38 protein-coding genes and 3 tRNA genes are annotated in these 57,671 nt (G+C 56.0%); 19 read left to right on the plus strand and 22 right to left on the minus strand.

Translation table 11 applies throughout. The annotated features are described in order from the left end of the window. The first annotated feature begins 139 nt into the window (after positions 1 to 139). The 8 genes from HMPREF2958_RS01295 to HMPREF2958_RS01330 all read left to right on the plus strand — a co-directional run bounded on the left by HMPREF2958_RS01295 (position 140) and on the right by HMPREF2958_RS01330 (position 12,636). Positions 140 to 3,025: a DNA polymerase III subunit gamma and tau gene (locus HMPREF2958_RS01295; protein ID WP_070695910.1), complete on the plus strand. Its 2,886-nt coding sequence runs from the start codon at positions 140 to 142 to the stop codon at positions 3,023 to 3,025. A gap of 42 nt (positions 3,026 to 3,067) precedes the next feature. Beyond that, complete coding sequence (gene recR, locus HMPREF2958_RS01300; protein WP_070695911.1) at positions 3,068 to 4,204, plus strand: recombination mediator RecR; 1,137 nt, start codon at positions 3,068 to 3,070, stop codon at positions 4,202 to 4,204. A gap of 188 nt (positions 4,205 to 4,392) precedes the next feature. Further along, positions 4,393 to 5,688 carry an aspartate kinase gene (locus tag HMPREF2958_RS01305; protein WP_070695912.1) on the plus strand — a complete coding sequence of 432 codons (1,296 nt, stop codon included), beginning with the start codon at positions 4,393 to 4,395 and terminating at the stop codon, positions 5,686 to 5,688. Between the two features lie 9 nt (positions 5,689 to 5,697). Further along, on the plus strand, positions 5,698 to 6,651 hold the full coding sequence (locus tag HMPREF2958_RS01310) for a 3-methyladenine DNA glycosylase (protein ID WP_070695913.1): 954 nt from the start codon (positions 5,698 to 5,700) through the stop codon (positions 6,649 to 6,651). A 1,013-nt stretch (positions 6,652 to 7,664) separates the two neighbouring features. Further along, positions 7,665 to 7,916, plus strand: a complete 252-nt coding sequence (purS, locus tag HMPREF2958_RS01315; protein WP_004006543.1) for a phosphoribosylformylglycinamidine synthase subunit PurS — start codon at positions 7,665 to 7,667, stop codon at positions 7,914 to 7,916. Between the two features lie 4 nt (positions 7,917 to 7,920). Beyond that, on the plus strand, positions 7,921 to 8,733 hold the full coding sequence (gene purQ / locus HMPREF2958_RS01320; protein WP_070695914.1) for a phosphoribosylformylglycinamidine synthase subunit PurQ: 813 nt from the start codon (positions 7,921 to 7,923) through the stop codon (positions 8,731 to 8,733). Between the two features lie 29 nt (positions 8,734 to 8,762). Continuing rightward, complete coding sequence (gene purL / locus HMPREF2958_RS01325; protein ID WP_070695915.1) at positions 8,763 to 11,081, plus strand: phosphoribosylformylglycinamidine synthase subunit PurL; 2,319 nt, start codon at positions 8,763 to 8,765, stop codon at positions 11,079 to 11,081. A gap of 229 nt (positions 11,082 to 11,310) precedes the next feature. Then, entirely contained in the window at positions 11,311 to 12,636 is a 1,326-nt protein-coding gene (locus tag HMPREF2958_RS01330; RefSeq protein ID WP_246827976.1) for a glycosyltransferase 87 family protein, read from the plus strand. A gap of 288 nt (positions 12,637 to 12,924) precedes the next feature. On the opposite strand, the gene HMPREF2958_RS01335 is transcribed toward HMPREF2958_RS01330, so the two are convergent. Continuing rightward, positions 12,925 to 13,632 (minus strand): biliverdin-producing heme oxygenase, encoded by a 708-nt coding sequence (locus tag HMPREF2958_RS01335; RefSeq protein ID WP_070695917.1) that lies wholly within the window; start codon positions 13,630 to 13,632, stop codon positions 12,925 to 12,927. Between the two features lie 203 nt (positions 13,633 to 13,835). Between HMPREF2958_RS01335 and HMPREF2958_RS01340 the strand changes: the two genes are divergently transcribed. The 6 genes from HMPREF2958_RS01340 to HMPREF2958_RS01365 all read left to right on the plus strand — a co-directional run bounded on the left by HMPREF2958_RS01340 (position 13,836) and on the right by HMPREF2958_RS01365 (position 25,004). After that, a complete protein-coding gene (locus HMPREF2958_RS01340) occupies positions 13,836 to 16,418 on the plus strand; it encodes an HtaA domain-containing protein (RefSeq protein ID WP_070695918.1) in 2,583 nt (860 codons plus the stop codon). Positions 16,419 to 16,618: 200 nt separating this feature from the next. Further along, positions 16,619 to 17,803: a heme/hemin ABC transporter substrate-binding protein gene (locus HMPREF2958_RS01345; RefSeq protein WP_083313670.1), complete on the plus strand. Its 1,185-nt coding sequence runs from the start codon at positions 16,619 to 16,621 to the stop codon at positions 17,801 to 17,803. Positions 17,804 to 17,815: 12 nt separating this feature from the next. Next, positions 17,816 to 18,901 (plus strand): FecCD family ABC transporter permease, encoded by a 1,086-nt coding sequence (locus HMPREF2958_RS01350; RefSeq protein WP_070695919.1) that lies wholly within the window; start codon positions 17,816 to 17,818, stop codon positions 18,899 to 18,901. Continuing rightward, positions 18,901 to 19,662, plus strand: a complete 762-nt coding sequence (locus tag HMPREF2958_RS01355) for a heme ABC transporter ATP-binding protein (RefSeq protein WP_070695920.1) — start codon at positions 18,901 to 18,903, stop codon at positions 19,660 to 19,662. The genes HMPREF2958_RS01350 and HMPREF2958_RS01355 overlap by 1 nt, the downstream gene beginning before the upstream one ends. A 246-nt stretch (positions 19,663 to 19,908) precedes the next feature. After that, positions 19,909 to 22,470: an HAD-IC family P-type ATPase gene (locus HMPREF2958_RS01360; RefSeq protein ID WP_210400870.1), complete on the plus strand. Its 2,562-nt coding sequence runs from the start codon at positions 19,909 to 19,911 to the stop codon at positions 22,468 to 22,470. A gap of 464 nt (positions 22,471 to 22,934) precedes the next feature. After that, positions 22,935 to 25,004, plus strand: a complete 2,070-nt coding sequence (locus tag HMPREF2958_RS01365) for a glucose PTS transporter subunit IIA (protein WP_070695921.1) — start codon at positions 22,935 to 22,937, stop codon at positions 25,002 to 25,004. Between the two features lie 115 nt (positions 25,005 to 25,119). Here the strand turns inward: HMPREF2958_RS01365 and HMPREF2958_RS01370 are convergent, their stop codons facing one another. Both HMPREF2958_RS01370 and HMPREF2958_RS10840 read right to left on the minus strand, forming a co-directional pair. Next, entirely contained in the window at positions 25,120 to 26,826 is a 1,707-nt protein-coding gene (locus HMPREF2958_RS01370; RefSeq protein WP_070695922.1) for an ABC transporter family substrate-binding protein, read from the minus strand. A gap of 317 nt (positions 26,827 to 27,143) precedes the next feature. Further along, positions 27,144 to 27,392 carry a hypothetical protein gene (locus HMPREF2958_RS10840; protein ID WP_141744379.1) on the minus strand — a complete coding sequence of 83 codons (249 nt, stop codon included), beginning with the start codon at positions 27,390 to 27,392 and terminating at the stop codon, positions 27,144 to 27,146. 248 nt (positions 27,393 to 27,640) lie between these two features. Here HMPREF2958_RS10840 and HMPREF2958_RS01375 point away from each other — a divergent pair, with 248 nt between their 5' ends. Further along, positions 27,641 to 28,747 (plus strand): hypothetical protein, encoded by a 1,107-nt coding sequence (locus HMPREF2958_RS01375; RefSeq protein WP_070554710.1) that lies wholly within the window; start codon positions 27,641 to 27,643, stop codon positions 28,745 to 28,747. Between the two features lie 89 nt (positions 28,748 to 28,836). Here the strand turns inward: HMPREF2958_RS01375 and HMPREF2958_RS01380 are convergent, their stop codons facing one another. The 9 genes from HMPREF2958_RS01380 to HMPREF2958_RS01420 all read right to left on the minus strand — a co-directional run bounded on the left by HMPREF2958_RS01380 (position 28,837) and on the right by HMPREF2958_RS01420 (position 43,218). Further along, positions 28,837 to 30,555, minus strand: coding sequence for an ABC transporter family substrate-binding protein (locus HMPREF2958_RS01380; protein ID WP_048753393.1), 1,719 nt, complete (start codon positions 30,553 to 30,555; stop codon positions 28,837 to 28,839). Positions 30,556 to 30,914: 359 nt separating this feature from the next. After that, positions 30,915 to 32,633: an ABC transporter family substrate-binding protein gene (locus tag HMPREF2958_RS01385; RefSeq protein ID WP_070695923.1), complete on the minus strand. Its 1,719-nt coding sequence runs from the start codon at positions 32,631 to 32,633 to the stop codon at positions 30,915 to 30,917. Between the two features lie 383 nt (positions 32,634 to 33,016). Then, positions 33,017 to 34,732, minus strand: coding sequence for an ABC transporter family substrate-binding protein (locus tag HMPREF2958_RS01390; protein WP_070695924.1), 1,716 nt, complete (start codon positions 34,730 to 34,732; stop codon positions 33,017 to 33,019). 241 nt (positions 34,733 to 34,973) lie between these two features. Beyond that, positions 34,974 to 37,088, minus strand: a complete 2,115-nt coding sequence (locus HMPREF2958_RS01395; protein ID WP_070695925.1) for an ABC transporter ATP-binding protein — start codon at positions 37,086 to 37,088, stop codon at positions 34,974 to 34,976. A gap of 5 nt (positions 37,089 to 37,093) precedes the next feature. After that, on the minus strand, positions 37,094 to 38,167 hold the full coding sequence (locus HMPREF2958_RS01400; RefSeq protein WP_070695926.1) for an ABC transporter permease: 1,074 nt from the start codon (positions 38,165 to 38,167) through the stop codon (positions 37,094 to 37,096). Continuing rightward, positions 38,164 to 39,159: an ABC transporter permease gene (locus HMPREF2958_RS01405; protein WP_013398417.1), complete on the minus strand. Its 996-nt coding sequence runs from the start codon at positions 39,157 to 39,159 to the stop codon at positions 38,164 to 38,166. The genes HMPREF2958_RS01400 and HMPREF2958_RS01405 overlap by 4 nt, the downstream gene beginning before the upstream one ends. Positions 39,160 to 39,684: 525 nt before the next feature. Further along, the gene (locus HMPREF2958_RS01410) at positions 39,685 to 40,638 is read right to left on the minus strand and encodes a phosphoglycerate dehydrogenase (RefSeq protein WP_070695927.1); all 954 of its coding nucleotides are present in this window, start codon (positions 40,636 to 40,638) and stop codon (positions 39,685 to 39,687) included. 139 nt (positions 40,639 to 40,777) lie between these two features. Beyond that, positions 40,778 to 42,544, minus strand: coding sequence for an MDR family MFS transporter (locus HMPREF2958_RS01415; protein WP_070695928.1), 1,767 nt, complete (start codon positions 42,542 to 42,544; stop codon positions 40,778 to 40,780). 2 nt (positions 42,545 to 42,546) lie between these two features. After that, positions 42,547 to 43,218, minus strand: coding sequence for a TetR/AcrR family transcriptional regulator (locus HMPREF2958_RS01420; protein WP_246827977.1), 672 nt, complete (start codon positions 43,216 to 43,218; stop codon positions 42,547 to 42,549). 109 nt (positions 43,219 to 43,327) lie between these two features. Between HMPREF2958_RS01420 and cls the strand changes: the two genes are divergently transcribed. Continuing rightward, positions 43,328 to 44,806, plus strand: coding sequence for a cardiolipin synthase (gene cls / locus HMPREF2958_RS01425; RefSeq protein WP_013398413.1), 1,479 nt, complete (start codon positions 43,328 to 43,330; stop codon positions 44,804 to 44,806). A 255-nt stretch (positions 44,807 to 45,061) separates the two neighbouring features. Here cls and HMPREF2958_RS01430 read toward each other — a convergent pair whose 3' ends face one another. Next, positions 45,062 to 46,258, minus strand: coding sequence for an RNase H family protein (locus HMPREF2958_RS01430; RefSeq protein ID WP_041321674.1), 1,197 nt, complete (start codon positions 46,256 to 46,258; stop codon positions 45,062 to 45,064). Positions 46,259 to 46,527: 269 nt separating this feature from the next. Between HMPREF2958_RS01430 and HMPREF2958_RS01435 the strand changes: the two genes are divergently transcribed. Next, complete coding sequence (locus HMPREF2958_RS01435; protein ID WP_070695930.1) at positions 46,528 to 46,824, plus strand: putative quinol monooxygenase; 297 nt, start codon at positions 46,528 to 46,530, stop codon at positions 46,822 to 46,824. A 99-nt stretch (positions 46,825 to 46,923) separates the two neighbouring features. Here the strand turns inward: HMPREF2958_RS01435 and ilvD are convergent, their stop codons facing one another. Continuing rightward, entirely contained in the window at positions 46,924 to 48,768 is a 1,845-nt protein-coding gene (gene ilvD, locus HMPREF2958_RS01440) for a dihydroxy-acid dehydratase (RefSeq protein WP_070695931.1), read from the minus strand. Positions 48,769 to 49,146: 378 nt separating this feature from the next. On the opposite strand from ilvD, the gene HMPREF2958_RS01445 reads away from it, so the two are divergent. After that, entirely contained in the window at positions 49,147 to 51,009 is a 1,863-nt protein-coding gene (locus HMPREF2958_RS01445; protein ID WP_070695932.1) for an alpha,alpha-phosphotrehalase, read from the plus strand. A gap of 150 nt (positions 51,010 to 51,159) precedes the next feature. Next, complete coding sequence (locus HMPREF2958_RS01450) at positions 51,160 to 51,642, plus strand: hypothetical protein (protein ID WP_070695933.1); 483 nt, start codon at positions 51,160 to 51,162, stop codon at positions 51,640 to 51,642. Between the two features lie 87 nt (positions 51,643 to 51,729). Here HMPREF2958_RS01450 and HMPREF2958_RS01455 read toward each other — a convergent pair whose 3' ends face one another. From HMPREF2958_RS01455 to HMPREF2958_RS01490, 8 genes are all read right to left on the minus strand, one after another. Next, positions 51,730 to 52,650, minus strand: coding sequence for an ABC transporter substrate-binding protein (locus tag HMPREF2958_RS01455; protein WP_210400873.1), 921 nt, complete (start codon positions 52,648 to 52,650; stop codon positions 51,730 to 51,732). A gap of 83 nt (positions 52,651 to 52,733) precedes the next feature. Continuing rightward, a complete protein-coding gene (locus HMPREF2958_RS01460; protein WP_070695936.1) occupies positions 52,734 to 53,492 on the minus strand; it encodes an ABC transporter permease in 759 nt (252 codons plus the stop codon). Continuing rightward, the gene (locus tag HMPREF2958_RS01465; RefSeq protein WP_070695938.1) at positions 53,489 to 54,181 is read right to left on the minus strand and encodes an ABC transporter permease; all 693 of its coding nucleotides are present in this window, start codon (positions 54,179 to 54,181) and stop codon (positions 53,489 to 53,491) included. The genes HMPREF2958_RS01460 and HMPREF2958_RS01465 overlap by 4 nt, the downstream gene beginning before the upstream one ends. Before the next feature lie 2 nt (positions 54,182 to 54,183). After that, positions 54,184 to 55,089: an ABC transporter ATP-binding protein gene (locus HMPREF2958_RS01470; RefSeq protein WP_070695940.1), complete on the minus strand. Its 906-nt coding sequence runs from the start codon at positions 55,087 to 55,089 to the stop codon at positions 54,184 to 54,186. A 337-nt stretch (positions 55,090 to 55,426) separates the two neighbouring features. Beyond that, a tRNA-Phe gene (locus HMPREF2958_RS01475) sits at positions 55,427 to 55,499 on the minus strand. A gap of 73 nt (positions 55,500 to 55,572) precedes the next feature. Further along, a tRNA-Asp gene (locus HMPREF2958_RS01480) sits at positions 55,573 to 55,646 on the minus strand. A gap of 67 nt (positions 55,647 to 55,713) precedes the next feature. Beyond that, positions 55,714 to 55,786, minus strand: a tRNA-Glu gene (locus HMPREF2958_RS01485). A 409-nt stretch (positions 55,787 to 56,195) separates the two neighbouring features. After that, on the minus strand, positions 56,196 to 57,599 hold the full coding sequence (locus HMPREF2958_RS01490) for an FAD-dependent oxidoreductase (protein ID WP_070695942.1): 1,404 nt from the start codon (positions 57,597 to 57,599) through the stop codon (positions 56,196 to 56,198). Positions 57,600 to 57,671 lie beyond the last annotated feature (72 nt).

The following is a 57,671-nucleotide window of genomic DNA, read 5'->3' on the forward strand; positions in this document are numbered from 1 at the left end:
GAGATAACCTGCCCACCATTTCTCACAGGCGAGAATTTAGGCATAAACCATCCCACGCCGATGACGAAACCAAGCCCCAAGCGTGCATCCGTGAACTAAAATAGTGTAGAACCCCGCATCGTCAACCAGAAGGTCATCCGTGAGCACAGCACTCTACCGCCGTTACCGCCCCGAGACCTTCGCCGAAGTCATCGGGCAAGAACACGTCACCGAACCGCTCATTACCGCACTCACCAACAACCGCGTCAATCACGCCTACCTCTTCTCAGGCCCGCGCGGATGCGGCAAAACCACCTCCGCACGAATCCTGGCACGCTGCCTCAACTGTGCCCAAGGACCAACCCCCACCCCCTGCGGCGTATGCGACTCCTGCCGCGAACTCTCCCGCGACGGCGGCGGCTCCCTCGACGTCATCGAAATGGATGCGGCATCCCACGGCGGCGTAGACCACGCCCGCGACCTGCGTGAACGTGCAACCCTCGCACCCGTGCGCGACCGCTACAAAATCTTCATCATCGACGAAGCGCACATGGTCACCCGCGAAGGATTCAACGCCCTGCTCAAAATCGTGGAAGAACCGCCCGAGCACATCAAATTCATCTTCGCCACCACAGAGCCAAATAAGGTTCTCGGAACCATCCGCTCACGCACCCACCACTACCCGTTCCGGCTGGTACCGCCCGAAGTTCTTCTGCCTTATCTCGAAAAGCTCTGCGGCGAAGAGAACGTGCCCGTCGAATCCGGTGTGCTTCAACTCGTCATCCGTGCCGGCGGCGGCTCCGTGCGCGACTCGCTCTCCATTCTTGACCAGCTTATCGCCGGTGCCAACACCGAATCCGGCATTAGCTACGACCGCGCGGTCGCCCTGCTCGGGTACACGCACGCCCAACTTCTCGACAACGTGATTGATGCGTTTTCCGCCCAGGATGCGCCCTCCCTCTTCGAGGCGGTCTCGCGGGTGGTGGCGACCGGGCAAGACCCCCGCCGTTTTGTCGAAGACCTGCTCGAACGCCTGCGCGATTTGATTGTGGTGCAGGCGGTACCGCAGAATGCCGCGCAAATTCTGCAAGGCGTTCCCACCGACCAGATAGAACGCCTCAAAACGCAGGCGCAAGCCTTCACCACGGCCCAGCTAACCGGCGCAGCGAGCACCGTAAACGAAGTGCTTAACTCTATGACCGGTGCCACCAACCCGCAGCTGCAGCTTGAACTGCTATGTGCGCGGCTGCTAGTTCCTGCGGGCAAATCGGGCGGTGCTGGCGGCGATCTCACCGCCCTGGCCTCTCGGCTGGATGCGCTCGAACGTCGTCTTGCCGCCGGTGGTGTGGGCGCGCCTCAACGTGGGGGACGCTCGGGAAATCCCGCAGCGGGTCAGAGTACGCCTTCCGCCGCGCAGAATAACGTATCGCCCAGCGCTGGTGGTTCTGCCGAACGTCAAACTCCCGCGCAGCATGCCGCTCCCCCATTGGCGACAGGCGGCGGAGCATCAAAGAAGGCGGCTGGTGCCGAGGCTACGAACGCATCGGCGCAGCATCGCGGCCCCGTTTTAGGGCAGAACACGAATCAACAGGTGCCTAAGTCTGAAACTGAAGGCGAGCAAAAAGAGAAGCCCCAGAATCAGCAGTCTCAGGGTTCCGCGCCTCAGAATTCAGCGCCGTTGGCCCCTACCGCAGGGAGTACAGGATCTTCCGAAGGTGCGCCTTCGGAGCCCACACCATCCCGTTCGGATCCCTCAGAACCATCGGTCGCGCAGGAAACTCCCGTCAAGCGCGTTACCGTCGCGGATGCAGAAGACCCGCTTGCCTCGGTGCGTGCCAACTGGCGTGCCGTGATTGCTCGGGTGAGTGCGCCGGGCGCATCCGAAAAACTATTACAGGTTGAACCCGTGCGTCTGATTAGCGGCGAACTGTATGTACGGGCAGATATGCCTACGCTCAAGGCGGTCGCTTCTTTTGTGCCGGAGTTGAGCGCGCGCGTAAGCGATTTTCTGCGCAAGCAGGTGCGTGTGCGTGCCGAGGTCGCGCGTCCCCAACCCCAGCCAGATACACGCCCTGCCCAGGCACCCGCCGCGAACCAGGAGTCTTCTGCTCCCGCGCCTATTGCTGACGGCCCGCGTGGCGGCGTGGATGCGTGGAACCGTCACGGGCAGCCCGTCCCGTCTGGGCAAGAGGCGGCATCACAGGGTACAACCAACGTGGATGCGCCCATTACGGCCTGGGAGGTCGCGCCTATTCCGCAAGATTCTGAAGATTCCCCCGCCGAGCTGCACCCAAACGATGCGGCTGAGGGCCAGCCCGCCGCAGCATCACAGCCCGGTTCTTCCCCGCAAGATACAGCGCCTCAAGATTCCCCGTCTCAGCCCAGCGCATCCTCGGAGGCGCAAGCGAACTTGCCTCCCGAAACCGAGCCTGTACCCCCTGAAATACCCGAAGATAGCGGGAATACGAGGGTTCCCGAGGGCGGTTTTGGCGAGCGCGATTCCTTCGCGGCTTCGGGCAGCGGGATTCCGCAGCAGGATTCTCCGAGTCCGCACGAACAGGGTGAGGATAGCGGTAATAAAGATCCTCAGGATGCCGGTAACCATGATGAACCGGCGGACGATTCCGCGCCGGATCCGGGCGAGACGCAGGGTGAGAGCTCTTCCCCCTCAGTGTCCCTTGAGTCTGTAGATACCGCCGAGAACGCCGAGTTCAGCAATATTCCGGCACCGAGCGCATCCGCACCGCTGGCTGCGGGGAATAAGTCGGCTCGGGAGGCTGCCGCATCCGCCCCGGTCTCACCTTTACCACCCCTGGCTCAGCGGCCGGATTCAGCGGACACAAAGCCCGAAGAGCCGCCCGCCGAATCCGAGCAGGAGACTGCCCCGGCACGCGGACAACGCGCGCAGCAGGAGCAGAGCGATGAAGAAGATGTCGTTTCTGATGACGACGAAAGAATTGAGAATAGCGTTCATATCGGTTTGCGCGCCATCGAAAAGATTATTGGCGGCAAGGTGATCGACGAACGTCCGCTCCATCAGATTTAGCGCGGCACAACGCGCTCACAGCACACACAGACGAGGAGAAGCATGTACGAGGGCGCAGTCCAAAATCTCATTGATGAACTTGGTCGCCTGCCGGGGGTGGGTCCCAAGTCGGCGCAGCGCATCGCCTTCTATATTCTCAACTCTGACGCCTCAGATATGGCACGCCTGACCAACGCGATTTCGAAGGTCAAATCGAGTGTGAGCTTTTGCGAAATATGCGGCAACGTTTCGGAGACGAAGCAGTGCGTTATCTGCCGTGATGATCGGCGTGATCCGGGCCTGATTTGCGTGGTTGAGGAATCCAAGGATGTGGTGGCGATTGAGCGCACCCGTTCCTTCACTGGGCGTTACCATGTGCTGGGTGGGGCTATTAACCCGCTGGCAGGGCTTGGACCCGAGCAGCTGCGTATTCGTGAGCTGGTTTCGCGCCTGGCAGATGAGCGTATTCAAGAGATTATTCTGGCGATGGACCCTAACCTTGAGGGCGAAGCGACCGCAACCTATCTTTCGCGAATGCTGGTTCCGCTGGGTATTCGCCTCTCACGGCTGGCTTCCGGTCTGCCCGTTGGCGGCGACCTGGAATATGCAGACGAGATTACGCTCGGGCGCGCGCTTGAGGGGCGCCGCGTGATCAGCGAAGGCGCAAGTATCGCTCAGGGGAATGCCGCCGAAGATTTTGAGCAGGTGGTTGACGAAGAGCAGGCGGAACGTGAACGCGCTGATGCTGAGCCAAAGGCGCCGCGTAAACGTTGGAGCGGGAGCATGTTCGACGACCTTGATGATTCCCAGGGTGAGCCCGAGGACTCTTCCTCTGACGATCCGCGCGACGCGAAGAACGATAATTCTCGTGCGGATAGTTCCCCCTCACCTGGCACGCAGACTACCGTTGATGAGGCGCTTATCGAGCAGGCGCTCGATGATTCTGCCCATGCAGACGCTCCGAGTTCCGAAGACTCGCCAAATTCCCCGAAAGAAGCCCAGCCCGAGACCCATAAATCTGCGGCTCAGGCTGAGCAGATTCCGGTGGATATTACGCGCGCTGATGCCTACCGCATCCACGCGCACCGGTCGGAGGATTATGAGGCGCGCATCCGTAAAATACAGGAGGGGCCCTTACGCACGCCTACCCCGGAGGTTCCGCCTCTGCCCGGTGCCAAATACGTTAACCCGTGGAGCTAATAAGCCCTGCCGTTCTGTAAAAGTGGGATGTGCACCGCTCGGTTCCGCAGAGTCATCCGTAACAGTTCTTCATATTTCACGTTCTAATACACATACGTGCACAATTCCCACCGCGCGCCGCATCCGCCTACTATGTAAAGAGCCGGTAAACTAGCCGGTGGCATACTCAATACTGACCTGGAGATTCAATGAGCCTGATCGTCCAAAAGTTCGGCGGTTCTTCCGTCGCGGATGCCGAGGGTATCAAACGCGTAGCCCAGCGCATCGTGGACACCCAAAAAGCGGGCAATGATGTGGTCGTGGTTGTCTCCGCGATGGGCGACACCACCGATGAACTACTCGACCTTGCCGCTGAAGTAACCGCTACCGTTACCCCCTCGCGCGAGCTCGATATGCTCCTGACTGCGGGCGAGCGCATCTCGACGGCTATTCTGTCGATGGCGGTCAACGATCTAGGCGCGAAGGCGCAGTCTTTCACGGGTTCCCAGGCGGGCATGATTACTGACGGCGTGCATGGCGCGGCGCGGCTTGTGGAGGTCAATCCAGACCGTATTCGCCGCTCTGTTGAGGCCGGAAACATTGCGATTGTGGCGGGGTTCCAGGGTGTTAACCGCCAGAGCGGTGACATTACGACCCTTGGTCGCGGCGGTTCAGATACTACGGCGGTCGCTCTTGCGGCGGCGCTTCATGCGGATGTGTGCGAGATTTATTCGGATGTGGACGGCGTGTTCACAGCCGATCCGCGCATCGTATCAGCCGCGCATAAGCTCAATACTGTCACAAGTGAAGAAATGCTTGAGATGGCGGCGAATGGCGCAAAGATTCTGCATCTGCGCAGCGTGGAGTATGCCCGCCGTTTCAATCTGAAACTGCATGTGCGTTCGTCATTCTCGAATCTTGAAGGCACTCTTGTTATCCCGGAAAATTCCGCGGAACTAACCCCCACCCATGTGAAGGAGATTCCCTTGGAACAGCCCCTGATTTCTGGCGTTGCGCACGACCGTGGACAGGCAAAAATTACCGTGGTGGGCGTGCCCGATATCCCCGGATCTGCCGCTAAGGTTTTCGGTCTGCTCAATGAGGCCAAGATTAACATCGATATGATCGTGCAGAACGTCTCGACCGACCGCCCGAACGTGACCGATATTTCCTTTACGCTCAACCAGGCGCAGGGTCCGCAGGCGTTGCAGGTACTTGAGAAGACCCAGGCCGAGATCGGTTTTGAAGAGGTTATTTATAACGAGGCAGTGGGTAAGCTTTCGCTTGTGGGCGCGGGAATGAAGACCAACCCGGGTGTTTCGTTTACCTTCTTTGAGGCGCTGAGCAATGCGGGCGTGAACGTCGAGATGATTTCGACCTCCGAGATTCGTATCTCGGTTATCACCGAGCTTTCAAAGCTTGATGAGGCGGTCCGCGCGGTACACACCGCCTTTGAGCTCGATGCCGAAGGCGAGGCCACCGTATACGGCGGAACAGGTCGCTAGCTTCGGAGAATGCAGATAAGTCACTCTGTGACAGTACTTGACGGCTCGTCGTGGCGTGCCCGTGCCGCTGAGCATGAGCGCCGGGCGGGTCGTTTTGCTGACCCGTTTGTGTGGCGGCGCGAGCGGGGGCAGGCGCATCCGGTCGAGGATTTTCTGTTTACGTACTACACGCTCAAGCCCGGTCAGTTCAAGCGCTGGCATCCGGGGGCTGGTGTCATTCTGCTGGATGCCGCCGAGCGCACCAGCTGGAAATTCTACCGTGCGGCAACCGAGGACGAGCTCCTTTCAGCTGGGCTCTCCCCCGACGATGCGCACGCCCATGCCGAACGCGGCGACGCAGTTCTTGTGGACGTATCCCAATTCGTGGACAAACGCGGCACCGCCCTCACGTTCACCCGCGAAATTCTGTCAAATACAGCCGATAAAAAAGCGTTTTTTGGGTGCTTTGGTATGCACGAATGGGCGATGGCGTATAAATCAGTTCAGAACAATATTCGTCACGACTACCTGGATCTGCGTTTGGGTGCTGAGGGTACCGACCGGGTGGTTGAGTCGCACCGCATCCGCTGTTCGCATTTCGATGCGTTCCGGTTTTTCATGCCTCAGGCGGCACCCATGAACGAGCTGCAGCCCACCCGTGAATCGCAGCGCACACTAGAACAGCCCGCTTGCCTGCACGCCAATATGGACGTCTATAAGTGGGCATATAAGCTGATTCCACTCATCGATTCGGCGCTCGTGATGGACTGTTTTGAGCTTGCTTGGGATGCGCGCGAACTCGATATGCGCGCCGCACCGTACGACCTTCTCGATTGGGGCTATGAGCCTATTAAGGTAGAGACCCCCGAGGGTAAAGCCGAGTATGTGCGGTATCAACGCGAGCTTTCGGAGCGTTCGGTGACGCTGCGCCGTCGCGTCTTGAGCCAGATTGAGGGCGCTCTCGATCGCACCGCCGTGGCTTAAACTAATTTCTCCCCCGCCGGAAAACGAGGGAGAAATACTTGTGGTTGAGTTTATCTATCGCGATAGCCTGTCTTTTTCATCCCGAGGAGCATCTTCGAGCTTTTCTGAAGTGCCACACTCCTCAAGCCCGTATGTATTCGGTGAATATTTTCAGCGATCGTTATTTACTTAGTGGTGATTGTCCTGCACGGCTTGTGCGGTGACTCAGCGCGGTGCATCACCGCCCACCCCGGAAATGATGGCTCATTCCGCTCGGTGGAACGGAGTGAATTAACATAGCCGCGCGCTATGCCTCTTCAAGCCACGGTGGTTACGCGGTTGATGCAGCTCAGGGTTTGCCCGTTTTGTTTTCTGCCAGTGGTGATGACAGGAGTGCGATGAGGCGCCGCTTGAAAACTGACGCGACATCATACACGTTCTTAGAGAATTTGTAATCATATATTCTCTGTGAACATAATCACTTTAAACAAAATGTGAGCAAAATGAATCGTTGATGTCACTTTTATGGAGCAAAAGTTTACAACGGAAATATACTATACAGCATGCGAGATTGGTTTTTATAATTTACATGTAAATAGTTTATGTGAAATCAGCAACTTTGAGATTAGTTTACCACTCAAGCATACTTTAAACATTGACACGACGCTTGAAAACTAGCTGAGGCGCGCATCCTGATATGCGTAATCTCCAAAATTATTCTTTAATCCGCAATTCTGAAACATCACCTGCTAAAGACTTCAAAATTCCGATGTTCGCTCACAGAGAACGATTTTTGAGAAGAATTATTACGCTTTCCTACAAGGAGTTTTGATTCCACACTTTCTTCTTGGTAAGGCATAACTCACCATGAGTATCTTCATATTTCTGCGCATCTAGTTTCACGTTCCCGCACCCGCCGCTCTTTCACCGATACCGCGATCAAAATTCGCTCGCCGAACGGGCGTCAAGAAGCGTGCTTGCGGTAACATTAAGACGGCTCAATCAGAACTCATGCACCCAAGGAGTGCCCGCACATGGCCCGTATTGTTGTTGATGTTATGCTCAAGCCCGAAATTCTTGACCCACAGGGTAAAGCTATCGCTCACGAGCTGCCCCGTATCGGTCTAAATTCCTTCACCGACGTTCGCCAAGGCAAGCGTTTTGAGCTGACCGTCGAAGGCGAAGCTACCGAAGAGCATCTTGCGCAGGCACGCCAAGCGGCAGAAGAGCTACTCTCAAACCCCGTCATCGAAGACGTTGTGAACGTCTCGGTTCTGGAGGACTAAGAGCATGGCAGAATCACTCGCAGCACACGAAGTTCCCCTTGTTGGCGACTTCAGCGTCTCGGCACCCAACCCCGACTTTGCTGATGCGCGCATCGGCGTTATTACTTTCCCCGGCACCCTCGATGACCGCGATGCGGCGCGTGCCGTACGGTTAGCGGGCGGAACCGTCGTCGAACTTTGGCATGACGACGAAGATCTCAAAAACGTTGATGCCGTCATCATTCCCGGCGGGTTCTCCTACGGCGACTACCTGCGTGCAGGCGCTATCGCGGCGAAAGCACCCGTCATGCATTCGGTCATCGCAGCAGCAAATACAGCGGGAACATCGGGCTCTGCTCCCCTGCCGGTGCTGGGTATCTGCAATGGTTTTCAGATTCTCACCGAGTCGCATCTGCTCCCCGGATCCATGATTAAGAACGATCACCGCAAGTTCATTTGCCGTGACCAAACCCTGCGCATCGAAAATAACGCTACCTCGTGGACCGGATCTTACGAACCTGGGCAAGAGATTGTTGTTCCGCTTAAAAACCAGGACGGTCAATACGTGGCGGACGCCAAAACTTTAGAGGCGCTCGAAGCCGAGAATCGCGTGGTGTTCCGATACGTGGGTTTCAACCCGAACGGTTCACGCCACGATATTGCCGGTATCAGCAACGAACGCGGAAACGTCGTCGGTCTGATGCCCCACCCAGAACACGCGGTTGAGCCCGGTTTTGGTCCCTCATCCTCCGGGTTCGGTGATGTTTCACTACGAGGCGGTGCCGATGGCTTGGGCGTCTTCACCTCCGCTCTTTCCAACCTGATCAACGCCCGCTAGACGCACGACGACAAGGATAGACACAAGCGATGAGCGAGAAGCAGTTTAACCTCGATACCGTCGAGCATGCGGCGGAAACCCCCGATACTGAACTCCCCTGGGCAGAGCTGGGGTTAAAGGAAAACGAGTTCGAAGACATCAAGAAGATTCTGGGTCGCCGCCCGACCGCGGCCGAGCTGGCCATGTACTCGGTCATGTGGTCCGAGCATTGCTCCTACAAATCCTCGAAAGTGCACCTGAAGCAATTCGGCGCCAAGGTTACCGATGAGATGAAAAAAGACCTGATGGTCGGCATCGGCGAGAACGCTGGCGTAACCGATATCGGCGACGGGTGGGCGGTAACCTTCAAGATCGAGTCACACAACCACCCCTCCTATGTTGAGCCTTATCAGGGTGCGGCAACCGGCGTGGGCGGTATTGTGCGTGACATTATTTCGATGGGTGCACGCCCGATCGCGGTTATGGATCCACTGCGTTTCGGCGCTATCGACCACCCGGATACCGCCCGCGTGGTCGGCGGCGTGGTCGCGGGTATTGGCGGCTACGGTAACTCTCTGGGGCTGCCCAATATTGGCGGCGAGACCGAATTTGACGCCTGCTACCAGGCAAACCCCCTTGTCAATGCCCTGGCAGTCGGTATTATGCGCCACGAAGATATTCGCCTGGCAAACGCATCCGGTGTGGGCAATCAGGTAGTGCTCTTCGGGGCACGCACCGGCGGCGACGGTATTGGCGGCGCATCCGTGCTGGCTTCAGAGTCCTTTGACGATACCAAGCCCTCCAAGCGACCCGCCGTGCAGGTAGGCGATCCCTTCGCCGAGAAGGTTCTGATCGAATGCTGCCTGGAACTCTTCAAGGGTTCCGTGGTCGAAGGCATTCAGGATCTCGGCGCTGCCGGTATCTCCTGTGCAACCAGTGAGCTCGCCTCCAATGGCGAGGGCGGCATGCATGTAGACCTTACCAAAGTACTCTTGCGAGACCCCACCTTAACCCCCGGCGAAATTCTGATGTCGGAATCGCAGGAACGCATGATGGCGGTCGTTTCGCCCGAGAACGTCGAGCGTTTTGAGGCGATTATGAAGAAATGGGGCGTGGAGTACTCCTTCTTGGGAGAGGTGACCGATACCGGTCGCCTAACCATTGAATGGGACGGCCAGGTGATCGTTGATGTAGACCCGCGTACTGTGGCGCACGATGGTCCCACCTATGAGCGCCCCTATGCGCGCCCGGCTGGTCAGGATGCACTCCAGGCAGACCATTTCACCGGCTCCACTGCCGACGATGCACGCCCGCGCGGCGAACAGCTGGGCGAGGCTATCAAGGCGTTCATGGCGTCCCCGAATATGTGCTCCAAGTCCTGGATTACCAACCAGTACGACCGCTACGTGCAGGGCAACACAGCCCTCTCTATGCCGGACGATTCGGGCGTGGTGCGTGTGGATGAGAACACCAACCTGGGGGTCGCGCTGGCGACTGACGCATCACCACGTTTTGCCTACCTTGACCCGTATGAGGGTGCGCGCGCATCCCTGGCGGAGGCATACCGTAATGTGGCAACCGTGGGTGCCCGCCCGGTCGCGGTTTCGGACTGCTTGAATTTCGGTTCCCCCGAAGATCCGGACGTCATGTGGCAGTTTGCGGAAGCCGTGCGCGGTCTTGCCGACGGCTGCATGGAGCTGGGCGTTCCGGTCACCGGTGGTAACGTCTCGCTGTACAACCAGACCGGTGGTAAAGCCATTAACCCGACCCCCGTGGTCGCGATGATGGGCGTAATGGACGACGTTACCCGGCGCACTCCCTCGGGTTGGGCTCCGGAACACGACGGTCAGGCCATCTACCTGCTGGGTACCACTCGCGACGAGCTAGACGGCTCAGAATGGGCGCGTTTCAAGGGCCATCTGGGTGGTCTACCCCCGAAGGTTGATCTGGCGGTTGAACGTCAGCTTGGCGATATGCTCGTAAATATGTCGCGTGACGGCATGATCGATGCGGCACACGACGTTGCCGCCGGTGGTCTTGCCGCAGCACTCGCGGAAGCATGCCTGCGTTTCAGCACCGGGGCGCGCATCGGGCTGGGCGAAGTTGCCGAACGCGACGGGCTCGACCTGTTCACCCTGCTGTTCTCGGAATCCTTAGGTCGCGTGGTAGTTTCCGTCCCGCGTTCTGAGGAGGTACGTTTCAAGGATATGTGCACCGCCCGACAGTTCCCGTTCGCGCGCATCGGCGTAGTGGATGCGCTCTCGAACGCGCTTGACTTCCAAAACGAAGTCTCCATCAACCTTGATGAGCTGCGTGCCGCTCACGAAGGCACTATGGCGGCACACTTTGGTGAGGTGGCGCAGGGCTAGATCCCTCTATCGGCACAACCTCCCCTATGCAAAAGCTCTTGATGTGAATAAAGCGGAGTTTCCAACGCTTTCTTCACATCAAGAGTCTTTTTCTGCCTCAAGGCACTCCCCACCTGCGCTTTCACACGATAGACTGGAGGATAGGTTACATAAACCGTTCACACCGATAACACATTCGCCCCGCCGAACCGCATCTAAAAAAATGCACAGACACAACAGAAAGATCACCATGACCGCAGCACCATCCGTGCAGGTCTTTACGCCAGACATACCTAAAGCGGGCAGAATAACGCTCGCGGCATTCGCTCTCTTTGTTATCGGTTGGCTTATCTATATCGAGTTCACGGGCGGACTAGACTTCAATGTCTACCGTTTCGGCGCCATGACCATCTTCGATAACGACGGCATGCACAAAGATCTCTACGCCCGCAATCTCCTGGAGTACGGCGACTTTAGGCTGCCCTTCACCTACCCACCCTTTGCCGCGCTCGTGTTCTTACCGTTCGCTTTTCTGCCCGCGTGGGTGGGTATCGCCATCATGTATGCGATCAGCATCGGTGTTGCATGGTGGCTGGCAACCCTTATCTATAACTACGCCACCGACCGCGGCTACAGCATCCCTTTCCAGGAAAGACTCGGCACATACGGCATCATCGCTGCTCTCACGTTCATCATTATTATGACCGGACCGTGGCGGCGCGGGCTCTCGCTGATACAAATCAACCCCATCATTCTTACGCTGGTGCTTGCCGATTTTATACGACCGGCAACCCGCATTCCCCGGGGTGCGCTTATCGGCATCGCGGGCGGTATTAAGCTCACCCCGCTTGCCTTCGGCCTTATTCTGCTCATGCGCAAAGACTGGCGCGGCATCCTTACCCTAGGCGCTTCTTTCGGCACGACCATTCTTCTTGGGTTTATCTTCCTTCCGCAGCAGGCAGTTACGTTCTGGACGAGCGCCGTTTCGGATTCCGGCCGTGTTGGAGGTATTAACTTCGCCGATAATATTTCGATTCAAGGCTGGCTGATGCACCTGGGTCTGCGCGAGCCCACTCTGAGGCCTGTATATTACGCTCTTGCGCTTGCTACGATCGGTCTCTGTGCGGTGCTTCTGCGCCAGCTTATTCGCCGTAATCTTGTGCTATCTCAGGTGGCGGTCGGCGGGTTTTTGATGGTGAGCATCTCCCCCATCAGCTGGTCGCATCATAACGTCATGTTCCCGCTGATTATCATGGCGCTTATTCTTGACGCTTTCCTCCTGTTTTTTGCGCACCTGCCTGCCTGGTTATCCGGTACCGCACGTGTTTTGACGTGGGTGGCGTTTATCGGTCTATATATTTCGCCTATGTGGCTGGGAGCTGCTATCGGTGGAGGTTTCAACAGTCTCAATCATCTTGCGCAGTATGCCTTGTTGTTTTCGACCGTGCCGATCCTGTGTCTCTATGCCGTCATGGCTCTTTGGGCAGGTTCGGCGCTCACCCCGGCCGTGCGCATAACGCAGAATCGCGATCGCGCGGTCGCGGCGGGTCCCAAACCCGAGCCTCAGGCCGCGTAGCAGCAGGTAGTGTCATGTGCAGTTGAGTTACAACGCGCATACGGCGGTAACAAAGGATGCGGTGGTTTGCCCTCTCTGGGGAACCACCGCATCCTTATATGTCTGCGTCACAGGATGAATGCCTAAGCACGTGTCTAAATCTGCCCTATAAGTGTCATATAACGGTTATTTACGTATATTTTTCAGTGATAATAAACACTCTGAGGCGCTATCTACACAAGTGTAACAATCTGTCACAAATGGTCCTGATATGGCTCAAACACGAACTTTGAACATCTATCGAGACGCTTACAGACGGCCACTCTGCTCGCCTAGCTGAGCAAAAAGCGCGGCATTAATACGGAATCCTTCCATAGCCTCGTCAATCAGGGCTTCACGCTGCTCTTCGCTCAAAGGAGCGCGATCAAGAAGCTCCCGATATTCATCCTTGAAGACCTTCGGCTTGGGAAGCTGCGGGAACGAGTACATGGTCAGCGCATCCCGCGCAATACCGTAATGGCGCGCCACCAGAGCCGCCACCGCCTGTCCACCCGAGAGGTCCCCCAGATAGCGCAAATAATGATGCGCCAAGAACCGCTCGGGAGCCTGCGCGGTCGCCTTAATACGCGCCACATATTCGATAGTTGCCGGCAGTGGGGCATCAATCTCGGTCTGTCCTAGAGCACGAATATCATGGTGAATCGCGGCGGTACGATCCAACCCTTCCAGTGTGAAAGGATCGGTCAGTGGGTTACCGGATTCACGCAGATTCCGAGAGATTTCCTCCAGTGCTTCATAGATATAGGTGTACTGGTTGATGAGGCGTAAATACGCGGAAGTATCGAGTTTTCCGCCCATCAAATCCTCCATAAAGGTAGAGTGCTCGGCATTATCATGCACGCGCTTGGTGCTAGCTTTTAGTCGAGCCGAAAACCGCTGTTCGACAGCATCGGGAGAGGTGGTTTCGGGGGTAATAATGGCGGTCACGGAACGCCTCCTGATTGAGTTGAGAGTCATGAATATTTTTGATGACACAGTGTCACCAAATCAATAAATGACATAGTGTCACTAAATTTTTGGTTTTGCAACACCGCTGCCAAAAAATTTTATTAAGGGGAACCTCATCATTAAGCAAAGTACTACAATTAAGCTACACAAGTCTTAGCTAATAGGTCTAGACTAAGACTGCTCATTACTAAAACCACGAATAAAGGACACACATGTCTATGTCGCATAACGCGAAGCGCTCATGGGCGTTTCTAGCGTCTGCCGCCGTTGGCCTCAGTGGCATCGCCGCCACTCCCGCCCTAGCGAACCAACCCGCACCGACCGCGCAGATCGTCTCTGAGCAGGCGCCAGCTGCCGCATCACAAAGCCTGCAGGATGCATCCGTAGATTGGGGCGTCAAATCCTCATTCCGCAAATACATCACCGGTCCTGTCGCCGGTGGTTCGCAGGAGCTAACCGGTGCTACCTCCAATGCGGATGGTTCTTATCACTTCACCGCCGCTGAAGGTACCGTCGAGGCAGACGGTTCGTACCACGTTAAATTCACCGGCTCCAGCGTGAAGTACACCGGGCACCACGGCGTGCTCGAAGTAACTATCAGCGACTTGGAACTTGTCATCAAAGACGGGCAGGGCAGCCTATACGCAAATATCAACGAACGCCCCTATAACGGCAACACCACCCCGAACCCGCCCGTACAGCACGATCACACGCTGATTGGTACTTTCGATGCTTCCTCCCTGAAAAACGAAGGCGGGCAGCTGACCTTGGCAGCATCTGATGCCACCAAGGTGAAACTCAGCGCAGAAGCAACCTCAGTGTTTGCCGGGTTCTACCAGGCAGGTCAAGAGCTGGATGCGCTGGCATTCTCCGCGAAGCTCGTTACCAAGCAGGCACCGGCACCGGAGAAACCTGCTGATCCGACCCCGGAGCCGACTCAGCCTGCACCAGAACCGAGTAAGCCTGCCGATCCTACTCCTGAGCCATCTCAGCCTGCACCAGAGCAGAGTAAACCTGCTGAAACACCGGCTCCGCAGCCTCCACAGAGTTCCGAGGCTCCGGCACCACAGCCCTCTCAGACTTCTGAGGCACCTGCTTCAAACCCTTCAAAGCCTAGCGAAGCACCCAGCTCTCCACCGGCACCGCAGCCCTCACAAAGCTCGGAAGCCGCTAAGCCCGCACCGGCTCAGCCTCCGGCTACCAATGCAGTGCCGAGAACCGACGTGCCGAAAGGTCAAGGGCACATTATTGAATCCGGCAACCTGACCTGGAATATTCGTGATTCCTTCCTGCACTACCTCAACACCATTGCGCGCGGTAACATCACCGTCGAGGGTCTGTCGAAGAACGCGGCGGGCGGGCTCGACTTTACCAGCGCATCCGGCTCGTACGATGAGGCAACGAAGACCGGTCAGATCAACTTCGCGGGCAAGGTGCACATTAGCGGGCATCACGGCCAGCTCAACAGCAGCTTCGAGAACACCCGCCTAGTCATCAAAGAGGGCAAGGGATACCTGGTTGTCGACGCCGAAGCGCTCAACATGCAGGGCGAAAACCGCACCTTCAAAGATCTTGTACTCGCCGAGGTCGATCTGAGCGGTGCAACCTTAGAGAATAACGTGCTCTCGGCTAAGAATGCAGCCGTTACCGTTACAGTCGAGGGGTCCGAGGCGATCTTCGCTGGGCAGTACAATGACGCCGACAAGCGCGCTATGGCTCCGCTCTCCTTCAACGCAAAGCTCGGTTCTCAGCTGGTGGAAAATAAGGTTACCGACACCACGGTTAAGGGTTCTAACACCGGCAGCGGTTCGACGAACCTAGGTAATAACGCGAATGCGGGTATTGGCGGCACGAACTTTGGCGGTTCCGTGAACAATGGCGGCGGCAGTGCCTCCCATTCCCATAACGGCTCCACCCCGGCTGCACACCCGAATGGCGGTAAGAGTGGCTCCTTCAGCAGCGTCTCGAAGAACCCCGCCCAGCCCGTCTGCACCCCGGTGACCGTGACCAAGCAGGTTCCCGTTAAGGCAGCGAACAAAGCACCGGCCGCATCCGCAGATGGTAAGGTTGCCAGCGCAGACCTCGGGTGGGGTGTACGCGATTCCTTCCGCAACTACATTCGCGGCGGCATCGCTAACGGCAGCTGGGATCTGAACGGCACCACCTATTCCAATAACGCCTTCCAGTGGGCGAAGGGCACGGGTTCCTTCAAGGATGGTAAGGGCTCAATTTCCTTCACCGGCTCGGTGCATTTCACCGGACACCACGGAATTCTGGATACCACCATCTCAAACCCGCGTCTGGAGATCAACGGTAAGACCGCTGTTCTCTACGCAACGGTGGTCGGCAACGATATGGACGGCAAATCGCAGAATTACGGTGAAGTTGCTCTGCTCAACGTTGATGTGAGCGGTTTGCAGGTCTCTGGCGATAAAATTTCCATCAGCGGTGCGGGAACCACCATTACCGCTGAGGGTGCTAAAGCGTTTGCAGGTTTCTACGAGGCGGGTAAGGATATGGCTCCGCTGAGCTTCTCGGCATCGCTTTCGGGTACACAGCCCGCGGGTAACACCACCAAGACCCAGGCCACCCAGACTGTGACCGAAACCGTATATCAGGGTCAGGGATGCGATTCCCTCAACGCACGCGGCTCTCATGGTCGTCTGGCACATACCGGTGCCAGTGGTGTAGAGGTTGGGGTTGCTAGTGGTCTGGCCTCTCTGGTCGCCGGTATTGGTGCCGTGCTGTACACGCGCCGTCGCAAGTCCTCCAGGATGTCTGAGCGCTCCGAATAAACCTAAGATCGGCCTATAAACCACCGGCATATGCGGCGGTTCTTAGACTCGGGTTTATTCCTCGGTGGAGCATCCGCACCTCATAACTCAACGGATGCGCTAGGGTGCGGGTAGTATCGACTGCCCGCACCCTCACCCTAAGCACACGCTCTCATCACGAATACATACACTCACAGTTTTAGCCGATAGGAACTCTTCATATGGCTTTTCGTCTCTCACACTCCGGCGCAACAACACGCCCCAAACACCGGCACGGCAGAACGAGCGCATCGCAGAAGGTTACCGCCGCGCTATTAGCGGCATCCATGTTTTTTATCTCCGGATGCGGCATCGGCACCCAAAATCCGGGCAGCACGAGCGCATCCTCGCATTCCGCGGTTGATGAACAGACCACCAAGTCTGAGCTTGAGAACCTCGCACAAGAGCTCAGGAGCAATGTTTCTTCCGATCCGAAATCGCTGACGGGCCCCAGCAGCGCGAAGAACACCCCCGAAGTTCAGCCGATGGTTGAGACTCCTACCCCGCAGCTTCCCGTGACCTTCAAGGATTTCAAGGGTGATGAGGTGACTGTTAAGTCGGCAAATCGCATCCTGGCTCTTGACCTGTATGGCACTCTCGCGCAAGAGGTTATCTCGCTGGGTTTGGGTGATCGTCTGGTCGGCCGTGTGACGTCTTCAACCGAGTCTTCGTTAGCGAAGCTGCCGCTCGTCACTCAGAACGGCCACGATCTGAACGCGGATGCGATACTCGCGACCAACCCCGACCTTGTGCTCTGGGATAAGAGCAATGGTCCCGAAGAAGTTGTTGAACAACTGCGCGATGCGGGCGTGACTGTGGTGGTGTTCGACCATGAGAGGCGCATGGATAAAATCATTCCCCAGCTCAAGGCTGTGGCACAGGCTTTAGGTGTGCAGGAGGCGGGCGATAAGGTTGCCGAGCGCGTGCAGAAAGACCTTGATTATGCCCTGAATACCATCAAAGAAGTTGCCCCTGAAGGCGATAAGAAACTGTCGATGGCATTCCTGTACGTGCGCGGTAATGCCGGGGTATTCTTCATTCTCGGTAAGGACTCCGGCGCGGATGATCTGATTGCCGCGCTTGAGGGCAGAGATGTGGCTTCCGAGCAGGGAGCGCGCAACATTGTTCCCGCGAATAGCGAGGCGCTGGTCAAGGTGAACCCGGATGTCATTTTGACTATGACTCACGGCGTGGAATCCACCGGCGGCTTGGATGGATTCTTGGCACGCCCGGGGGTTGCCGAAACGAACGCGGGAAAGAGCAGGCGTGTGGTTGATATGAACGACGGGCAGATTCTATCCTACGGTCCGAATACCCCCGCTGTTCTGCTTTCCCTAGCCCGCGCTATCTATGCACCCCAGCGTTAAGAGGCTCCACCTGTGAATTCGTCCAACCGCACTGATGCGGCGACTCCCGGCAGCGCGGATTATCGCAGCAAACGCCGCATTCGTATTCTCGCAACTTTTGGTTTTCTGAGTATTGCCCTGATCGTCATAACCGTGGTGTCTGCGGGGTTGGGTCAGTACAATATTCCGACCGATCATGTGGTGGCTTCGCTGGGGCGCCGCTTGGGTATGATTCCCAAGGATCCGACCGCCTATCTTGAAGACAGCACCCTGTGGAATATTCGTTTTCCGCGTGTGCTTTTGGGGCTGCTTGTGGGCGCTGCCCTGGGATGTTCGGGCGCGGTCATGCAGGCGGTTTTCGGCAACCCGCTGGCCGAGCCCGGGGTTATCGGTGTGTCTTCGGGCGCCGCGGTGGGAGCATGTATAGCGGTCGTTTTCAATCTCGAATTCTTCGATATTTACACGGTTCCAGCTTTTGCCTTTGGCGGTGCCCTCGCCGCGACAGCACTGGTTTATTTTCTCTCGCGTTCCTCAGGTCGGGCGAAAGTTCTCTCCATGATTTTGACGGGTATTGCGGTAACGGCGGTGGCAAATGCCGCAATCGCGTTCTGCCTGTACCTGGCCGATAATGTCAGCCGCGACCGCATCGTCTTCTGGCAGATGGGATCGCTCAACGGGTCTACGTGGAAGGCTCTTGCCAGCGTGTGGTTCGTGATCGTGGCGGGGTTGATCATGTGCTTGATGATTTCACGCAAACTTGACCTGTTGGCGCTGGGCGAGCGCGCGGCGCAGCATTCCGGGGTGAACGTTGAGCGTCTGCGCGGTGTTGCGATTGCTGCTACGGCGCTTTTGACGGGTGCGGCGGTGGCTCATGCGGGCATTATTGCCTTTGTGGGGCTTATTATTCCGCATCTGCTTCGGCTTATTTTGGGGCCGTCTAACCGTTTGCTGCTGCCCGCTTCGGCACTGGGCGGGGCGCTGTTAATTGCGCTTTCCGATTTGGGGGCGCGCACGCTCATCCCGGTCTCTGACCTGCCGATCGGTATTTTTACGGCGCTCGTGGGTGGCCCTACGTTCTTCTTCCTGCTGCGCCGTTCGATGGGGAAGGGAGGTCTTTAATGCTTACTGTTGATGGGGTGTCGCTGTCGGTGGGCGGGCGGAGCATCTTAGAGGATGTCTCTTTTGAGGTTCAGGCGGGCGAGGTTGTCTCGCTCATCGGTCCCAATGGTGCCGGTAAGTCCACGATTTTGGGGGTTATTGCAGGCGATACTAAGCCCGATTCCGGTTCGGTGCTGCTCAAGGATAAGCGGGTGAGTGAGTATTCATATCTTGAGCTTGCGCGTCTGCGTGCCCTGCTGATGCAGAAAACTCAGGTGGCGTTTTCGTACCTGGCACACGAGGTAGTGGCGATGGGGCGCACCCCATGGCGCGGTACCGAGCGTGCGCATGAGGACGACGCCGTGATCGAGCAGATGATGGCGCGCACGCATACAGAGATGATGGCAAATCGCGATGTGACAACCCTTTCGGGCGGCGAAAGCGGGCGCGTGCATTTGGCTCGTATTTTTGCGCAGCAGACTCCCCTAGTGCTCTTGGATGAGCCGACGGCGGCGCTGGATATTAAGCACCAGGAGCAGACCCTGCAGATGAGCCGGGAGCTTGCCGCCGAGGGTACGGCGGTGTTGGCGGTTCTGCATGATCTGGATGTGGCGGCGGCGTATTCGGATAGGATCGTGCTGCTGGATAAGGGCCGTGTGGCTGCCAACGGTACCCCCGCTCAGGTGTGTACCGAAGAGCGGCTGAGCCGTGTGTATCAGCATCCGATTGAGGTTTTGGAGCATCCGGTGACGAAGCGCCCTCTGGTTCTGCCGCGGCGCTAAAGCGGCACCGTGCTTTGAGTCGTCCTTTTTCTGGGCTGCTACCCCGAATATTTCATGCCGGTATCCGACGGATTCTCAGTATATTCCCAGTTCGGCATATAAGCCCTGTGCCATGGTTACTTGTTAGAATAAAGTAATGCCCGGCGTAGGGTTATTTCTCGTGATAAGAAGTCTGAACTCGCCCGGGTGCAGCCCAAACTATATGTATTACTCTTCCCCTACCCCACGAAGGAGAGTACCCCATCCATGAGTTCTGACCAGCACAAGACAATGCTGTCTGAAGCCTCCGGTTATGTTCCCGAATATTCTGCTCAGGCGCACAGCGGTTCCCAAGAGCTTGCTGTTCACGGGCTCAGCAGCGATGAGGTTGCTAAGCTCACCGCCGCCGGTAAGGTCAACGCTCAGAATAATAAGTCTTCCCGCACCTTGTGGAGCATTATGCGGGCACACCTATTTACGGTATTTAACCTGGTGCTTGGGCTGTGCGGTCTGGTTGTGATTCTATACCAGCGTTGGGCTGATCTGCTCTTTCTGTTCGCCGTGGTGGCGAATGTGATTATCGGTTTTGTGCAGGAGTACAAGGCTAAACTTGAGCTCGACCGTATCTCTCTGCTTGACCGTTCCCCGATCACGGCGGTGCGCGATGGCGCTATGATCGAGGTTCCTATGGAGTCCCTGGTTGAGGGCGATGTGGTAGTGCTCAAACGCGGCGACCAGGTTCCTGCGGATGCGGTGGTCCTGACCTCCGACTCGCTAGAGCTGGATGAATCCCTATTGACCGGCGAGAATGACCCTATTCCGAAACGTCCGGGCGATATGGTGCTTTCGGCATCGAGCGTGCTCGGCGGTACCGGGCGCGTACTGCTCTCGGCGGTGGGCTCCGAGTCCCGCGCAAGCAAAATTTCCGATGAGGCCCGACAGTTCTCGCGCATCCAGTCTGAGCTTCGCGATGCGCTCGACCGCGTGGTGCGGTGGATTACCTTCGGCCTTGCCATCATTATCCCGATCGTGCTGTGGGGCCAGGTGCGCGCGGCGGGCGGCCTTGAGGTTGTCAATCGTGATGGTCTCTGGGAGAACGTCGCTATCGCGGTAGTTTCGTCAGTGGCATCGATGATTCCGCAGGGTTTGGCGCTTATGACAACTTTGGCGTTCGCGGCGGCGGCTGTGGCGCTGGGACGTAAGCACAATATTTTGGTGCAGGAACAGCCCGCCGTTGAGGTGCTCGCCCGTGTGGATACGGTGTGCTTCGACAAGACGGGCACCCTGACCGAGGGCGGCGTGATTTTCGATTCGGTACGTTCGCTGACGACTCCGGCCGAAGCAAAAGCACCTGATGAAAATCAGGCGTGGCGCGCATCCCTGCCGCAGGGCTGGGACCAGGCGTTGGCGTGGTTCGGTCATGATGAAAACGCGAACCCAACCGCAGCAGCACTCACCGGCGGGTTCGAACAGGCACCCACCGAGCAGGTCAGCGGCATTGTGCCGTTCTCATCGGCGTTACGCTTTAGCGCTATCGAGTTTAAGTCTTCGGGAGCCTGGCTTCTCGGCGCTCCCGAGGCTCTGCTGAACCAGGGCACCGAGGAACGTGAGCGGGCCCGTGAACTCGCATCATTGGGTCTGCGCACGATGGTACTCGCGCATGCATCCGCCGTGGTGCGCAACGATGGCGGAGACCCGGTGCAGCACATCCCCGCCGACCACACCCCCGTGCTCTTCGTGATTTTCCGCGAAAATGTGCGTTCCGATGCCCCCGAAATCGTGGACTACTTCAATCGCCAGGGCGTAACCCTCAAGGTGTTCTCAGGCGATAACCCGTACACCGTGCAGGCAGCTGCGAAGACCGCCGGTATGGATATTTCTGCGGGCGCGATTGATGCCTCTACCCTGCCGGAAGACGGCCCCGAACTCGCCGAGGCCGCCGCAACCCACAATATTTTCGGTCGCGTTTCGCCCGAGCAGAAGAAGAACATGGTGATCTCGCTCAAAGAGCAAGGGCACGTCGTAGCAATGACCGGCGATGGCATTAACGATGCGCTCGCCCTCAAACACGCCAACCTCGGCATTGCGATGGGCAACGCGGCACCCGCGACGAAAGCCGTCTCGCGCCTAGTGCTTCTGGACGGCAAGTTCTCTTCGCTTCCCGCCGCCTTGGAACAGGGCCGCCAGGTGATTGCGAATATCGAAATGGTGGCAAACCTATTCCTAACAAAGACCGGCTTTGCGATCCTGCTGGGTGTGGTCTTCGGTCTGATGGGGCTGATCTTCCCGTTCCTGCCCCGCCAATACTCGACTGCAGATTTCCTGATTGTGGGCGCATCCTCTTTCGCGCTAGCGTTGCTGCCGAACTCACGCCGGTATGTGCCCGGATTCTTGCGCCGCGTGCTGAATTACACGATTCCGAACTCTATTATCGTGGTGGCGATGCTGGTTCTGGTAAACCTGGCGGCGCTGTTTATCTTCCGCCCGGAAGGCGATATACGACAGGTTCAAACGGCGTCGTTTATCACTCTGGTGATTATGGGGCTGTGGAATCTGGCAGCGGTAGCACGCCCACTCAATACCGCACGGATGCTTCTCTTCGGAGCGCTTCTGAGTGTCTTCTTCGCAGCCCTTCTGGTACCGCTTCTCGTCAAGTATCACCAGTTTGAGATGCCGTCGACGGAACTTCTTATGCTCTCTATCGGCGCCGGAGTACTGGGTGCCGTGCTGATTGAGGTGAACGCGCATCGTAGTCGCCGCTGGCAGAAACGCAGCTACCCCGAGCTTGAGGTGGCTTCGCTGAGCTTCTTCCCTTCCGCGACCAAATAGCTCAAGATCGCATCTTCCCCTCAGTAATCTCGTCTAAGAACCGGTGCCGTAACATCTAATGAACGGCACCGGTTCGGCGTTTAACCTCTTTCGGTTGCTCTGCCCCGCCCTAAGAAGATACCCACCGCAGACCTGAACGGCACATTTTACACTTTCTGAACTTTCAAAACCTCATCTTGCGCTCGCGCAGGTTTAAGCCTAAAGTTACATGCAGACATTGTGATTCTTAGAATCACAAACCATAGAACACAGGGTTGTTACTGGTAAGGCAGGCAAGACCTGAGTTGCTGAGTCCCTTGAGGGAATAGATTCCCTAAGGTTCATCGTTATACCCACGATGCTTTGATGCATCACGGTACGGCGGCATGCAGCTCGGGTCTTTTTTGTTTCCCTCGGAGCGTTTTGCTCTGAGGATGCCGCCGGTAACATCCCTAACACACTATTCACTGTGCAAGGATAACAACGTGAAAAACCACGAACTTGGCGAGAAGATTCTGACGGGACTTGGCGGTTCCGAGAATATCGCCCACTTTACGCACTGCGCAACGCGTTTGCGCGTAACTCCCGCCGACAGGAGCAAGGTCAATACGGACCAGATTAAGAGCATCCCCGGAGTGCTCTCGGTCATTGAGCAGTCCGGTCAGACTCAGGTCGTGCTCGGCGATCGTGTTGAGGGGGTCTACAATGAGATGCAGACCCTGCCCGGCATGGCGAACCTTGGCGAAGATAATGCTGGTTCCAAGAAGGCTTCCGGGGGCAAGAAGGCTGGCTGGCTCACCAATATCTTCGATGTGCTCTCCGATTCCTTCCGTCCCCTGCTGTGGGCGCTGTTGGGCACCTCCATGATTCTGACCCTGATCGTGTTCTTGCAGCAGTTCGGCTTCTTCGGTCAGTACACCGACCTGACCGGCCAGAGCGTGAACATCGATATTGTGAACGGGCCGCGACTTTCCGATGAAGCCGCCGGTAAGGCGCTCGAAGCCGAATGGATGAAACAGTTCGCTTTCTGGTACATCCTTAAGGCCGCCGCGCTGTCGGTACTGAACTTCATGCCCATTATGCTTGGCGCAACCGCCGCAAAGCGTTTGGGCGCAAATATGTGGGTTGGTGCGGCTATTCCGGCGGCGCTGATGACCAGCACCTTCCAGAGCCTCACTAAACTCGCCGACCCGGCTACTAAGATGCTTGACGTATCCATTATGGGTCTGCACCTGCCGCTGTACGCCTACGATTACACCGGTCAGGTATTCCCACCCCTGCTGGCAGTTGCCCTCTTGGCACCGCTGGAGCGTCTGTTGAAGAAGATCATTCCGAATATGCTGCAGATGGTCTTCGTGCCCATGATTTCCGTTATTATTCTGGTACCCGTAACCGCCTTCGTGGTGGGTCCCATCGGTATTGGCGTGGCTATGGGTATCTCCGACTTCCTGAAGAATGTTAACGATGTAGCTCCGGGAGCTGTGGGTGCGCTAATCGCAGGTCTGTACCTGTTCATGGTTCCGCTGGGTCTGCACTGGCCGCTGAACGCCGTGATGATTAACAACCTGCAGACCTTGGGTACCGACTTCATCCAGTCCCCCATGGGTGCTTACAACTTCGCCGTCTTCGGCGCGGTCACCGGTGTTGCTATTAGGGCTTCACGCAATAAGGAGCTTCGCCAGACTGCGGTGGGTGCTTCTATGTCCGGACTGCTCGGTGGTATTTCGGAGCCTTCTCTCTACGGCGTGGTTCTGCGCTACAAGCGGGTTATTCCCCTCATTCTGGTACCGGCTGTGATCGGTGGTGCCACCATCTCCCTGCTGGGGGTCAAGTCGCACGCTTTCGCTTTCACCTCACTCCTGTCGATCCCCGCGATGCAGCCTTCTGCCCTGTACGCTCTGGGCTTGGCAATTGCGTTCGGCGGCGCGATGACGGGTGTTCTGCTCTTCGGGTATGAGTCCAGGAACGCTGCAAAGACTGCCGAGGCTCCTGCAGATTCCGCACGGGATGCGGCGGCAAGCGCATCGGCGAAGAAAGATTCCGCCGATCAGGCCGGGTCAGCATCCGCAGCTGCTACAGCGCCCGCACTAGAGGCAGGTACCGTTCTTGAGGTGGCTTCTCCCTTAGAGGGTAAGGCCGTGGCGCTTTCCGAGGTTCCAGACCCGATTTTCGCCGCCGGTAAGCTCGGCGAGGGTGTTGCGGTTGAGCCGACCGGCACCACCGTGGTTGCACCCGCGGCAGGTAAAGTCGCCGCCACCTACCCCTCCGGTCACGCGGTGGGCCTCAAGCTGGATAACGGCGTGGAACTTTTGGTGCACGTCGGTTTGGATACCGTGAACCTCGATGGTGAAGGCTTTACCGTCAAGGTGAAGAAGGGCGATCAGGTTGCCGCAGGCGATACGCTGATCGAGTTCGATCCTGCGGTCATTAAGAAGGCTGGTTACCCGCTCATCACTCCGGTGATTGTGACCAATACCCGCAAGTTCGCCTCGGTTGAGGGCGTTGTGGGTAATGCAAATAATGCATCCACCGTTTTGAAGGTGACCACCAAGTAGGTTTTCCGATGCGGCAAAAGCCCCGCGTGCAGTTGAACTGCATGCGGGGCTTTTGTGTATTCTTCCATTGTTTAGTCATGGCGGCGGAGCCTCTTATGCCCCCCCCCGCTTCGTATTACGATTCTTTCTCCCACCCCACGTTAATCCACACATTGGGGTCGTAATAGGGCGCTGCGAAGAGCGCGGGGCCATAGTTAGCGAGTTTTTTGCGCACCGCAAGATAGTTGGGCCCGTTGTACAGCGGAATGTAGGTGGCAACATCCTGCTGATGCTTCTGTTCGATGGCGTTGGCGCGTTCCAGCTGCTGGTGCGTATCCTCGGTTCCCAGCATCTGCGCCGCCATGCCGCGAATTTCTTCGGTGCTCCAGCCTTCCTCGGCGGAAGCGTACAGGTAGTTAACCGCCTCCACGGGGGTTGGGGTGATGCTGTACCCGGTGAAAACCGCATCGTAGTCGCCAGCGGCGAGCGCAGTGCTGTATTCGTTGGCTGGGCGGGTTTCAACCTTGGCGTCAATCCCCATGCGCTTGAGTTGTTCCATCATGAAGTTGCTCATGGAAGCTACCGTTGGCTCGGTCGTGAAGTTGGTGATGGTCAGGGCTGCTTTTTCTTCGCCTTTGGTGTAGATACCTGCGCGGGTGTATCCGGCTTTTTCGAGGATTTTGACGGCGTTTTCGATGCTTGATCTGCTGGGATAGTTGTTGCGGTACCCGTTTTGGAGCGGTAGGAAGCAGAGCGAGCCGGGCAGGGTTTCTTTCCAGCCAAGCTGTCCGAAACGTATGTGCTGAATCTGTTTGCGGTCGATTCCGGCGACCACGGCCTGGCGTATGGGCAGCGGAACTTTGCGGGGGTTGAGCTGTAAAACGCCCGCGTAGAGCGCCATTCCGCGGCGAATTTCGATGTCTGCAACACTCGTGATGTCGTTGTAGGCGCTCACGGTGCTCACGTTAACAACATCAATTTCTCCGGTTTTGAAGGATGCGCGTTCCTCGGCGCTGTCTTCTATTTCGTACCAGGTGATGCTATCGAGAAGGGGCTGTGTGCCCCACCATGCTGGATTTCGCTCGACTCTCAGGTATCTTTCGGCGGTATTCCACTCTTGAACTTTGTAGGGTCCCGCCCAGTATTTATCAAGGGGTTTATCAAAGCCGTTGTTGAAGAGCTCCGGGTCTTTCAGCGCCGGGTGCAGGAAGATGCAGAGGCTTCCATCGGCTGGGTACCACGGGGTTTTCATGGTAATGCTGATGGTGTGTTTGTCACCTGCTTCTTCGATGGAGGCTATTTGTTTCCAGGCTCCCCCGTCGTGTATTCGGTAGTCATTGCCGCCGCCGTCTTTGCCGCGCAGGATTTCCCAGGTGGTGCGCAGTGCCTCAATGTCGATAGGTGTTCCATCGTTGAACGTGGCTTTTGGGTTGAGCTTGATGCTGATGGTTTGTGTACCGTGCGCGGTTTCGGCTTTGAACTCGGTAACGTAGTCGGGATTGGTGGTGAGGTTCCCGGAGTAGTCGCTTATCCATCCTCCGGTGGCGGCCGCCGAGTTCACGGCCGCGTGAATAGTGAGCATTGAGATGCCGTACCCGGATTCGGAGGTGATGTTAAAGTTTGGTCCGATAGCGGGATATGACAGGTTGAGGTTGCCGCCTTCGCGCAACTCGGCTCTATCGCGCGGATTGGTTGCTGTTGCTTCTTGAGAGTCTGTTCCCCAGCCCGAGCCGGGCAGTTCTGAAGCGTTGGTTCCGGATTGGCAGGCGGTGAGCACGCCGATTCCTGAGAGCGCAAGAGTACCAGTGAGCAGGGTTCTGCGAGAGACAGATACGTTCTTCATCGAAGCTCCTGAGGTTCCGGGGAGAATCTGTGCCGGGTGAGCTAGTTCACCGTGGATGGGTAAAACATACCGGATGCACAACAGTGAAACATCCCTGCTTAATTATATCCCGGCTATCCTGCCTTTTGAGCTTATTTCATGCGGTTTCATATGAGGAAAACACATTTATAAGCTCAACATATCAGGAGACATGTAGGAGTTCGAACAAAAAAATAACACTCTGGAAGTCACCAATTAGATGTTTGGTTAACGTAGCAATTCACTCAGAAGGATCCGCACACCATAAATGGTGTGCGGATCCTTCTGAATTCATATATTTAAAAACTCATAGGCGGACCTTGGGGCCTTCCTGGACCTCCTGGGCCTCCTCCAAGATATGAAGAACCTGCACCAAAAGCCCCCAGGTTACCCGCAGGTCCCTTCCAAGCAGGAGGATGAAATATTGACTGGATAAAAGAATCAATTTCACTCTCATCATTCACAGCGTGACCTGCCGGAGCGGTAAAGGCGATAGAAGTAACCGCCAGCACAGTCGAAATACCTAACGTAGTCAACTTTTTCTTCACGGAGTCCCTCCTTAGTACTAAACAGAATATGATACTAAGACTCAGTATCTAGCTTTCAGGATCTACAGCATTTAGCATATGCCATAGATACACAGTCTACATATTGATGCAAATAAATATCAAGTACTAAATGAATCTTTCATACACTTAAAATGTAAAGTTTCTGAATCTAGTCCTTCATATTTTACATGATGCACGTCACCATATAGAGTGTAAAGATACGCAGGATCTAAGTTCACGCAGTCACAATGTCAGGAGCCGTTCTTATCTTCAAAAACCGCAAATCATGCAACGGAACCAACGTTGAGGCGACTCTTGCCGAGATCTCTCACCGGGAGGATCGAGGGAGTACACGCCCTCGCACCACGACGGTCGAAACGCCTCATACCAATGAGCAGCGCCCCGATCCCCAGCCGCGACCTGCACACTCGGCAAGTTCAGAAGACGCCACTTCATCGGTAAGCACTTCTTCCCTGAAACGTTATATCTTTGTCTTCACCTGGACGATCATCCTGTACTTCTACGTCTTCTGGCAGTATCTTTTTGGAGACCTTGAGGGCCACCGCCCGTTTCTCTTACTTCCCGCCGGTATCTATGCGGATTTAGATTCAAAAACCGCTCACGGTATTCCCGAGCACTGGATGACTATCGCATATTTCGGGCTAGGCGCGGTTCTGATATCTATCGCCTATCGCACGTTGAATCTTAAGTCCGTCGGTTTCGGACTGCGGAAGCCCAGTAATTTTCGAGGATGCCTAGCCCTCATATTTGCAACCTTTGCATGCTTTGGGGCTATTGCGCCGGGAATTCTTATGGATCGCTATGCCCTGCCTCCCCACCTCACCGCCAATGTGTATGAGGGGTGGCTGAGTGTGCAGCATTCAGCAGACGGCGCACTGCCCCTCTACATATGGTGCACACTCACCCTGACAGGGTTATTCCTAACCGTGTACCTTGAAAACGTGCTTATCAAGCTACGGCTGCCTCTATGGGCGATTCTGACTATCACTTGCGTGGCGGGTGCCCTCCCCTGGCTGCGTTACGATTCTTTTAGCCGTTTTTTCGGGATATTCTGGACTATTGCCATTGCCTTTATCTACTTGGCGACTCGCACAGGATGGGGGCTTATTGTGGGCAACACCATCTATGTGGCGTTTCTGGTGGGCATGACCTACGCCCACACTATTCACGATGATGCCCTGCTCTTCGCCTTCGCAACACCCTTCACTCTTTTAATCTTCGCCACGCTAATCTTGCCGGTGGCTGTCGGCGGCGGAGGTATATACCGCCTTCACTGGTTGGAATTACATAGGACCAGCACAGACCCTCAAGGGCTTCATCTCAGCGACTACTAGTATCTTTCAGAAAACAGCCCAGCAAAAGCAAATGCCCCCAACCGCATATCGGTCAGGGGCACTTCGGCTCAACAATGCTGCAAGATTGACTACTCCTGCCAGCCTACATTGACCCATAGATTAGCATCTGTATAACTTGTCTGGAACAAGCGAGGACCGTAGTTTGCCAGCTTACTCTTCACAGCCGAGTAGCTCGGACCATTAGCGAAGGGCAAGTAAATAGCAACCTTTTCCATGTGGAGCTTCTCTACCTGATTGGCAAGCTTAATCTGCTCATCTTTAGATTCAGTTGCCGAAATCTTAGCAATCAGCTTATCGATTTCGTCGTCACCCACACCGTTGTTAATATCCTTGGTGTAGAAGTACTGGGGGCTATCTGCCATAATCGCGCCTACAGCCCAACCGGAAAGCGTACAATCGTAACTCTTCGTACCCACGACAGAGTTAAAATTCGACTCTGGCTGATTATCGTTGGTTACTTTAATACCAGCTTGTTTAAGCTGTTGCTCTATTCGCTGGAATTTTGCTTGGGTGACGGTATCACTGCCGAAAGTAGTAATCGAGAATCCTGCAGTCTTACCGTCCTTCTGGTAAAAGTCACCGCTCTTGGTGTATCCTGCTTCTTCCAGAATCTTCTTGGCAGCATCTGCTCCCGAATCCTTCGGAACGTTATCCTCATATCCCTTCTGGAAAGGCATAGCGAGCATAGACCCGGGCATTGGTTCTTCCCAACCAACCTGCTTAAAGGTAACATCTGCTAGTTGAGAACGATCAACCGCCGCAAAAGCAGCACGGCGAACCGCCAGATCTGTAACGCGAGTAGCATTAAACTGCAAGTTCTGCACACCAGTATTCTGACCTGAACGAATTTCAGTACCGTTCTGCCCCTTAACAGCGCTATAGGTTGCAGCATCGGTAAATCCTGCGGCATCCAGTTCACCGTTCTTAAACGCAGCCCGAAGAGAATCGATACCCATCTGACGCCAGATAATCTTCTCCAGCAACGGCTTCTTCTCGCCCCACCATTTATCATTTGGAGCCAAAGTAATAACCTTCTCAGAAGAGTTCCAGTTACTTACCTTAAAAGGACCAGCCCAGTATTGATCCATAGGCTTATCGACAAAACCATCGTTGAACAGCTTCTTATCAACAAGAGCAGGATGTGTAGCAAACGTACCCAGGTCATCCGATAGATAGTATGGAGTTGAGAGAGTAATCTTCACATGGAACTTGTCACCATCGACAGCTTCAATACTTTCCATCTGCTCCCATGAAGGGTTGGGGATGATGTTGTAGCCTGAGTCTCCGCCACCCTTATAGATCTCCCAGTATGCTTTGACTGCTTCAACGTCAATAGGAGTACCGTCATTAAAGACAGCCTTGGGGTTAATCTTGAATTCTACGGTCTGAACCCCATCTTTAGTCTCCATCTTGTGTTCCAAACAGAAATCTTTGTTGATAGAGCGTTCGCCTGCAGGGTCCGTATTATAAAAACCAACAACGGCTGGTATGTTACAAGGGCCTCCAAAAGCTGCTAGGTTCTCTGTGGTATAGCCGCTCTGAGTCATGGTGTTGAAGTCCGGGCCCAAAGCACTTACGGAAAGTTTCAGTTCGCCACCCTTCTTCAGTGAAGAGTAGTCTTGCTTGTTAATCTGCAGATTCTTGACAACTTCTTCCGCGCTAGAAGCTGCTTTGCCGCTTAGCTTGTCATCTTTTGAACCGCCACACGCAGCCAGTAAGCCAACACTTCCCAGGGCGACAGTGCCCGTCAGCAGGGTGCGGCGGTTGAAGGTTCTCTGAACGTTCATGAGGATTCTCCTTTACTGCCTCGAGTCTATACGATGTGACACATCACCTATGATTCAAGGCACATACAACAATGTTGCTTTTATAGTACAGAACCCCCTACCCCACCGCAAATAGTTTTCGCGCCTTACCAATCTACGGAATTTCTACCGTGTAAACCCGTAGATTCTCCCGTCATATATTCGCTTTTTTTAGAATAAAACTAATTTTTATCCGCAACTGCGATAAGGCGTGAGCAGATAATATTTTGTCGAGCAGATAGCGGATTGCTATCTGCTCGACAAAATATTATCTGCTCGCCGGGTTAGGGTGAGTGCAAATGTGCATAACACCCACCCCATCCGTCAGAAAACGAGCAAAACTACTTCACCCAACCAACCTTAGTCCAGTCGATGGTCTTGAACAGGAACGCACCATAGTTAGCGAGACCCTTCTTCGTGAAGACGTAGTGAGGACCGTTAGCGGCGCATCCTAAAAAGGCAAGTTCGGCGGTATGCTTCTTCTCGATCTCGTCGCATTTAAGGTTCCGCTCTTTATCGTCCTCAATCAGAAGCATTTCCTCGATCATGGCGTCAATCTCAGGGCTGCCGATACCGTCACTATTGGACGAGTGGAAGAACTGTTGGGTGGCGACCGTAGCATCGGGGTTATTCGCCTCGTATCCCGCGAACGTGATGTCGTACTCCCAGTTGCCCAGGACCCGACCGAAATCACCTTCGGGATGCTGATCGACCTCAATATTGAGCCCGGCTTCTTTCATATTCCGCGTAAAGGTCTGAGCCATACCCTTATCAACAGGATCGTCGCCAAAGATCACGATCTTGTAGTGAATCTGCTGCCCATCTTTCGCGTAGAAATCGCCGTCTTTGGTGTATCCGGCATCCTCAAGCACCTTCTTGATGGCGTCTTTGGGGCTGCCCTCTACCTTGGGGAACGCGTCCTGATAGTACTCCGAGAAAGGCATGTGGAGCATTGATCCGGGTATCTCTTCTTCATAGGGCAAGCCCTGGTACCGAATCTTGGCGAGGGCTTCCCGATCAAGCCCATAGAAAATAGCCTTCCGCACGGCGGCATCCTTGACCCGCCGGGGGTTCACATCGATACCGGAAACATGCAGGCGCACTCCCTTGTGGAGTTCCGTGCCTGCCACCGCCTTAAACTCGGAGTAGGCAGAGGCGGTCCCTGCAGCCGCAGCATCGATTTCGTCATTCTTGAAGGCCGCTTTCTTCGCTGGTTCATCCATCTGCCGGAAAATAATCTTCTCCAGCACGGGCTTATCACCCCACCATTTATCGTTCGGCACCACCGTAATGGTCTTCTCGGAAGAGTTAAAACCACCGTCTTTGATCGTGAAGGGCCCACAGCCCCACTCGGGATGCAGATTATCCACAAAGCCCTCATTGAAGACCTTAGGATCTTCCAGTGCCGGATGCAGAATAAAGGTGAATAGGGCGTTCAAGGGGTAGAAGGGCTTCGAGAATGTCACCTTCACGTGAAAGTTATCTTCTTCGGCTTCCACGCTTTCAACATATCCATAAATATCCGAAGATACAATGTTGTATTCCCCGTCAGCCTTTTGCTGAGTTTTCCAGGTGGTCTGCAGGGCTTTCACATCAATAGGCGTTCCGTCGTTGAACTTGGCCTGGGGATTCAGCACGATTTTGACGATAACCTTCTCACCCTCTTTGCCGGGGGTGAAAGACTGGGCATATTCTTTCCTGAGGGTCTTAGTACCGTCAAAGTCTAGGGTCCACAAGCCTGCATCATGAATAGTACTCATGATGGTCTGGGTATCGGTCATATTGCCCGACGTAGTCCGGGGGTTGAAATCTGGCCCCATTGACCCGACCGGCAGCCGCAGGGTTCCGCCCTGTTTCAGCTCAGAAACCTCGTGAGCATTGATGTCGTAGAGGTCTTTAAGGTTTGCACCCTGCCCGGGAGCGGTAGTTTTTCCGTCCTTCGCACCGCCGCCACATGCGGAAAGCACACCGACGGTTCCAGCTGCCGCAGCTACGCCCAGCAGAGACCGGCGAGTCAGTGCATGAGGAATGAACGCTGCTGGGGTTTTGCTGATGCTCATGATGTGTTTCCTTACGTGTATGCGCCCTGCGATGGGCTTGGTGTTTCAGAGGCTTTGAGATAACTTATGCAGTTCTATGCATAAATTATCTATACCCAGAACCATACACCGAACTTCATGTGAAAGTTAAGAAAAACAGCAATAATGTGTTGTAGATTACATATTTTTATGCATATTTACGTAGAATTTGAGTATGTATTTCCGTATCTTTCAGGAAATAATGAGCATAACTTACGATAATATAGAATATTTACTGAATATCATGTGTGGCTATGAGGGCACAGACAAGGCGCATCCCCACTCCCCCGCGAGGGAAGGTAGGATGCGCCTTATGTATATTTGTGAAACGTTCCCCTAATTTCTAAGGGCTATAGCTCAACCGACTAGTTTGTGAATCCAATACGCGACCACGCCGAAGGGTTGTACTGCGGATCGTCGAAGAGAAACGCACCGTAGTTCGCCAGGTTCTTCTGGCAGCATACGATCTGCGGACCGTTGTAGAAGACGCTGCTCGTAGCAAATTCCTCCATATGCTTCTTCTCGATCTCGTTGCACTTGAGGTTACGTTCTTTAGCATCCTCAATGGAGAAGAGCTCCTCAATCATGGCGTCAATCTCTTCGGAACCAGCCCCATCGTTGTCTTCGCGGGAGTAGAACTGCTTGGTGCCCTCAGTGCCATCGTCGCTGTTTACGCTGTACCCAATGAAGCTCAGTTCGTGCTCCTTGGCAGACATCACCTTGCCCAAGTTACTAACAGGCTGCTGATCAACATCACTCTCAATGCCCAGATCACGAAGCTGCTGAGAGAGGAAACGCGCCAGAGATTTTATGGTGTTATCCTCGCTAAAGTTGTTCACCACTACTTTCGCGCGTTTGCCATCCTTTTCATAAAAATCGCCGTTTTTAGCATATCCGGCCTCTTCCAGAATCTTAGCAGCCGCAGCCTTCCGATCGGCTGCCTGCGGCATACTATCGGCATAGTACTCTGAGAACGGCATATGGATCCTCGATCCGGGCAGAGCCTCGTTGAACGGCAAACCCTTAAAGCGAGTATCGGAAAGCGCCTTACGATCCAAGCCCACCATAATGGCGCGGCGAAGCGGAGTATCGACTTTGACGGGGTTCATCACCACACCGCCTGCAAAGAGGCGCTGGCCCTGGCGGAACTCGGCATTCTTAACATTTTCGAGTTCCTTGTATACGCTCACGACGTTAGCGTTTACGGCATCAAGCTCGCCATTGGCAAAGGCAGAACGCTGCGCGGGGGTATCGAGCAGGCGGAACGTGATGGATTCGAGAACCGGTTTTTCGCCCCACCATTTGTCATTTCGTGTGACGGTCAGCGTTTTCTCGGTTGAGTTCCAGCCGCCTTCGGCAACCTTAAACGGCCCTGCCGCATAATCGGAATTCGGCTTATCCACTAGACCATTGGCAAAGAAATCGGTATCCGTCATTTTCGGATGCACCACATAGCTGAAGAGGCTGGCAATCGGGTATGAAGGCTTCGACATCGTGACCTTCACGCGGGTTGCGCTGCCGTCTTCTTCGATTGACTCAATATTTGGGTACAAACCAGTGCTCTGAATCTGATAAGTCTTGTTGTCTGAAAGAACTTTATGAGTCGCTCTTAGCGCTTCAATATCGAGCGGGGTACCATCGTTGAATTTTGCCTTTTCATTCAACGTGATATGCAAAACCTGTTTGCCGTTCTCCATTGCGGAGGTGAACTCGGTGCAGAAGTCGGGGTTGGGTGAAGTTTTGCCTTCGTAATCTTGCTGCCACAGACCACTCGTGAGCAAAGAATTATACGAAGAGATAGCACGAGCATTATCGCCAACGGCGCCCTGAGTATGCAGAGGATTGAAATTTGGTCCCAAACTGGTAACCGCCAGACGCAGCTTTCCGCCGGATTTGAGGGCAGAAATATCCTGCTTATTAATTTTTACGAGGTCTGCGATATTCGCACCTGCCGTTGCTGCAGCCTGAGTAGAGCCGGAACCACCGTTCTTGCCGGAACAAGCCGCAAGCATACCAGCGGTGCCCAGTGCAGCACCACCTGCGAACAGGGTGCGGCGGTTCAGAGTGGAGTGAGCTTTCACGAGCGTATTCTTTCTATCACCGACAAACGCACAGTCTAGCGCTACCGCCCGTGGTAGCGGCGTTTGATACATCTTAATTGTATTCATAGAATTGCAGAGCGAGAATTTATTTCCTGCAATCTCAAATACTGGTAATTCATATCACTATTTCGCTTTATCGCATAATATAAATTTTTATCTCTTTAAAACGTTGCGGGGATGATTCTCATAGAAGAATCACCCCCGCAACACACATGCGGTTCTACGAAACCGACTCTAACGCTACATCGGGAAGGTCTGCACCATCCGGGTAGTAGCAAGCATAACCGTGGTCTTCGCCGTCAAGCGTGATAACCTCGGGTTTTTCTTCCAGGCACCGCTTCTGCTTATCCTCAGGAAGCAGCTTAAAGATGGGGCACCTGCTGGAGAAGCCGCATCCTACCGGGGCATTGACCGGAGTGGGCAGGTCGCCATCCAGCATGATGCGCTGGCGCTTAGCCTCAACCTCCGGGTCTGGCACGGGAATAGCCGAAAGCAAAGCCTTGGTATACGGGTGAATCGGGTTATCAAAGACCTGATCCACGTGACCAATCTCGACGATGCGCCCCAGGTACATAACCGCAACACGGTCAGAAGCGTGGCGAATCACGGCGAGGTCGTGCGCCACCATCAGGTAACTCAGCCCCAGGCTCGCGCGGAGTTCCTCAAGCAGGTTAATCACACCCGCCTGAACGGAAACGTCCAATGCCGAGACAGGTTCGTCCAGCACCACAAGTTTCGGGTTTACGGCAAGCGCACGGGCAATACCAATACGCTGGCGCTGACCGCCGGAGAACTGGTTCGGGAAGCGATTCACGTGATCGGGCTGCAGACCCACGATCTTCATCAGCTCAACCACGCGCTTCTTAATATCTGGACGCTTCATGCCCTGGTTTTCCAGGGGCTCAGCAAGAATCTCGTACACGGTAAAGCGCGGGTCGAGGGCGCCCGTGGGGTCTTGGAAAACCATCTGCTGGTTCTTGCGCAGTTCAAGAATCTCGCTAACAGATTTATGATCCTGCGTAGAGACTCCGTTAATCAGAATCTCGCCATCGGTTTTCTTGCTGAACTCCATAATTTCCAGCAGCGTGGTGGTTTTACCACACCCGGATTCGCCCACGATCGAGAAGCATTCACCCTCACGAATATCGAAAGATACGCCGTCCACGGCCTTTACGGTACCCACGCGGCGCTTCATGAGAGAGCCCTTCATGAGCGGGAAATGCTTCTTCACGTTGCGCACTTCAAGCACCGGCGCGCGATCTTCGCGCGGAGTGCTTTCGAACTTCGAAACGGGAGTTTCAGGAACGGTATAGAGCTCTTCGGCCGTCTTACTGATGAGGTCCTGCGAAATAGTGCAGGAGGAGTAGTGCCCTTCACCAGCGCCCTTGAGCGGAGCAAGCTCGGGCTCACCAGCATCGTCCTTGCAGCATTGACCGCCGTTTTTGGCGACGGGGCAACGCTCGCGGAACGAGCAGTGATCCACCGGGTACAGCAGATTCGGCGGAGTACCTTCGATGGGCACCAGAGAGGTTTTCTGCGAACGGTCCACGCGGGGAACCGCACCCAACAGACCGATGGTGTAGGGATGGCTGGGGTACTTATAAAGGTCTTCAGCCTTAGCGATTTCTACCGGTTTACCCGCGTACATCACCAGAATGTCATCGGCCATACCGGCGACAACACCCAAGTCGTGGGTAATCATGATAGTTGCCGCGCCGGTTTCATCCTGCGCCTTATCCATAACCTCAAGCACCTGCGCCTGAATGGTGACGTCAAGCGCAGTGGTAGGCTCATCCGCAATAAGCACGCGCGGATCGTTGGCAATTGCCATTGCGATCATGATGCGCTGGCGCATACCGCCGGAGAACTCATGCGGAAAAGAACGCAGACGGTCGGCTGGGGAAGGAATACCCACTAAGCGCATGAGTTCGATAGAGCGATCTTTAATCGCCTGCTTGCTCATACCCTTATTGTGGATTTTAAGGACTTCGGCAATCTGATCCCCGATAGTGTACACCGGAGTTAGCGAAGACAGCGGATCCTGGAAGATCATGGAGATGTGCTTGCCGCGGTATTGGCACATTTCCTTATCGCTCAGACCCAGCAGTTCGGTGCCGTTGTATTGGATAGACCCGGTAATATCGGCGGTCGTGGGATGAAGCCCCATAATCGCCATAGATGCCACGGATTTGCCCGAACCGGATTCGCCAACGATACCTAGGGTTTTACCGGCGTAAAGATCAAAATCGACGCCGCGCACCGCATGTACAACACCGTTTTCGGTATTGAAGCTAACGTGCAGGTCTTTAACACTCAGAACGGGAGAAGTGCTCATGAGTTTTATGCCTCCTCATTCTGGGCGGATGCCTGAGCGTCGGGACTGGGGTCGGTTGATGGTGCTGCAGCGCCGGCTTCCTGAGCCTCCACGTCTTCGACCTTAGATGCCGATTTCTGGCTCTTAGCTTTCTTTGACTTCTTGATCTTACCGACCGACATGGAAGTCGGGTCGAAGGCGTCGCGCAGGCCATCATTCATGAGCGAGAGCGGCCCCACCAGCAGGAAGAAGAAGATAACGGGGAACCAAAACATATGCGGCAGGGTATTAAGCTGCTGCGCGGCATCGGAAATCAACGACCCCAGTGAGTAGTTCGGATAGGTAATACCAATGCCGATAAAGGAGTACGCAACCTCAGAGAGCACAGCGATCATGATGCCGGTCGTGAAGTTCAGAACGAGCATCGAGCCGATATTCGGTACGAGGTGCCGCAGCACGATCTTGAAGGGGTGTACGCCCATGTAACGTGCTGCCTTCACGTAATCGCGCCCAATCAGGGATTGCGCCATCGCACGAATCACACGGGCAGGTCCCATCCAGCCGAATACAATCAGCACAGAGGAGAGCACAATCCACGTGGGAACGGTCTTCTGAATCTGCTTACCGATCTGACCGTTGATGAAAATCGCCAGAATCAGCAGCGAGGGAACCATAATCATGGTTTCCAAGAGGAAGAGCATAACCCTGTCGATCCAGCCACCAAAGTACGCCATCACGCAACCGTAGATCGCGGAGATAATGACGGTGGCGATACCCACGACCAAGCCGATTTCCATTGAGGTCCACACGGCTTCGCTCATCATGGCGAAGAGATCGTTACCGCCCACGGTGGTGCCAAACCAGTGCTCTGCGGAGGGGCCTTCACCGCCAAGGGTCATAAAGTCAGATTCGGTTGCGGAGTACTTGGAAACATATTTGCCGAAGTACCCGAAAAGCCCCACACAGATAAAGACGATAAGCCCGAACACCGCAGCCTTGTTGCGCAAGAAGCGGCGGAGGATAATCACATTCTTGTTGAGAACTTTAAAGTCACCATTCTGCACGACAGGTACCGTGCTTGTTTCAGTTACCTGGCTCATGAGATCCTCACTCGGGGGTCGACGATCGTGGTCGCGATATCGGCGATAATGGCACCGATGGCGAACAGCACGGAACCGTAGGCGAGAGTAGCGGTCGCAGCGTTCACATCCTGCTGACCAATCGCATCAATAGACCATTTACCGATGCCGGGCCATGCAAACACGGACTCCGCGAAGAAGGCACCCGCAAAGATGGTGGGAATGGTGTATGCAATCGACTGTGCCACCGGGATGAAGGACACACGCAGGGCGTGGCGGGTAATCGCCTGGTTACGGGTGAGTCCTTTCGCGCGAGCGGTACGCACGAAGTCTGCGTTCACGTTATCGAGCAGGTACTGCCGCTGAGCAATCTGATAGCTGGCCCATCCGAAAATCGTCATACAGAAGGTCGGCACCACATAGTGCGCCGCCATGTCTATGGTGGTATCCCAGAAGCCTGTTACACCGGGCGTCGAAATACCGGTCACATAGAAAATCTTTTCACCGCCGTTTTCAACCACAATGTTGTTAATGGCGGTCGCTCCCTGCTGCACCACGAAGTATGCCACGGGGGCAGGAATAATATAGACGAGATAGGAATAACCGGTAATAACTCGGTCGGAAAACTTGTACTGACGTGCTGCCGAGTAAACACCCAGAGCCACACCGATAATAATGGTCAAAATAGTCGCCGCGAGCATCAATCTGGTAGAAACCCACAGACGCTGACCGAATTCCTGATTGATATATCCGCTGTTTGGGCTGCGTCCCCAATCAAATTTGGTGACAACATTCGTCAGCCATTGAATGTATCTATCCCACGCACTCATTTCGGGGTCTAGCCCGAGGGATGCGAGGGTGCGATTCACCTGTTCAGGCGAAGGGCGCGGCACCTTTTCCTGCTCCAAAAGGGCAGGTTTTAGCGTGGTAACAGCCGCAAAATAACCCATAGTCGTGGTTAAGAAAACCATCACGAGGTAAGTGAGCGACCTCCGGAGGATATACCTAAACATGGGGCGGTTCCCCTCCTAGATATTCTGGTTTCGTAGGCATGTGTGTTACAGCTTCCGTCATCGGATAATCCAGTGACTACAGTCACTAGAAGCGTAGTCCCTTTATCTTATATTTACATTCGGGTATCCACCAAACCCACATCGCCTTAAAATCAGCCGACAAACACCATTTTGCGGGGTGCTGCGAGGAGTTGGGAGGCGGCATCCCCGGTATCGCTATCAAAATAAGGTTCGGCAAAAAGTTACGAAAGATTTACACACACCGAAGATTTGTGGCGTCATATTTTTTCAGAACGCCTCAAACCCTCTCCAGACCCCAAAAAATCCACGAAAAACCATGTAAACAGGAGCAAAACCAACATCTAAAATAAGTAGGTCCTAACTTACATTGTCGGGATTTACGGCAAAAATTTTATGAATTTCATATCAAAAGCACCCCGTATCCTGTGATTTATGAACGACATCACAGGATACGGGGTGAGAATGTATCTCTTTTACACGTGACTTTCTACGTTCGTGAAAATTCTAGAACCGGTTACGGTACTCGCTCGCAACAGCACCGGTGCGGAAAGCACGAATATTGTGAGCGATCAGTTCCTCCGGATTTACGGGGCGCCCACCGGCGGCATGCGGGGTGATTACGATATTCTTCGCATCCCACAGGGGCGAATCAGAGGGGAGCGGTTCGGTCGCCGTCACGTCCAGCGCAGCGCCCGCAATCGAGCCGGAGTTTAGGGCGGCGACGAGCGCATCCTCATCAACAGTGGTACCGCGCCCCACATTAACCAGGTAGGCGCGCTTGGGCAGCAGCTGCAGCTTATGGGCATCGAGCGCTTTGAAGGTCGAATCGCTGGTGGGAAGCACCATCACGAGAATATCCGTAGTCGGCAGGTATTCATCGATTTGTTCGGTAGCAATCACCGGGAATCCGGAGCGCTCCCCCGCGCTCTGCGCAACGCCAGTTACGTTCGCGCCGAAAGCCTTGAAAAGCCGCGCGGTCTCTTGGCCAATCGAGCCGAAGCCCCACACGAGCACATTGGCATCAAGCAGGGTTGTGACCTGGTCTTTCGGATGAAGTTCCTGCGCGCCACCTAGCTCCTCAGCCCAACGATGCTCGGCCGTTGCCTGCGCCAGCGTCGGCAAGAAGCGCACGAAGTTCAGGGTCAGCGCGAGCGCATGTTCCGCAACGGTTTTTGAGTGCAGACCCACACCTGCACAGATGGCGGCGTCTGGGTTGAAGCCCGCCGCGCGCACCGCATCCGGTCCCGCAAGAAGCGCCTGAATAAGCCCCACATTTTTCATGCGGCGAGCGGAATCCGCGAGCTGATCGGCGGTATTCGCCCAAGCAATTAGAACTTCGGCATCGGTATCTTCCTCGGCAATAGGTTCCGTGGGGTTGTAGTGCCGCACGGTATCGCCGGGTTCAAGCCCTAGTTTCTCTTCGTCGAGCGTAATTGAAGTAGGGATCAAAATCTTCATGGGTCCTCCTGTGGATGGTGCCTGCGGGTTGGCGTTCAGCGACGAAGGCAACCTGCATCCCGTGTGAGGGGGTTAACAGTTATTCCCCTCCAGCATAGCGTGCGAGGGGAATAACTGTATAGGGTTACCTAAGAAGCCGTTAGGGCTTGGTGCCGTGCGAGGGGTCGCTGGTGTCCTCTCGACCCTCGCCACGAGGCTCGGTTTTCGCCGTTTCATCGGATGCACTACCGGCAAGTTCCGGGTCAATCACGGTATGCGATTCACCCTGCATCTTCTTGAGGCATTCGGCATCTTTCGCCGCCATTTCGGGCGTGATGACATCAATGGCACCGGTTGCCGAACGCGCCACATCGGTAGTAGTGTGCGTTTCGATGGTGGTGGCGAGCGCATCCTCACGGATGAAGAGAAGCAGAAGCGCGGAGATTAGCCCGAGCGGTGCCAGGTAGAGGAAAAGTGGGATCAGGGCATCATTGTAAGCGTTCACGATAATGCCGTGAATCGGCTCGGGAATCCGGCTGACGAGTTCGGGAGTCAGGGAGGAGGTTCCGTGTTCCCCCGCCGAGGCTACTGCTTGCGCGGGCATGCGTTCACTGAGCAGGCTGCTCAGGCGCGAAGTAAACAGACCACCCACGAGCGATGCGCCCACGGTTGAGCCGACCTGGCGGAAGAAGTTGTTTGCCGCGGTGGCGGTTCCTACGACGGTGATGGGGAAGGCGTTTTGCACGATGAGGGTGAGGAACTGCATCGACATGCCCAGGCCCGCGCCCATGACCGCCATGTAGCTGCAGAAGATCCAGGTGGGGGTGCTCGGGGTGATGGTGGAGATTAGGTAGAGCCCGAGCGCCACGAGTGCGGTACCGGTGACCACATATGCCTTGTATTTGCCGCGTGCGGAGACCAGCCGTCCGGTAATAATGGAGACCACAAGCAGGGCGCCCATGAGGGGAATCATGAGCAGACCCGCCACGGTTGCGCTCACGCCCAGGGACATTTGCAGGTAGGTGGGGATGTACTCGACGGCACCGAACATGGCAACACCGAGGGCAAGAGATGCGCCCAGGGTGAGCAGGAAGTTGCGGTTGGTGAAGAGGTACATGGGCATGATCGGCTCTGCGGCGCGGTTTTCAACCGGAATGAAGATCAGGGCCGCGACGACGGATGCGATGAGAAGCCCAATAATCTGCGGGGAGTTCCAGGCGTACTGGTTGCCGCCCCAGATGGTGGCAAGCACGAGCGCGCTGGTTCCTGCCATGAGAATAATACTGCCCAGGTAGTCGATCTGCCGCTTTTCGCGGTCTTTGAAAGCGGTGTGCGGGAGCAGAAAAATGACGGCGAAGATTGAGAGTACGGCAAGCGGCAGGTTAAGCCAGAATGCCCAACGCCAGCCGGGACCCTCAGTGATCCACCCGCCAATGAGCGGCCCGGCGACCGAGGAGAAGGCGAAGACGCCGCCGATAATACCCATATATTTACCGCGTTCGCGGGCGGGGATCACGTCTGCGACCACGGATTGGGAAAGAATCATGAGACCGCCACCACCGACTCCCTGGAGCGCGCGGGCGACAATCAACCAGGTCATATCGGGGGCGAGCGCGCCGATGATAGATCCCGTCATGAAGGAGAGGATGGCAAAAATCAGGAAGGGTTTACGCCCGAACTGGTCGGAGAGTTTGCCATACACCGGCATGGTGATGGTGGAGAGCAAGATGAAGGTGGCAATCACCCAGCTCATATGCTCCACGCCGTGCAGTTCGCCCACAATGGTCGGCAGTGAGGGCGCGAGGATGGTTTGGTTCAGCGCCGACATGAGCATCACGATGACCAAGCCGGAGAACATGAGCGCTATTTGATGTTTTTTAGCTTCAGCCGCGGCGGCTTCAGCGGTTTTGTCTGAGTGCGACGTCATTCCTAGTTTTCCTTCAGCAGGGCTTGAAAAGTTTTGACGGTTTTGTAGATGCGCCGCTCGACCTCGTCTTCGTCGGCAATATCCTTGGCGAAGTGCAGCTGCCGCAGCACCGCGGATGCGAGCTGGACCGTGGCACGGGTGCGTTCTTCGGCAGTTTCTGTCAGCGGCATATTTTCGGGGCGGGCTATCAAAGGGCCGCGCCTTCCTGCGGCGTTGAAGGCATCCCAATCGACGGTGTTGAGGTAGTCGATGAGCACCTGTTCGCAGTTGATATGGTGCACCTTTAGCCGGTGCCTGAATTCGGGGAATTCGTCAATGCGCTCCCGGAATTTCGCGTGATCGGCAAAGTTGAAGCTGTGCCGCACGATGTACAGCAGCAAATGGGTGATACGCACGATGAGATTGTCGTTCTCGTGCGCCCGGTCGCTGGCGAGCAGCTCGTCGGTGATGGCGGGGGCGCGCAGGCCGAGCACCGCATCCTCTTTGGTTCCGAAGTAGTTGAAGAAGGTGCGGGGCGAGATTCCGGCTTCCGCAGCGATGTCTTCGACAGTACTGCCGCGCATACCGTGCTGGCGGGCTAAGCGCAAGGCGGTTTCGTGAATGTTCACCCAGGTGCGTTCGCGGCGGCGTTCACGCAGGCTTGTCTCGGCATGGCTCGGCTCAGGTTTTTGCATAACTGCAATTATTGCATTTCTGCATTTTTTGCACAACTGCATTATGTGGGCGACGCGGCGTGTTCTGCCTCTCCCCCACAGAAGACAAGATGCTAGGCATAATAATAGGGTGAACTTTTTTTCACCCGGATACCTCGACTTCCTACCCGATTGGCTCAGGATTATTCTGTTCTTCGCAGACCTGAGCATCCGTGTGCTGTCCCTATTCTGGCTGCCCTACAACCGCAAGCCCGTGGTCGCGCTCGGCTGGCTCATGGCTATCTTCTTCATCCCGTTTATCGGGTTCCTAGCCTTCCTGATTTTCGGGTCCTCTCACCTTCCGCAATACCGGCGCGCCCGGCAGCACGCCATGAACGACCTGATCCGCGAGACCACCGGCGGCACCCCACAGCTCACCGACTCCGACGGGCTCAACGAAGCAACCCTGGTCGCCAGCCAACTCAACTACAAGCTCGGTTCGCTCCCCCTCGTCGGCGGAAACTCCTTCACCCTGCACAATGACAACCACGAAGCCATGCGCATCATGGCGCAGGAAGTCAACAAAGCCCAGCGGTACGTTCACTTCGAGTTCTACATCACCGCCTACGACGAAGCCTCCAAAGTACTCTGGGATGCCCTCTTCGCCGCGCAAAAACGCGGCGTGCGGGTGCGCGTGCTCATCGACCATATCGGCTCGCGCAAATACCCCTCATACCGGCAGCTGACAAAAATGCTCAACGAATCGGGTATCGAATGGCGCCTGATGCTGCCCATCAAACCCTGGCGACTACAATGGCAACGCCCCGACCTGCGCAATCACCGTAAAGTCCTCGTGATCGACGGCGCAGTGGCTTTCTCGGGCTCGCAAAACGCCATTCACCGCTCCTACGACCTCAAAGAAAACGTGCGTAAAGGCCTGGAATGGAAAGACCTCACCTTCTCGTGCACTGGACCCATCGTCGAAGAGCTCAACGCCGTGTTCGTCTCCGACTGGTACTCCGAAACAAACCAGCTGATCCTCGAAGAAATTGAGGCGAAAATCCCCTACGTTCCAGGCTCAATGCGCGCCCAAGTAGTTCCCTCCGGCCCCGGGTTTGAGACGGAAAACAACCTGCGCCTGATCAACTACATGATCTACAACGCAGAAAAACGCATCACCATCTGCTCACCCTACTTCGTACCCGACGAAACCCTGCTGCAGGCACTCACCAACGCCGCATTCTCGGGTATCGAAACCACCGTGATCGTCTGCGAAAAAGGCGACCAGTTCCTCCCCAATATGGCGCAGCGATCTTATTACGAGACGCTGCTGCAATCCGGGGTACGCATTCTGCAATACCCCAGCCCCACAGTGCTGCATTCCAAGTTCATGTACGTGGACGACGAAATGGCGTTTATCGGCTCATCAAATATGGACCCCCGCTCGTTCTCGCTCAACCTCGAAGTATCAACCTTTATCGCAGACCCCGCTATGGTGGATGCGCTCGCCGACGTTGCGCGAACCTACGAAAGTATCTGCACGGAACTGCGTTATGGCCCGTGGTCCTCACGCCCGCAGCGCATTAAAGTCACCGAAAATATCTGCCGACTCTGGTCATCGCTCCTGTAAAACATGGACTGGCAACGCCCGTAACATGAGGGAGTTCGCCACGACCGTGCTCTCGAAGCGGTACCTGCGGCCGTGGTGATAACCGCGTTCAAGTGCACCTCTTTCCACCTCTGAAAAGCGGCTGACATGCGGTTTTATACCGATTCGCCATATCCGCGAAGTTTTCCCCACGAATGCAGAAAACGCACGATCGCCCGCACCCGTCGCGGACGCATCGCGCGTCGTCCATTTCTACCCAAAAATATAGTATATAGCCTATCGCCACATGCGATTTCCCGTGTGTATCGCCGAGGGTTTAATCTGCAGCCACTCCGGACTGGGCAGCCGAACGGCCTTCTTGCACCCCGACAGGGCCGTGATAATCGACTCGCACCGGCGGTTGAACTCGACCGTATGTCGCTTATCCACGATCTGCCCCGGAAAATGGCGGTGCATCTTCGACACCGAATCGCTGCTCTCCTGCAGACCGTGCCCGGTATGGCCCGGCACGTGCTTCACAATCACCCGATGCGCCCGAATAGCCGCAGTCAGCTGCTCCATCTCGGCGATAACCCGGGCATCCTGCACGCCCTCACGCACCCAATAATCGAAAGCCCAACGGCTGTGCGCCAGCCGCAGAAGAAAGGTCAGCGCGCCCAAGGAGTCGGTGTTAATAATCAGGCGGCGACCACCGTGATAGAACACGTGAAACGCCGCGAGCATCGCCGAAAGCTCACCGGTCATAATATTCACGGCATCATAGTGGGTGTGAAAATAGAAGCCGTCCTCGCTCACCCCGGCAATGCCCATGCGCCCACCGCGCAAATACTTCTTATTATGGGTGGCGCGAAAGGAACAATCGGTAAACACGTTATAGTCCACCAGCTGATTTTCGGGGACCTCCGCCAGCGTATCAGCGATCATCTGCTCGGTCAGCTGCTCGGCACGATCCTGAAAATAGCGCATCGTCTCGGCGGCATCCGTACCGGCAAGACGCACATGCACCTCACCCAGCGAATGGTTATCGTAAGGGTCAAGCACCTTCTCAAACGCCCGGTACTCCATCGCCTTCTTAAGCTGCTCACAATTACGAAAAAGAAGCTTCAAATCGTGCCGGTCGGCAGCAACCGTCACCAGGTGGTGCGTGTAATCCGAAGGAATAACATCCCAGGCATTAAGCACAATACGCCCCAAAGTCTTCGGGTGCACCACATCGCACGGGTCAAGAAGCGAATGCATACACGATTCAACCACCGGCTCCTGGTTGATGACGATGCGCTCACCGTTTTCACGCGAAATATAGACAAGAGCAGTGAGGGTGCTGTAACAGTATCCCTTAGTCTTACGGGTGTATTCGGCGACCGCGATCACCGCCACGCCCCGAGTTGTATAGCCCGCCGGGTATGAGGTGCTGTAGTCGGGCGCCTCCCAGGTTAGGGTGCACCGTTTAATATGAGCCGGTGAGAATCCCACGTGTGTACACCCCCTTGCCGCATAGTCTCCTTCTTTCGTGTAGTGAGGAATTGTTCCACTATCTTTTATATGCCCGCCGGTGTTTGCGCGCAAACGTTGAACAGGTTATTTTACAGTCAGCGAAGAACCTTAAAAAGGGGAACTAAAACCGTTTCTTGGCGGGGGTTATGGGCGGTGAATGAGAGGTTCTGCCCCGCTCTGGCGCGCATCTGTGCGACGGTGTAGGGTTGGAGTTATCCGGTATATCTAACCTTGAGAAGGAGCACACTATGATCGGTGTTTATGCAGGTGTTTCGGTCAAGCCCGAGCACGTTGAAGAATTCCTAGCATCCGCCCCCGCCCTCGTAGAGGCATCGCGCAAAGATGCGGGCAATATCAGCTACGATTTCGGCCCCGCCGCCGGTGAGACCCCAGCAGGTGAACCGCGCCCTTTCGCATTCATTGAGCGTTGGGAGTCACAGCAAGCACTCGAAGCGCATATGGCGACCGAGCATTTCGGCACCGCTATCAAAACCTGGGAGCCCCTGCTCGCTGCAGAGCTGGATGTGCGCATCTTCGAAATGTAGCGCCAGCCCTCCCTGCTAAAAAGAGCCTTGATGTGAATAAAGCGGCAAAAACTCGCTTTATTCAAATAAAGGCTCTTTTTATGCTCGGTCGATAGGCGACTAGATTCCCTCTGGGAGGATGCGCACCCCGCCCTTATCGGCAGAGGCGGCCAGCATCCCATAAACCTTCAGCGCGTTCGAGACCTGACGTTCGCGCGGCTTAGTGGGCTTCCACGGGAGGGCGCCCTTCGCCTTGCGCCGCGCCTCCAAAACCTCGTCCGGCACATTCGCCCGCAGGATGCGGTTGTGCACGTCAATCTCGATCTCGTCACCGGTTTCCAGCAGGCCGATAGCACCACCGGCGGCAGCCTCCGGCGAAACGTGACCGATCGAAATGCCCGAAGTACCGCCCGAGAAACGCCCGTCGGTAATGAGTGCGCAGCTTTTGCCCAAGCCCAGACCCTTCAGGTACGAGGTGGGGTACAGCATTTCCTGCATGCCGGGGCCGCCCTTCGGGCCCTCATACTGAATCACCACAATATCGCCGGGATTCACGTGCTTCGACAGAATCTCAAACACGGCTTCATCCTGCGACTCAACCACGAATGCCTTACCCACGAAGTGGAAAAGTTCTTCATCAATGCCGGCGGATTTGATGATCGCACCGTTCTGGGCGATATTACCGCGCAGGACCGCCAGACCGCCGTCTTTCGTGTAAGCATGCTCCACAGCGCGAATGCACCCGTTTTCGGCGTCCGTCTCATGCGATTCGTACTTGTTCGCGGTCGAGAACGCCTGCGTGGTGCGCACCCCGCCGGGTGCGGCAAGAAACAGTTCGTGGGCCTGCTCGCTCGCGGTACCGGAACGGATATCCCATTCGGCAAGCCATTCGTCCAGCGAATCCGCATGAACAGAATGAACGTTCTTGTGCAGCAGCCCGGCACGGTTCAGCTCACCCAGCAGCGCGGGGATACCGCCCGCACGGTGCACATGCTCAATGTGATACTTCGTAGAGTTCGGTGCAACCTTCGCCAGACAGGGCACCTTACGCGAAATACGGTCGATATCGTCCAGCGTGAAGTCAGCGCCAGCCTCGTGCGCAATGGCCAGGGAGTGCAGCACGGTATTGGTGGAACCGCCCATAGCCACATCCAGCGCCATAGCGTTCTCGAAGGCTTCCTTGGTGGCGATTGAACGGGGCAGAACGGACTCGTCATCCTGCTCGTAGTAGCGCTTCGCCAGGCCAACAATGCGCTTACCCGCCTGCAAAAACAGCTCTTTACGCGCGATCTGGGTCGCAAGCGTGGTACCGTTGCCGGGCAGTGCCAGACCGATCGCCTCGTTCAGGCAGTTCATGGAGTTTGCGGTAAACATGCCCGCGCATGAACCACACGTGGGGCAGGCGTTCTTCTCAATCTGGGCGAGCGCAGTATCGCTCACGGAATCGTCCACCGCCATGACCATCGCATCCACCAGATCCAGGCGGTGCTCCACAACGCCTTCAACGCCCTCGCCGGATTCCATAGGACCGCCCGACACGAAAATTGTGGGGATATTCAGGCGCATTGCTGCCAAGAGCATACCGGGGGTAATCTTGTCGCAGTTCGAGATACATACGAGCGCATCCGCGCGGTGAGCGTTCACCATGTACTCGACCGAGTCGGCGATGAGGTCGCGTGAGGGCAGGGAATAGAGCATGCCGTCGTGGCCCATCGCAATGCCGTCATCAACCGCGATGGTGTTGAATTCTTTCGCCACGCCGCCAGCCTCACGAATAGCGCCAGCCACCAGGTCGCCCATATTTTTCAGGTGCACGTGACCGGGTACGAACTGGGTGTAAGAGTTGGCAATCGCAATAATCGGTTTGCCGAAATCATCATCACCCATGCCGGTTGCGCGCCATAGAGCGCGGGCACCGGCCATATTGCGACCGTGAGTTGAGGTGCGTGAGCGTAATTCGGGCATGTCTTTACCTTCCGTTGTGATGCATCTATAGATTCTACGCGCAGGCGTGCGCCCAATCATCGAAGGGTTACTTTGGTTTCATATGTTGGCATGCCGTGATGCTTGGTCATGAGCTGTGCCTGTGGCACGCCGAAGGGTGAGTGTGGATGCGGCGCGCACCTTATGCCGCGGGGCGGGCAAGGATGCCGGATCTGCGGCAGATTTGCCCCCTTGAGAATATATCCCCGTGCAGCGTGGAATGAGTCTATTATGCCCCCTATGCTGGTGGGGTAAGAACTCCCGCCGCGTGATTTGCGCCAGCTAGCGAACAAACGCTACGCAAGCGCACGAAGACTCGTACGGCAGCCCCCTTTATCTTCTCCATTGGATGTATCTTCTATGTCTCGCTCCCCCGCACAGTTCCGCAGCACCGTGATCTACCAGATCTACCCGAAGTCATTCTATTCCGCGCACGGTCGGCCAACCGGTGATATTCGCGGCATTATCGAGAAGGTGCCCTATGTAGCATCGCTGGGGGTGGGCATGGTGTGGTTCAACCCGTTCTTCGCCTCGCCCCAGCACGATAACGGCTACGACATTTCCGACTACTACGCCATTAACCCTGAGTTGGGCACGATGGAGGATGTTGAGGAGATGATCGCCGCTTTCGGGGAGCACGGCATCGGGGTCATGTTCGATATGGTGCTCAACCATGTTTCGACTGAACACGAGTGGTTTAGGCGGGCGCAGGCGGGCGAGCGCGAGTACTGGGATTATTTCTATCTTCGCCCGGGGCGGGTTCAGTCTGACGGCACGGTGGTTCCGCCCACGAATTGGGAGTCGAAATTTGGCGGTTCGGCCTGGGCGCCTTTCACCGATACGGCGGGTGAGGTTTATCGGGACGAATCGGGGGCGCCGCTGTACTATCTGCACCTTTACGACGTCACGCAGGCTGATCTGAACTGGTACAACCCCGCCGTGCGTGAGGAGCTCTATAAGGTCGTCAATTGTTGGTATGACAAGGGTGTTCGCGGGTTCCGCTTCGACGTCATTAACGTGATCGGTAAGTCCGAAAAGCTTGAGGATGCGCCCGCCGGGGTGATCGATAAGACCCTGTATACCGACACGCCCATCGTGCATACGCGTCTGCGGGAGCTGAACCGTGCATCCTTCGGGCGGCATGGGGATACTGTGACCGTGGGTGAAATGTCCTCGACGAGCATCGAGAACTGCGTGGGCTACTCCAACCCTGAGAATCGCGAGCTCGATATGGTGTTTAGTTTTCACCATCTGAAGGTGGATTATGAGGACGGCGAGAAGTGGTCGAAGGTGCCGTTCCGCTTTGCTGAGCTGAAGGGGCTACTCAACGATTGGGCGCTGGGCATGCAGGCGGGCGGCGGGTGGAATGCGCTGTTTTGGAATAATCATGATCAGCCGCGCTCACTCAACCGTTTTGGCGACGTCCAGCGGTACCGGGCAGAATCTGCGACTATGCTGGCGACCGTGATTCACCTGCTACGCGGCACTCCCTATATTTATCAGGGCGAAGAGATCGGCATGATTGACCCGGTGTATTCTTCGATTGACGACTACGTGGACGTTGAGGCCCATAACGCTTTTAAGACCCTGCGCGCGCGGGGACTCTCGGAGGGCGAGGCGCTTGAGGTTGTGCGTGCCAAGGCGCGGGATAACTCACGTGTTCCCATGCAGTGGGAGTCTGGGTCCGGTGGTGAACGCGGCGCGGTTGGTTTTGGTACCGCCGCCCCCTGGCTGGCACCCGCGCCCAGTGTGGATGCGGCAACCGGCGCGGGTATTTCGGTGGTGGATGAGGAACGTGACGGCGTGATTTTGCCATACTATCGCGAGCTGATTCGCCTGCGCGGGCAGTACCCGGTGATTTCTGAGGGCAGTTACGCGCCCTACGCGCTCGACCATGAGCGGGTCTTCGGGTACCTGCGTGAACATATCGCTAAAGGCACGCGCACGCGGCTGTTGGTGCTCAATAATTTCTTTGGGGACGAGACGGCGGTGCGTGTTCCTGCCGAGTTCATGCCGGGCGAGGTTCTGGACGCAGTCGCTGGCAGTGAAGGCTCGCGAACTCCAGCGGACGCACGGTCTGCACGTGTGCTTTTGTGTAATTACAAGAATCCACTCGGTCAGGTTAACGGTGTTTCCGGCCCCGATCCCTGCGAGGTTGAGGTTATACTGCGCCCCTACGAATCGTTGGCTTTGATCGTGGAAGAGCCCATCGTTTCTTCTTAGCTCGCCAGATTAATTGCTCGGTTACATGGGCATTTACAGGTATGGTTACATGCGCGAGCAGGTGGTTTTTGGTCCGAGCAGGTAGGAAAATCCTACCTTTTCGGCGAAAAATGACCTGCTCGCGGTTTAAAACGCAGTTAAAGTGGGAGCATGAGTTTTGATTACATGCCCTCCGAAACCTTCCAACGTGCCGACCTTGACTTGCTTCTGAGCGTGCGGATTGATGTGGCGCGGGTGCCGGGTGGCGCATCCCAACGGCAGATTTTGGATGCAGTACGCACCTTCTTGGGCTCTCTTACTCATGACGATTCCGCTGATGGGCACGCGATTGACCCGGTTCTGGGGTTTGCGCGCCCCTACTATGCGGGCGGGTTTACGGTGGGCGTGGTGCCCGCATCCAGACGGGGCAAGGTGGCGCTCGCCGGGAGCCATGAGGGAGCACAGGATGTTGGGTTAGGCAGGTTCAGCGTGCCATCGAACGGTGATGTGGGCTGGCGCATCGTGACGTCGGTGGTGGTCTCTAGCGCGGGCGAGGATGTGCTGGATTCCTTAGAGGCTGGCATCGAATACCTGACGGATGCACTCGGTGACCTGCGGGTGGGCCTTTCCCTCACGGAGCTCCCGGTCGTTTAGAGTCCTCTCCGTTCATCTCTCCAACCGCATATGCTGAGCACCAGAACCTAGTGGCAATCAGAGGCCAGCGCAGAAAAGGAAGAAAGGCTACAACATCCCCTTATCCTTGAGCCAATTTGCCGCTGCCGTGGATGGATCCAGTTTCTTATCGCCGGATACCTCGTCATTGAGCGAGCGTAAATCGTCGGTCGTCAGCACCGCACTGATGCGGTTCAGCACCGCGTGCGCATCCTCGGGAACCCGTTTGGTGTTGATAATGGGGAGTACCTGCTGCGCCGGAATCATGTTTTTCGGGTCTTCGAGCATCACAAAATTGTTCTGCGTAATTGCCGGGGTGGTCGAGTACAAATCTACAACCTGCACGGTGTTATCCTGCAGGGCCTTGACGGTGAGTGCCCCTCCCCCGTCCGCAAGCGAGACGAATTCCGCCGGAACGCACCCGTATTTATCTTTGAGCCCCGGAATTCCGTAGGCGCGTTCGGCAAATTCGGGAGCGGCGCCAATCTTCAGCTCGGTACAGACCTTCGCTAAATCATCCAGGGTGCGCAGATTGTATTTTTGGGCGGTCTGCTGGGTAACGACTAGGGTATCTTTATTTTCCGCCTGCGAGGCATCCAGTGCCTTGAGGTTGTCCTGAAGTACCCCACCGAGCGCTTGCAGAATCTCTTGTTTAGTCTGCGCTGTGGAATTCTCGTCAAGATACAGCAGCAGGTTGCCCGAGTATTCGGGGATCACGTCGATAGCCCCGGAGGTGAGCGCCCCCAGGTAGGCTTCACGCGCGCCAATCCCCAGCTGGGTGCTCGATTTAAACCCGTTTTTATTTAGCGCTTGGGAGTATATTTCGGCGAGAATCTGCGACTCTGCGAACGCTGCTGATCCCACGATAATACCGTCGTGTTCACCGCCGAAAACGTTTTCGCCGCTCAGCCCGCAGGCGCTCAGCGCTCCTAACGTCCCGAAGGCACCGAGGACACCCAATGCCCGCCGCCTGGTAACGCCGCGTGCCATTCCAGTCTCCGCCGTTCCTTGGTTTTTCGCGCTCTTCCCGGATAGAAAAGAACGATCGTTCGTGTTTCGGCGATGCACCAAGCTCATGCGTGCGCCCCTTCCGTGTGCGAGTTTGCAGCATCCAGTGCGCTCTCGTGTTTCGGTTGCCCCTGACGTTTGGATGCTCCGCCGCGCCCGCTTCCACCCCGCAAGGGCACGGGGGTCACGGCTCGCTGCGCCAGGGCCATGAGCGCATCCACCACGAGGGCGAGCACCGCTACCAGCAGGGTTGCCACGAGCATACGCGGATAGTCCCGCACCGCGAGCCCATCAAAAAGGTACCGGCCCAGGTTATTCCCATTAATGTAGGCGGCAATAGTCGCCGTCGCGATCACCTGCAGCACCGCGCTGCGCAGACCGCCCATAAACACCGGAAGACCCAGAGGAATCTCAACCCGGCGAAGAATCTGCCCTTCGGTCATGCCTTGGGCGCGTGCCGCATCCACCACATCCGGGTCAATCCCGGTCACCGCTTCGAGGGTATGCGCCAGCAGGGGCGCCACCGCGATAATCACGAGCACCACGAGCGGCGGAATCGCATTAACACCAAACCAGAGAGCAAGCAGGGTCAGCAAACCCAGGGCGGGCAGAGCGCGCAAAGCGGCGGTAAACCCCAACAGAGCGTGCCCACCGCGGCGAGTATGCCCAGCCCACAGGCCCAAAGGCACGGCAATCACCAGGGCAATCGCAACCGCAAACACGGTGATGCCCAGATGCTCAACGATACGCGCAAGAATGCCCTGAGACCCTTGCCAGTTGGCACCATCACCCAGAAAAGCGAAGGTACGTTCTATAACATTCATGCGGTCCTCCAGGCGGTCAGGCGCCGTGCCGTGAGGGCAAGAAGCGCATCGGCAAGGTAGGCGAGGACGGCGCTGAGCACCACGCCCGTGATAAGTTCGGCGGGAATACTACGCGCCAGTCCGTCGGTAAAAAGCGTGCCAAGCGAAGAAACACCAATAACCGCACCCACGGATACCATCGCAATATTCGCCACCGTCGCCACGCGGATACCGGCAAAAAGCACGGGCAAAGCGAGCGGTAATTCCACCGTGAAAAACGCACGAGCCGGGGTGTATCCCAGGGCGCGCGATGACTCCACCACATGCTCGGGAACCGCGTTAAAAGCGTCTACCCCGGAACGCACCATCAGCGCCATCGTGTAGATCGTGAGCGCCACAAGCACGTTCACCGGCGAAATAATGCTGGTCCCCAGAATCAGCGGCATGAGCACGAAGAGCGCGATCGACGGGATTGTGTAGAGCAGCCCAAAGCCGTGCACCAGGGCGTGCGCACCACTCCGGTAGGTTTTTGCACCGTCTTCCCGCGCGCGGCGGCGGCTCGCATACCGCGCCACCGGAATCGACAGGGCGGTTCCCACAAGTACCGGAATAATGCCCTGATACAGGTGATTGAGGGTCAAATCAAAGACGCGCTGGATGTTATTTCCTAACCAGTCCCAGTGCATCGAATCTGCCAACAACAGGTCCATAGCTATCCCCGCCCAGAGGTCGATGCGGCACCCTCGCTCGATGCTGCGGCTTCGCGTGTGCGGCGGTAGCGTTCGCGGCGAATATACCGCACCTGGCGCATCACATCGGCAGGCAGCAAGGCACCCACGGACTGGCTAACGAAAGATTCCACAAAATCATTAGCGGGATTCGTCAGGATCTCTTCGGGAGCGCCATATTGGGCGAGCTTGCCGCCGGGGGCGAAGACCGCAATATTATCGCCGAGGAATAGGGCCTCATCAATATCGTGGGTTACGAAAACAATGGTCTTATGCAGCTCGCCCTGCAGGCGCAAAAGTTCTTCCTGCAGTTCGGTGCGTACGATCGGATCGACCGCAGAAAAGGGCTCGTCCATGAGTAAAATGGAGGCATCCGCTGCGAGCGCCCGCGCGACTCCCACGCGTTGAGCCTGCCCGCCGGAAAGCTGTGCCGGGTAGCGCTGCGCTAGGGACGCATCCAAACCCACGGTACCCAGAAGGTCAAGAGCGCGTTCTTTCGCCTGCTGTTTGGGGGCGCCGTTCAACAGGGGCACGGTCATGACGTTCTCAAGCACGGTACGATGCGGCAGCAGCCCGCCGCTTTGCATGACGTACCCGATGGATCGGCGCAGCTTGTAGGGGTCTTGGTCTGCAATATTTTGCCCGCCGATGGTGATCGTGCCTTCCTGCGGCTCGACCATGCGGTTGATCATGCGCAGGGTGGTGGTTTTACCGCTTCCTGAAGAACCGACGAAAACGGTGGTTTCACCGGCGGGGATGCTCAGAGTCAGGTTATTGACCACGGTGTTAGCGCCGTAGCGTTTGGTGACCTGGGAGAATTCGATTCCCGCGGTGCGTGTTGCCTGCGCGGAGTTCGACGGTATGGTGTCTTGGGGAGTGGGTGCTGGCATTCGTTCTCTTCCGTATGCGCCGGTTTTGCCGCTGTGTGTACAGGTGTTGTCCAAATAGCACAACGTCTCCACCCTAACGGAAATTCCAAGAAATTGAAACGAACCGGCGTGTTTACCACTCTGCCAGCTACTACGCTCCTCTTCCCCGGTGTAAAAAGAGCCTTGATCTCAAGAAAGCAGCGAAAAATACTCTTTCTTGAAATCAAGGTTCCTTTAGCAGAAAAAGGATGCGGGCACACAAAATATAATGCACAAGACATAGAATACGCAGGCTTGAGAGCAGGGCGCGGTTAAAGAAAAAATCCGCCCCCACTGTAGAAGCCTGGAGGGCGGATTGTGGCTCCGACCGGCGTCGATCCGGTGACCTTACGATTTTCAGTCGCACGCTCTACCAACTGAGCTACAGAGCCTTGCGCATCGAAGCAGATACGCAACGACCGCGTCTTCGTGATGAATTTCTTCACCTGAATCACGCGGCCAGAGCGACCCCGACGGGACTTGAACCCGCGACCTCCGCCGTGACAGGGCGGCGCGCTAACCAACTGCGCTACGGGGCCTTGTTGGATTCGGCAGGGGTATAATCTGCTTCTTCAACATGGCTTTGCAAATCTGAGGATCTGCAAGTACCCCCAACGGGATTTGAACCCGTGCTACCGCCGTGAAAGGGCGGCGTCCTAGGCCGCTAGACGATGGGGGCCCAGTCGATGCGAACGGGTTCTTTCCATCCCGTCGTTCGAACCTCAACTAGTCTATGACAGATTTTTAAGCCGTGCAAGCCGGATTCTTCAAAAACTTCTTCATACCCGCCACACTCCCCCTCCTAAGATATCCCGCTCACCTACATAGTTACTAGTCAGAACGTATTTTATAGTCACCAGAAATTTCTCAAAATTTTTCTGAATAACCCCCGCAAACAGCACGAAATGACCGGGTAAGCGCCGCGCATCCCCTACACAGGTTCAGCAAAAAGGCGTAGAATATGCCGCGCGCACGCGCACATCATGATTTTGATACAAGAAATCCCCGCCGGTTTCGGGCTGTGCCGAAGACCCAGCGGGGATTCTTCATCGCGGTTTATGTACCGCAAAAATCACTGCGTACAGCTATTACTCGCCGCGCGAGATACGAATCATCTCATCACGGTCAACAACCTTCACACGCTCACGCGGCTCACCCTTCGCATCCTGTGATGCCGCACCGAGCGCCTTTTCGTGATCGTCCAGACGGTGCCAGCCTTCCCAAGTGGTGTAGCGAATACCCTTAGAGTCCAGGTAATCACTGAAGGTGTCAGCATCCGGTTCGGGAGCGGTGTACAGGTTCTCGCGATCCTCCAACAGGTGGGTGATGGTTTCAAGCGCATCGCCCTTCGTGGAGCCAATCAGACCCACCGGTCCGCGCTTAATCCACCCGGTAGCATACAGGCCGGGCACGTGCTCGCCGTTTTCATCGACCACACGGCCCTCAACGTTAGTAATCACGCCCTTATCAGCGTCATAGCCAACCTCGGGCAGCTCAGATCCGAAGTAACCGATCGCGCGGTACACGGCCTCCACAGGGTAGTCCACGAACTCGCCGGTGCCCTCAATACCGCCCTTACCGTCAAGCCTATTGCGTTCCATGCGGATGCCCACAACCTTGCCGTCCTCACCCAGAATCTCATGCGGGGACTGCAGGAAGTGCAGATGCAGACGGCGCGATGCGGTCTGCTCGCTCTCCTCCTGGTTGGTAAGCCAGGTAGTGAGGGTCTTCATCATGGTCTTAACCTGGTTATTCGTCTGAATAGCTTCATCCGAAGCCTCGTCGAACTCGAAGTCCTCTTCGTAGAGCACAATATCGACATCGCGGGAGTGTGAAAGCTCGCGCAGCTCCAAGGGGGTGAACTTGATCTGCGCGGGGCCGCGGCGGCCAAAGACGTGCACATCGGTCACGGGCGAAGATTTCAGCCCTTCGTACACATTCTCGGGAATTTCGGTGACGAGCAGATCATCGGCGTGCTTAGAGAGCACACGCGCAATATCCAGCGCCACGTTGCCGTTACCAAGCACCGCGATTTCCTTCGCGTTCAGCGGCCAGGTGCGCGGGTAATCGGGGTGACCGTCATACCACGAGACGAAATCGGCGGCACCATAGGAACCGTCCAGGTCGATGCCCTTAATAGGCAGGGGCGCATCGTAAATAGCACCGGTCGCAAAGATAATGGCGTCATAATGCTCGCGCAGATCGGCAAGGTTCAAATCTTTACCGTATTCGACATTGCCGAAGAATCGAATATCACCGCGGTCAAGTACCTTGTGCAGGGCGGTAATAATGCCCTTAATACGCGGGTGATCGGGCGCCACACCGTAGCGAATCAGCCCGAAAGGCGCGGGGTAACGATCAAAAATGTCGATAGAAACCTCAACGGCTCCAGAGCGTACTTCCTCAGATTTGGTGAGCAGATCGGCGGCGTAGATACCCGCAGGACCCGCACCGATAACGGCAACGCGCAACGGGCGTGCAGCTTCAGACACGTATTTTTCCTTTCAAAGTTCACCCATAGGGCGAGCTTAGCCTTAACATCCTTGCTTATTTTAGCGGTCATG

The organism is Rothia sp. HMSC036D11 (genome assembly GCF_001814205.1).
Lineage (GTDB): Bacteria > Actinomycetota > Actinomycetes > Actinomycetales > Micrococcaceae > Rothia > Rothia dentocariosa.

What these genes read in the sequence shown, in the direction of transcription:
- recR (WP_070695911.1), top strand. Translation starts at nt 3,068, where the DNA reads ATGTACGAGGGCGCAGTCCAAAATCTCATTGATGAACTTGGTCGCCTG.
- HMPREF2958_RS01305 (WP_070695912.1), top strand. Translation starts at nt 4,393, where the DNA reads ATGAGCCTGATCGTCCAAAAGTTCGGCGGTTCTTCCGTCGCGGATGCC.
- HMPREF2958_RS01310 (WP_070695913.1), top strand. Translation starts at nt 5,698, where the DNA reads ATGCAGATAAGTCACTCTGTGACAGTACTTGACGGCTCGTCGTGGCGT.
- purS (WP_004006543.1), top strand. Translation starts at nt 7,665, where the DNA reads ATGGCCCGTATTGTTGTTGATGTTATGCTCAAGCCCGAAATTCTTGAC.
- purQ (WP_070695914.1), top strand. Translation starts at nt 7,921, where the DNA reads ATGGCAGAATCACTCGCAGCACACGAAGTTCCCCTTGTTGGCGACTTC.
- purL (WP_070695915.1), top strand. Translation starts at nt 8,763, where the DNA reads ATGAGCGAGAAGCAGTTTAACCTCGATACCGTCGAGCATGCGGCGGAA.
- HMPREF2958_RS01330 (WP_246827976.1), top strand. Translation starts at nt 11,311, where the DNA reads ATGACCGCAGCACCATCCGTGCAGGTCTTTACGCCAGACATACCTAAA.
- HMPREF2958_RS01335 (WP_070695917.1), bottom strand. Translation starts at nt 13,632, where the DNA reads ATGACTCTCAACTCAATCAGGAGGCGTTCCGTGACCGCCATTATTACC.
- HMPREF2958_RS01340 (WP_070695918.1), top strand. Translation starts at nt 13,836, where the DNA reads ATGTCTATGTCGCATAACGCGAAGCGCTCATGGGCGTTTCTAGCGTCT.
- HMPREF2958_RS01345 (WP_083313670.1), top strand. Translation starts at nt 16,619, where the DNA reads ATGGCTTTTCGTCTCTCACACTCCGGCGCAACAACACGCCCCAAACAC.
- HMPREF2958_RS01355 (WP_070695920.1), top strand. Translation starts at nt 18,901, where the DNA reads ATGCTTACTGTTGATGGGGTGTCGCTGTCGGTGGGCGGGCGGAGCATC.
- HMPREF2958_RS01360 (WP_210400870.1), top strand. Translation starts at nt 19,909, where the DNA reads ATGAGTTCTGACCAGCACAAGACAATGCTGTCTGAAGCCTCCGGTTAT.
- HMPREF2958_RS01370 (WP_070695922.1), bottom strand. Translation starts at nt 26,826, where the DNA reads ATGAAGAACGTATCTGTCTCTCGCAGAACCCTGCTCACTGGTACTCTT.
- HMPREF2958_RS01375 (WP_070554710.1), top strand. Translation starts at nt 27,641, where the DNA reads ATGTCAGGAGCCGTTCTTATCTTCAAAAACCGCAAATCATGCAACGGA.
- HMPREF2958_RS01380 (WP_048753393.1), bottom strand. Translation starts at nt 30,555, where the DNA reads ATGAACGTTCAGAGAACCTTCAACCGCCGCACCCTGCTGACGGGCACT.
- HMPREF2958_RS01385 (WP_070695923.1), bottom strand. Translation starts at nt 32,633, where the DNA reads ATGAGCATCAGCAAAACCCCAGCAGCGTTCATTCCTCATGCACTGACT.
- HMPREF2958_RS01395 (WP_070695925.1), bottom strand. Translation starts at nt 37,088, where the DNA reads ATGAGCACTTCTCCCGTTCTGAGTGTTAAAGACCTGCACGTTAGCTTC.
- HMPREF2958_RS01400 (WP_070695926.1), bottom strand. Translation starts at nt 38,167, where the DNA reads ATGAGCCAGGTAACTGAAACAAGCACGGTACCTGTCGTGCAGAATGGT.
- HMPREF2958_RS01405 (WP_013398417.1), bottom strand. Translation starts at nt 39,159, where the DNA reads ATGTTTAGGTATATCCTCCGGAGGTCGCTCACTTACCTCGTGATGGTT.
- HMPREF2958_RS01410 (WP_070695927.1), bottom strand. Translation starts at nt 40,638, where the DNA reads ATGAAGATTTTGATCCCTACTTCAATTACGCTCGACGAAGAGAAACTA.
- HMPREF2958_RS01415 (WP_070695928.1), bottom strand. Translation starts at nt 42,544, where the DNA reads ATGACGTCGCACTCAGACAAAACCGCTGAAGCCGCCGCGGCTGAAGCT.
- HMPREF2958_RS01420 (WP_246827977.1), bottom strand. Translation starts at nt 43,218, where the DNA reads ATGCAAAAACCTGAGCCGAGCCATGCCGAGACAAGCCTGCGTGAACGC.
- HMPREF2958_RS01435 (WP_070695930.1), top strand. Translation starts at nt 46,528, where the DNA reads ATGATCGGTGTTTATGCAGGTGTTTCGGTCAAGCCCGAGCACGTTGAA.
- ilvD (WP_070695931.1), bottom strand. Translation starts at nt 48,768, where the DNA reads ATGCCCGAATTACGCTCACGCACCTCAACTCACGGTCGCAATATGGCC.
- HMPREF2958_RS01445 (WP_070695932.1), top strand. Translation starts at nt 49,147, where the DNA reads ATGTCTCGCTCCCCCGCACAGTTCCGCAGCACCGTGATCTACCAGATC.
- HMPREF2958_RS01450 (WP_070695933.1), top strand. Translation starts at nt 51,160, where the DNA reads ATGAGTTTTGATTACATGCCCTCCGAAACCTTCCAACGTGCCGACCTT.
- HMPREF2958_RS01455 (WP_210400873.1), bottom strand. Translation starts at nt 52,650, where the DNA reads ATGGCACGCGGCGTTACCAGGCGGCGGGCATTGGGTGTCCTCGGTGCC.
- HMPREF2958_RS01460 (WP_070695936.1), bottom strand. Translation starts at nt 53,492, where the DNA reads ATGAATGTTATAGAACGTACCTTCGCTTTTCTGGGTGATGGTGCCAAC.
- HMPREF2958_RS01465 (WP_070695938.1), bottom strand. Translation starts at nt 54,181, where the DNA reads ATGGACCTGTTGTTGGCAGATTCGATGCACTGGGACTGGTTAGGAAAT.
- HMPREF2958_RS01470 (WP_070695940.1), bottom strand. Translation starts at nt 55,089, where the DNA reads ATGCCAGCACCCACTCCCCAAGACACCATACCGTCGAACTCCGCGCAG.